Here is a 56,021-nt window from a genome sequence, read left to right on the forward strand (position 1 = left end):
CGCCACGTGCCGCCGACGGCGTCATACACGGATAGGTCATCCTCTCAACTTTAAGGTCCGGCCTAGTAAAACAGGCATAGTCACCTTTCACTTTTACTCGTACTACTCGATCATCAAGCATATGCGCCTCCTTGATCATACCACATACTTGTCCGCCTCCATTGGATCCACTGAAATACCAGTAGCCGGATCATAGTTGCCGTACCAGATTTTAAAGCCGTGCGGTGAGGTTTTCACGTCTTCCCTGTTCTGATAGATAAAGTTCTCGTACGCCTGCACTGTGAATGGCTGCATGGCTCGATAGTCGTCGCGCGAAATATACTCTTTAAATTGCAGTGTGTGCAGTAGATCCCTGCTCTCGTCGTTGTAGTTGTAAACAAACAGTCCTTCGGAATGATCATCCAAATACCTGTAAATATCGTTAACCGTCTCGAAATTGAAATCCTTACGGGCATTGATGATCCCTTGTTGACTTGCTTGGTCGATGTAGAGGGCAAAGACGCTGGCATAGTATTTTTCAAAAACGTTGTGACTGTAGAGTTGTTCGATATCGTCTTGAAGAAGCTCCGCCGCGTATCCGGCACAGGCGTGATATGTCTTGTTGGGATATCTGGCATCCTGCAACAGGAACAGGTAAACATTTCCAAGCTTGCCGGAGTGGTTCAGTAATCCTTCGCGGTTGCAGCGCCCGGCGGATTGGATAATCGCTTCCAAAGGTGCGAGCGCCCGGAACACTAGCGGAAAATCGAAATCTACCCCGGCCTCGATCAACTGCGTTGAGACCACTAGGATTTTCTTTTTTGCTTTGAGGTCGGACTTGATATTTCTGATCGTTTTCTTTCTGTGGTCCGGACACATGGCGGTCGATAGATGATATTGCGCATCCCATGTTTTGTTGGATTTCATAATCATAAAATACTCAAGCGCATCTTTCTTGGTGTTGAAAATGACCAGCGACGCTTCATCATGCTTAGTGACCGTATCCTTCAGTCTAGCAAAAGAGATGGGGGTGAGTTCATCCAGCAGTTGATACGTTACCCGTTTGCTTTTGTCGTACAGGATACCGGGGGATTCAATGAGTGGCGTAATTGCCGTGATGCCATCAAAGCCAGGCCGTTTTTCATAAGCGGGTTGGGTCGCAGTGCAGAAGAGAAACGACGTACGCATGATTTCCTGAATGTCATTCAGCATCCCCAAGGTGGGCAAAACAATCTCCTTGGGGATGGTTTGCACTTCATCAAAAATGACGACCGATTCGGCAATATTGTGGATTTTTCGACACTTGGAAGGTCTGTTGCTGAACAGCGATTCGAAGAACTGAACCGTAGTAGTGATGATGATCGGATAATCCCAGTTCTCGCAGGCAAGCTGCTTTCTTTTCTGCTCGGCGGGATAATCCTCGCTTCTGTCTGTAGTCGAGTTGCTCGCCTCGTTATAGCTGGAGTGGTGTTCAAGGATCCATTCGTCACCAAAGATTCTTTTCAGTTCGCGTGCAGTCTGATCAATGATGCTGATATAAGGAAGGACAATAATGATGCGCTTCAATTTATTGTGCTGTGCGTGTCGTAGTGCCCATGCAAGCGACGTCAGCGTCTTCCCCATGCCGGTCGGCAACGCCAAGGAATAGAAACCGGTGGCGAGTAATGCCTTACCAATAGCCTCATTCCTAGCCAGATTACGCAGTTGATTGATCTCGCCAGACTTGGATTTTGCGGAAAATTCTTCTTCAAGTCTGTTGAGCATGGCAACAATCGGTAGTGTCCGGATGGGACGCATTGATGATTTTATATCATCGAAATGCTTTTCTGTAGAAAGCCAATCACTGTCAGTAAGAACGCTGAAGAGATAGCGGATGAAAATTTCATGCTGTAGTCCGTTCAATGCTGGTGCACAGACATATTCAAGGGTCATTTCGTCAAAACCGGTATCGACAAGAAAGGCGTTTTTCACTTCATCAAAGTCCGGTTCGTCATCATACACAATTTGATTGGTATCGTTTTTCCAATCTGCACGATTCGGCAGACCTTTGTGGTGACCGTCAATTGCGATTGATACATCGTAAATCTTGAATTTTCGCGCATATCCAGCACCCCATTTGGCATGTGGAATGCTACCGCGCCTGCCTCCATGTTCTAGATAATCTTGAAAAGCAGGTTGATACTTTCCAAAGTCATGGAGCAATCCTGCCAAGCGAAAAAATTGAGAGTATTCTTTTCGACAAGCAAGCGCTTCTGCCTTTTGCGCGGTTTCGAATAGATGTTTTGAAAGATCATGCTTGCTGCCATCATTATTTTCAGAATGCGCGTAATATTTCATCCTTCCACCCTCATCCCATACCTCCCCGCCATTCTCTTCACCTTCTCCATCGCCTCCTCCCTCAGCCACTCCGGCTCCAGCACCTCGAAATCCGCACCCCAGCGCATGGCCCACCACAGAACCTCTCTTGGTTCGGTCACCTTCACCTCGAAGATCAGGGAGCCGTCGGCATTGTCCATGAGGCTCTGGTTGGGATGTCTATATTCCTCGCGAATGTATGGGGCCGCGAAGGGCGAGAACCATATTCGTACCGTTTCAGGCTCGTTGTCTGTGGCAAACCGACAGAACGAGCTCATGCGGCGCTCCTCGTAGACGTAGCCTCGCTCGTTCGAGAAAATTATCTCAGTAGACCAAATCTGCTTGATCCGACAGACCTTGAAGCAGCGAACTGCCTTACGCTTCCAGTGGTAGCCGTCCAAGTAAAGAGCACCTTCAAGAACATAGAGTTGATACGGATCGACTTCGTATTCTACCGGATCGGCGTGCGGCTTGTGGTACTCGATCCGGACCCGCCGACGCTCCGTGATGGCCTTGAAGAGGCTGTCGACCACCACCTCTTTTCCACCGACATGCGTGGGCAGCTCCGGCCCCTTCAGTAGGGCGGAGCAGGCCGCCACCATGGAGGCTTTGTTCACCACCAGGAGTTTGGTAGCAGCCTTTCTGGCACACGAGGCCAGGAAGGATTCCTGCAGCCCACCGAGTCGGCCAACTGCCAATACGATGGCTAGACGCTCATCCAGCGTGAGATCCGGTGCGGTCAGGAAGGCGTCTTTTTCAACAACATGTCGGCGAGCCTTTCTGTCAAAATGGAATTCCACACCCAAGCCTTTGAGCAGGGTGCAGTACCTGCCATAAGCCGACTTCTCGACGCCCAACTCCTGCCGGATCTCCTTGGGTGATTTGTCCGGGGACGCCTTGATGGCCATGTAGAGATGGAGAATTCGCTCCAACTTCGTTGAATCATAACTTCTTGTTCCCATCTTATGGCCCTCCAGCAGGTTTCGCAGCAAGCACAAAACAACAGATCTTCCCCGGCAGTGGGGAAGATCCCATAGCGTAGGCGGGAGAAATCTTTTTTTATGAATGTGATTGCCGAAAATTGGAATGAAAGACAAGGAGGATCAGTATGTATGACGGAATAGGTGTAATATTACTGAAATTTAGTATTTTATCAGTGAATGCGTATGATGCGATTTGCTTTGTATGACATAATTGAATTTTTAGTCCGAAATCGCATAAAAAAATCCCTCACGTGCAGAGTGGCGCGAGGAATCTGGATCTGTGAACATCCAGCAAAATGATCACAGTGGTCAGGGATCACACAGGGCGGTGGGGTCAGGTCTGCTTTTGACGAAACTTTGCCCGACTTGCATCGGTCTTCGATCACAAGTGGGCGCAGTTCGTTTTCTAGGATCGTTAGAGCCTGCGTGGAAAGAGGGACAATGTGGAGGACGCGAGCTTCCATCTTTGCCGACGGAACACACCACTCTTTGCGCTCAATGTTGAGTTCTGAACATTTGGCATGCCGCAGTTCGCCAAGGCGAACGAAGAATAGGGGAGCTAGGCGGACACGAAAAAATCGCGCGATGCCCCCCAGAAGCTGGAGGGGGCGAGAGCAAAACTGAAAGGATTTGCGCTTGGCTACTTGCAGGAAGGCTAGGATTGACGGTTGTTTTCTGGAGAGAAGGCACAAAAAAAGCCCACTTTCGTGGGCAAATTTTGTTACGTGGTGGAGGGAACGACGACCTACCACAAAACAGTCTCAAAGCCCGCGTTCCTCGTAACTCCTTGATAATAAACTCCGAAGTCATCTCGCACAACCATTTCCCGACAATCCGACCAGAGAAACGATTTTCTCCCCTGATTTCCCTGCACCGGACGAGGGTGGCGGGTTGCAGTAAAAACGGATACCTGGGGCTTTTCATCAACAACTTCGAATCCGGTTTTCGGACGCCGGTTCAGTTCCCAAAACGGGAATCGAATTGATCCTGACATCATCCCTTCGGCGGATACGGATCGTTCCCGTGGCTGTCCTTGTTCTGGATCTTCCCGTCCTTGCCGTGGATGTAGAATTCGGTGCCTTGGTTCTGGCTGATCTTACGCCCGGCATCGACGGCATCCTGCTTCTTGTCGAAGTGGCCGCTGCTGCGGGTCGCGCCGTCTTTCTTGACGTCCCAGCCGCCGTCGGCGTTGGGTACGACATGATGTGATCCTGGTTTCTTTGGCATGGTCGCCTCATATTTCATGGTTTCTGTTGATATGAGTTGCACCAACCGTTCTCCGCTACGATTGCATCAGCATCCGCTCCTCAGCATGGTCAACGCGCCACTCCTTGCTTCGGTCATCGGTCAGGATCACGGTGAAAACGGACCTACCAATCGAAGCAGAACGGCCGTCTTCAGAATAGTCATCAATCCCGAAGTGGGCAGAGAGAGACGCCGTAACCACAGCGCCAGGTGGTGCCAGTTGCCCGGCGTTTCGGAGGAGTGTTCTCTGACACATACTGGCAAGAGTCCGGTTCCTCTCAATGTCGAATTCCGATGGTTCGATTCGCAGTTCCAGGAGGTCAATTGCCACCGTCAGCAACTGGTGCTGATACGCCAGCCAGGCATAATGCTGGGCCGAACAGGCAAACATATGAGCGATGCCGCTGGCGAAGCTCTTGATATGCTTGCGGCCCAATTTTTTCTGCTCGAATGGTGTATCTGCCGTTACCATTGATCAATCCTCGCGCTTTGACTCAACCAGACAGGTTCACTCCGGCTGCCAGGCGCAATCTGCCCAGTGCGCTTCGTAGCGTTTCACAAAGTCTTTCATCTCCCGGATGTTGGCGGCAGGTTCGCGGCAAGCCCGGGCGCAGGTGGAAACAACATCCCGGTAGAACCGAACGGCCACGCCCGATGACGATGCAATAACAAAAGTCCCGATCAACCCGCTGCCGTCGTCACCGGATCGGGCCATCCCGGCCATCGCCCTTGAAGATTGGAGTCACATCCATCGGCCAGCAGGTCGCTGGATGTTGATTCTTGACTGTCGGCATGTTAGGCGTAATATTATTTTAAGTCTTGTAAGAATTTCCTCGAGCGAGGCCGCGTGACGTCGGAACTTGTGGGGGTGGTATGACAGCGCGCCAGCAGGCGATCTTCACACTCGACGAGTTGGCTGCCTACTTGAAAGTCGGCAAGCGGACGCTTTACCGGCTCGCCTCGCACGGGGAGATTCCGGCCTTCAAGGTCGGCGGGACGTGGCGGTTTCGTCAAAGTGAAATCGATCGATGGATCAATGATCAGATCCAAGCAGGCAGAAAGAAGGAGGTGATACGCACAGATGAGCAGCCAAAGTCAGCGGAACACTCCGTGTCGTCTGGGCGCGCTGTCCGTCGCCGCAGGCAAACGGAGTGAGCGAGAGTCTTCAATTTTTCTTCTGGAGGTGTGACATGGACATTGATTTCAAGAAATTGGCTCCCTGGAACTGGTTCAAGAAGGAGCAGGAAGAACAACAGAGCACTGCCTCGCTGCCGGTGCAGCGCAATGACCTGCCGGTGGCGGGTGGGCCCGTCAGTCCCATCCTGCAATTGCATCGCGAGATCGACCGCCTCTTTGACGATGCATTTCGAGGCTTCGGCTTTCCGGCGCTGGCCATGCCGCGATGGCCGTCGGACTGGCCGGGCCTGCTGAAGCCGGCACTTGACATCCAGGAAACCGACAAGCTGTATAAGATTTCTTTGGAGGTTCCCGGCGTCGAGGAAAAGGACATCCAGATCACGCTCGACAACGACGTGCTGCTGGTGCGCGGTGAAAAGCGTCAGGAGCAGGAAACGAAAGACGGCGGTTTCCACCGGGTGGAGCGCTCCTACGGCAGCTTTCAGCGCGCTCTGAACCTGCCGGCCGATGCCAACCAGGACACGATCAAGGCCGCTTTCAAGAACGGCGTGCTCACAATCACGATGGAAAAGCGCGAGGCCAGCGCGCCCAAGCAGGGCCGCTCGATCCCGATCAACGGCTGACGCTGGTCGGCTCGCTTTTCTCAAAACCACAAAAGGATGAGACGCCGTGATCGGCGGCGTCTCATCAAATCAATCTTTACAGGAGCATCAGCATGGCCAGAAAACAATGCCAGGTCTGCGGCCAGCCCGCCACGGTGCGGGTGGAAGCCAATCTCAATGGTCGCCACAGCACCATGCTGTTGTGTGACGATCACTATCGCCAACTGGTGCGCCAGCAAAAGCGCACCGTCTCACCGCTGGAAGCCTTGTTCGGCTCGCGCAGCGGGCTGTTCGAAGACTTCCTTGGCAGCGACTTCTTCCGCATCGGTGACGACGCACCGTCCATGGCGGCCGATACCGACGAGGTCGTCGATGCCTCGTTCGGCGAACCCGCCCCGGCCGGTACGGGCACCGCGCGCCGTCGCGGCAGTGGGCTCGCCAGCCGTATCAGCGAACAGTCCGAGGCCCTGTTGCAGGAAGCCGCCCGACACGCTGCAGAGTTCGGGCGCGCCGAAGTCGATACCGAACACCTGTTGCTGGCGCTATCCGACAGCGACGTGGTCAAGACCATCCTGGGGCAGTTCAAGATCAAGGTCGATGACCTCAAGCGACAGATCGAATCCGAAGCCAAGCGCGGCGACAAGCCGTTCGAGGGCGAGATCGGCGTGTCGCCCCGGGTCAAGGACGCGCTCAGCCGTGCTTTCGTGGCCTCCAACGAACTCGGCCACTCTTATGTCGGGCCGGAGCATTTCCTGATCGGGCTCGCCGAGGAAGGCGAAGGTTTGGCGGCCAACCTACTGCGCCGTTACGGCCTCACGCCGCAAGCGCTGCGCCAGCAGGTAAGCAAGGTGGTCGGCAAAGGGGCCGAGGATGGCCGCGCCGAGACGCCGACCAACACGCCCGAGCTGGATAAATACTCGCGCGACCTCACCAAGATGGCGCGCGAGGGCAAACTCGATCCAGTCATCGGCCGTGCGCAGGAGATCGAGACCACCATCGAGGTGCTGGCCCGGCGCAAGAAAAACAACCCGGTGTTGATCGGTGAGCCCGGCGTCGGCAAGACCGCCATTGTCGAAGGACTGGCGCAGCGGATGGTCGCCGGCGAAGTGCCCGAGACGCTGCGCGACAAGCGTCTGGTCGAACTCAACATCAACGCCATGGTGGCAGGCGCCAAATACCGCGGCGAGTTCGAGGAGCGCGTGCAGAAGGTGCTCAAGGAAGTGACCGAGCACCAGGGCGAGCTGATTCTCTTCATCGACGAGGTGCACGCCATCGTCGGTGCAGGCCAGGGTGGCGGCGAAGGCGGGCTGGACGTGGCCAACGTGTTTAAGCCGATGATGGCGCGCGGCGAACTGAACCTGATCGGCGCCACCACGCTCAACGAGTATCAGAAGTACATCGAAAAGGATGCCGCGCTGGAGCGCCGCTTCCAGCCGGTGATGGTGCCCGAGCCGACGGTAGCGCAGACCATGATGATCCTGCGCGGCCTGCGCGACACCTTCGAGGCGCACCACAAGGTCAGCATCACCGAGGATGCGATCATCGCCGCCTCCGAGTTGTCGGACCGCTACATCACCGCGCGCTTTTTGCCTGACAAGGCCATCGACCTGCTCGACCAGGCGTCCGCACGCGTGAAGCTGTCGGCCACGGCCCGCCCGGTGGCGGTGCAAGAGCTGGAGTCCGAACTGCACCAGCTGCGGCGTGAGCAGGACTATGTGGCCTCGCGCAAGCAGTACGACAAGGCCGCCGAGCTGGGCAAGCGCATCGAGGCCAAGGAGACTGAACTCAAGAAGCTCGTCGAGGAATGGGAACGCGAGCGCGCCTCGGGCAGCGCCGAAGTCAAGGCCGAGCATGTCGCGCAGATCGTCTCGCGCCTGACCGGCATTCCGGTCAACGAGCTGACGGTGGAAGAACGCGAGAAGCTGCTGCATCTGGAGCAGCGGCTGCACGAGCGCCTGGTGGGCCAGGACGAAGCGGTGCGCGCGGTGGCCGATGCCGTGCGGTTGTCGCGGGCGGGGCTGCGCGAGGGCAGCAAGCCGGTTGCTACTTTCCTGTTCCTCGGACCGACCGGCGTGGGCAAGACCGAACTCGCCAAGGCGCTGGCCGAGTCGATCTATGGCGATGACGGTGCGCTGTTGCGCATCGACATGTCCGAGTACGGTGAACGCCATACCGTGGCACGCCTGGTGGGCGCGCCTCCGGGCTATGTGGGCTATGACGAGGGGGGGCAGCTCACCGAGAAAGTGCGGCGCAAACCCTACAGCGTGTTGCTGCTGGACGAGATCGAGAAGGCTCACCCCGACGTCTACAACATCCTGCTGCAGGTGTTCGACGACGGGCGGCTCACCGACGGCAAGGGCCGGGTGGTGAATTTCACCAATACCATCATCATCGCCACCTCGAACTTGGGCTCGGACATCATCCAGCGTCGGCTGAAGGCCCGTGGCGCCGCCGGCGAGGAATACGAGAAGACCAAGTCCGAGGTGATGGACGTGCTGCGCGGACACTTCCGCCCCGAGTTCCTCAACCGCATCGACGAGATCATCGTCTTCCATGCGCTGGGCGAGGAGGAGATCCGCCATATCGTCGGCCTGCAGCTCGATCGTGTGGCCCGCAACGCCGCCAGCCAGGGCGTGACGCTGACCTTCGATCAGACCTTGATCGATCACTTCGCGGAGGAAGGCTACAAGCCCGAGTTCGGCGCGCGTGAGCTCAAGCGGCTGATCCGCAGCGAGCTGGAGACGGCACTGGCGCGCGAGATGCTGGGTGGCGGTATCGGCAAGGCCGATCACGCCAGCGCCCGCTGGGACGACAAGGCCGAACGGGTGGTCTTCGAGCACCAGGAGCCACCCGCGAAGCCGGCCGAGCCTGAGAAGCCCGATGCCGCGAACGCGGCCGAGACGCCGCCTAGCGACGCGAGCAAGAAGAAGTCAGCGGGCGGCGAATCTTGAGTCATGAGGAGGCTGTCGTGTCCGACCCCAACGGGCTGACATGGGCAGCCACCCTCGTGTCGCTGGCGGTCGCTATCCCCACAGCGGGGCACGCGGTTATCTACAAGCGTGACCCTCAATCGGCCACGCTGTGGGTACTGCTGATCGCCTTGTTGCCGCTGGGCGGTTCGCTGCTGTATGGGCTGTTCGGCATCAACCGTTACCAGCGGCGGGCGCGGCGGCTCTTCCCGGGGGCAGATCCTGCTGTTCGGCAGGACCTCTCGCCCACGATGCCCGAGGCTGTATCGCCGCCGCTTGCCGGTCTGGCCCACCTGGTGGGACGCGCCACCGGCCAGTCGCTGACCGGCGGCAACCGCATCGAGCCGCTTGTCGATGGCGAGACGGGTTTCACCGGCGGCATGAACATCTTCGGTCCGTATTGGCGGCCCGATGCGCCGGGCCAGGCCTGTCACGATTTGCACTTTTGTCTGCGCGGGCCGGTGATTGCGCATCTGATGCGGTGCTTCACCGATGATTGGTGCGATACCACGGGCGAGCGGCTCAGCAAGGGTTACTGGGGCGAACCGCCCGTAACGGCCGATGAGCAAGGAACCTCTTGGGCGCGCGGCATCGAGGCCGGTCCCGATGAGGCCCTGGACCGGATGCGCTGGACCTTCATGGGCGCTTTGAGCGCCGCGAAGCATTCGGTGCGCATCTGGACACCGTATTTCGTCCCCGATCAGCCCATGATCGTGGCGCTGAGTACGGCTGCGTTGCGCGGCGTGCGTGTCGACGTGCTGACGCCTGCGAACGGTGACCATCCCACGGTGCAATGGGCCGCGCGCCCACTACTGGCAGGTGCTGGAGCACGGTGTGCGCATCTTCGAACGGCCTGGCCCGTTCGACCATAGCAAGCTGATGCTGGTAGACGGCAAGTGGTGCTGCCTGGGTTCGGCCAATTGGGATGCACGCAGCCTGCGCCTGAACTTCGAGTTCAATGTGGAGGTGTACGACACCGCGTTGTCTACGCGGCTGTCATCCCTTTTTGATGCCGCCCGTGATGCGGCGGACGAGATATCGGCGATGGCGTTCCGCGCCCGCCTGCTGGCCATCCGCTTGCGCGACGGGGTGGCCCGTCTGTTCACTCCCATTCTCTAGCGACACGACTTGCGAGGAACATTGCCCATGGAAAAGAAAGATCAATGGAACATTGGCTACTGGATCGTCGCCGGCCTGTTGCTGCTGACGCTGCAGAACTACTGGCAGGCGGCCAAGACCGTCGAGCCCGTGCCCTACAGCGAATTCGAGAAGGCGCTGGCCGAGGGGCGCGTCGCCGAAGTGCTGGTGTCGGACCGCACGGTCACCGGGCGCCTGAAATCGCCGGACAGCCGGGGCAAGACCACCATCGTGGCCACCCGTGTCGAACCCGACCTGGCCGAGCGGCTGTCCAAGTACGACGTGCCCTATGCGCGGGTGGTGGAAAGTACCTGGCTGCGTGATGTGCTCTCCTGGATTCTGCCGGCGGTGGCCTTCTTCGGCGTCTGGTTCTTCCTGTTCCGCCGCTTCGCCGAGAAGCAGGGCATGGGTGGCTTCCTGAGCATCGGCAAGAGCCGTGCCAAGGTATTCATGGAGAAGAACACTGGCGTGACCTTTGCCGATGTCGCTGGCGTCGATGAAGCCAAGGCGGAGTTGGTTGAGATCGTCGATTTCCTCAAGAATCCGCAGGAGTATGGACGGCTCGGGGCGCGCATTCCCAAGGGCGTGTTGCTGGTCGGCCCACCGGGCACCGGCAAGACATTGCTGGCCAAGGCTGTTGCCGGCGAGGCGGCGGTGCCCTTCTTCTCCATCTCCGGATCAGAGTTTGTCGAGATGTTTGTCGGCGTGGGTGCGGCCCGTGTGCGCGACCTGTTCGAACAGGCGCGTGCGCAGGCGCCGGCGATCATCTTCATTGATGAGCTGGATGCTTTGGGCCGCGCACGCGGTGTCGGAGGACCGATCGGTGGACACGACGAGCGTGAGCAGACGCTGAACCAGTTGCTCACCGAAATGGATGGCTTCGACAGCTCGGTCGGGCTGATCATCCTTGCAGCTACCAACCGGCCGGAGATCCTCGATCAGGCCTTGCTTCGCGCCGGTCGCTTCGACCGTCAGGTGCTGGTGGACCGTCCCGACAAGAAAGGTCGCCTGGATATCCTGAAGGTCCATGTCAAGAAGATCACCCTGGCCCACGGTGTAGATCTGGAACAGGTGGCGGCGCTGACCACCGGCTTTTCCGGCGCTGATCTGGCCAATCTCGTGAACGAAGCAGCGCTGAGCGCGACGCGGCGCAAGGCGCAGGCTGTGGAACTGCAAGACTTCACCGCCGCCATCGAGCGCATCGTGGCCGGCCTGGAAAGGAAGAACCGTGTGCTCAATCCGAAGGAGCGGGAAACCGTGGCCTATCACGAGATGGGACATGCGCTGGTGGCGCTGGCGCTGCCCGGCACCGATCCGGTACACAAGATTTCAATCGTTCCGCGTGGCATCGGTGCACTCGGCTACACCCTGCAGCGGCCCACCGAAGACCGATTTCTGATGACACGTGCCGACCTGGAGCACAAGATCGCCGTGCTCCTGGGAGGGCGCGCGGCTGAGAAGCTCGTGTTTGGCGAGCTGTCCACAGGAGCTTCAGACGATCTCGCGCGGGCCACCGACATCGCCCGCGACATGATTACGCGCTTCGGCATGGATGAGGGCTTGGGGTACGTTGCTTTTGAGGCACAGAGGCCGCGTTTTCTTGATGCGCCTGAACTGGTACAGGGTGGCTGCCGGGTAGCCGAATCGACTCAGACACGCATCGACCAAGCCATCCGTGACATCGTGATGGGTGTGTTTGATCGTGCATACCGAATTCTCGAAATTAACCGAGAAGTGCTGGAGCGGTGCGCGCGCGAACTGCTCGCACGGGAAACGCTGGATGAATACAGCATCCGGCAACTGACGCAGGGGCTACAGCTCGAATCCCCATGTCACAGCGGCCCAACTGCCGGAGCCATTACTTCCTCTGTGTCCCAAGGAGCCACCTCATGAGTGACAGCATGCATATCATCTGCCCACACTGCCAATCCATCAATCGCGTGCCAGCCAACAAGTTGGCAGAGAAGCCCAATTGCGGGCGGTGCCAGCGCCCGCTGCTCACCGGAGAACCCATTGATCTGACCACAGCGACCTTCGCCCGTCATCTGGAGCGCAGTGACCTGCCGCTGCTGGTTGACTTTTGGGCGCCGTGGTGCGGACCGTGCAAGATGGTGGCGCCGCAGTTCGAGCAGGCAGCCTCCCTGCTTATCAGTTGTTCGATCCTTGAAGAAAGTGCGTAGCCGCGATGCATAGCGACCCCAACCACACAATCTTTGACGAAATGCGTTCCCAGTTGCAGAAACTTTGGAACCTCTGTTTCACCCATAAGGAGCGCCACCTTTGAACGAGACGCCTCAAATCTCAGCCCGACACTGTGGCCAGATTAACCAGAATGCCCATTTTGGCAGTTGGCATCTCGATCTTGGCTCGCAACTCCTCACTTGCTCCGATGAAGCCTGCCGCGTGCTCGGCCTGGATGTTGGTGCGCCAATAGCCTTCGAGCGATTCCTGCAGTGCATTCACCCTGAAGACCGCCCCCTCTTCGATAGGGCATGGGATGCGGCCATGTGCGGAAAGTCCCTTGATCTGCGGTATCGCATCGTCAGCGGAGGGCAGGTTCGCTGGATACACCTGCGGGCAACATTCAAGGGCGACGCCTCTGGTCGGCCCAGAGCGGCAGACGGGATGGTAGAGGACATCACCGATCTCAAGAGGGTCGAGCAGGCGCTGAACGCTATGCGCCGACAGCGAGAAGAGTTGGCCAGCCACGTTCCCGGTATGCTTTACCAATACCGTCTTCGTCCGGACGGCAGCTCGCACTTCCCTTATGCCAGCGCGAGGATACAGGAAATATACGGGGTTACACCGGAGGATGTTGTTGAAGATGCCACTCCTGCGTTCGCTGCGCTCCATCCTGAAGACCGCGACCGTGTGCATGAAACCATACAGGCGTCGGGGCAGTCACTCGCGCTTTGGCATGACGAGTACCGAGTGCAGTTTCCAGACGGTCGGGTGATCTGGGTCGAAGGCGAGGCGTCGCCTGAAGCCATGCCTGATGGCAGCATCCTCTGGCACGGCTATATCCATGATGTCACCTCACGCAGGAGATCCGCGGAAGAGCTTCGCCTTGCGGCTACAGTTTTTGAGCACGCAGGAGAGGGCATCCTCGTTACGGACGCTCAAGGCCACATTGTCAACGTCAATCGGGCGTTTTCCGGGATCACTGGTTATGCGCGGGAGGAAGTAATGGGTCAGACACCTCGTCTGCTCGAGTCCGATCGCTATGACGATGAGTTCTATCAGACCGTTTGGCAGGGTCTGCGTGAGCACGACTATTGGCACGGAGAGCTCTGGTGCCGACGCAAGAACGGCAGTCAGTTTGCCGCGCTGCTGACGATCAGTGCAGTCCCGGATATGCGGGGCAATATCGAGCATTACGCAGCCATGTTTTCCGACATCACAGCGCTGAAGGAGAACCAGCAACAGCTTGAACGCGTTGCTCATTACGACCTGCTCACCGGCTTGCCCAATCGACTATTGCTTGGAGACCGCCTTAAGCAGGCCATTCGTCAGACACGTCGGCGTGGCATGCACCTGGCGGTTGTCTTCATCGATCTGGATGGATTCAAGAAGGTCAACGACCAGCACGGCCACGGAGTCGGCGACAAATTGCTTTCCGTCCTGTCCAGGCGTATGACGCAGGTGTTGCGCGAAGACGATACCTTGGCCCGTCTTGGTGGTGATGAGTTTGTCGCTATTCTGCTCGACCTGCCGGATATTTCCGTCAGCGTACCGATTCTCGATCGCCTGATCGAGGTGGCTGCACAGCCCGTAGCGATTGGTGACGCACTGTGCGAGGTGAGCGCGAGTATCGGTGTGAGCTACTACCCGCAAGGCGAAGATATCGACGCCGACCAACTGCTGCGGCAGGCAGATCAGGCTATGTATCGTGCCAAGCAAGCCGGCAAGAATCGATATCACGTTTTCGATACGGAGAAGGATCGTACGCTGCGCACCCGTCACGAAGAATTTGACAGCATAGAGAATGCATTTGCCAATGGGCAGTTTCTGCTTTATTTCCAGCCTAAGGTCAACATGCGCACCGGTGAGGTGCTGGGTGCCGAAGCCTTGATCCGTTGGCAACATCCGACGCGTGGCTTGTTATCTCCTGCCTCCTTCATACCCATCATTGAGAACCATCCGCTCGGGATTGACGTGGGGGAATGGACCATCGAGGCTGCGCTGACCCAGATCGAAGTTTGGCGCAAGGCCGGTCTTCATGTCCCGATCAGCGTGAATATCGGTGCGCGGCACTTGCTGCAACCGGACTTCATCATGCATCTACGGGGTATATTGTCACGACATCCCGGCGCCCAGCCGCAAGACCTTGAACTGGAAATCCTCGAAACCAGCGCCGTGGAGGACTTCGTTCAAGTGTCTCAGTTGATGGCGCTGTGCGAGAGGATGGGATTGCGTTTTGCCCTCGACGATTTCGGCAGCGGCTATTCATCGCTGACCTATCTGAAGCGCCTGCCCGCGCACCTGCTCAAGATCGACCAAGGTTTCATACGCGACATGCTCGAGGATCCGGACGATATCGCCATCCTGGATGCGCTACTGGCACTGGCAAGGTCGTTTGGCAGGAACTGCATCGCGGAGGGAGTCGAATCCATTCAGCATGGTGAAATGCTGCTGCGTATGGGATGCGAGTGGGGCCAGGGTTATGCCATCGGGCATCCGATGCCGGCGCATGAATTCGAGCAATGGCTACACACCTGGCAGGTACCCTTATCCTGGAAGGGATTCAAACCTGACAGTCGCTCCGCGCTGCCCGTGCCGTTCACATACGTCGACCACCGGGTCTGGATTTCCCAGATGATCGACTATCTGTCAGGTAAGACCCAAGTGCCGCCTCAACCCGAAGCACTCCAATACTGGCGGGATCAAAGTGGCCGCCCTACGTTCTTCGGCAAGGATCCTGATGATCAGGTCGATGTCCTGCATCAGAGCATCCAGCAGTTAGCGCACACCCTGAGTGAAATGAAAAATGCCGGCCGTGTCGAGGCATTGAGGGCTGGCATCGACAAGTTGCAACATTTGCAGGCGGATCTGCTGGGATTGCTGCCGCCAGCCCAGAAGCCGGATTGATGCCATGCATGGGACAAAGGGTTGACGTGCAAGAGGCTGATCCACCCATCGGCGGCGCCACGGGCGCGCAGGACATTATGCGCTGGGTGGCTTCGCAATTGCCTCGGCAATCCAGGTGTAATCGAGTCGTCTTCTCGGACTCCCCGTTCCATTAACGTTTCATTGAAAGAGAGAGCAACGCTTATGCATAAAGAATCTGGCCACACGGCCCTTGACGAGATGCGCTCCCAGTGGCGGTTGATGACGGTTTACGAGCGCTTCGAGCAGGTCGTCGCCCTCGTTCTGTCGGCGGTAATTGCCGTCATCATCGTGGTGTCGCTGTTCCAGCTTATCTCCATCGTCTTCACGCTGCTGGTCCTCGATGCCTTCAATCCCCTGGACCACAAGGTATTCCAGAGCGTGTTCGGCATGATCATGGCGCTCTTGATCGCGATGGAGTTCAAGCATTCCATCGTGCGCGTGGCGGCGCGTCAGGACAGCATCATCCAGGTCAAGACCGTGATCCTCATCGGCCTGATCGCGCTGGCGCGCAAGTTCGTGATCCTCGACCTCGAGGCGAGCCCTGGCAAGATCGCCGCGCTTGCAGGCGCCACGCTGGCGCTTGGTGCCACTTACTGGCTGCTGCGCGAGCGCGACGACCGCGCCGCCGAGACATCTGAGCATGACCCGTCATCATCCCAGTGACCCGCGCGCGGCGTTGTTGCAACACCGCTGGCTCAACCGCCTGCAGACCGGGCTGTTGGTCCTGACCCTGGTCGGGATCGCAGCCGCCGCAGGAAGCCTGCTGTTCGGGGAAAGCGGCCTGTGGCTCGCGCTGTTTGCCGTTGCAGGCACGCTGCTGCTGGAACCGGCAGCCGCATCTGCCTTGACCTTGCGCCTATACCGCGCCCGGGCGCTGCACCCGCACGAAGCCCCGGAAATTTGGGCCCTGTTGCACGAGCTGTCCGTCCGTGCCGGTTTGCCCGCAACGCCGGTGCCGCACTACGTGCCCAGTGCCGTCGTCAACGCCTTCGCCACCGGATCGAAGCAGGAGGCATCGATCGCCCTCACCGATGGCCTGCTGCGCCGCCTGAGCCCACGCGAGCTGGCGGGTGTGCTCGCGCACGAGATCGCGCACATCGCCAATGAGGATCTGCGCGTCATGGGGCTGGCGGATTCCGTCAGTCGCCTCACGCGCCTACTGGCCCTTATGGGACAGATCGCGATCCTGCTGAGCCTGCCCGCGCTGCTGGTTGGCGCGGCGGAGGTCTATTGGCCTGGTTTATTGTTATTGGCCGCATCGCCCCAGCTGGCCCTGCTCGCACAGCTCGGCTTGTCTCGCGTGCGTGAGTTCGACGCTGACCGCCTCGCGGTGGAACTGACCGGCGACCCGCAAGGGCTGGCGTCCGCGCTGGCGAAGATCGAGCGGGTCAGTCGCTCCTGGCGTGCCTGGCTGTGGCCGGGATGGGGCAATCCCGAGCCCTCCTGGTTGCGCACGCATCCGGCCACGCAAGAGCGCATCTCACGCCTGCTGACGTTGGCGCCCAGGCCAGCATCAGCGTTGCCGTTTCACGAGATCCATTCCTTGCCGGAATCCGCTGTGACGCTGCGCCCCCCGCGCTGGCGCCCGAGTGGACTGTGGCGCTGATTGCCCTCAACAGGAGACTTCTCATGGCCTACCCCGACCCGTACGCGCGCCCGCCACAGGACCACTTTATCCGTCGCTGGCTCTTCATCACCGCCTGCATTGCCGCGCTCATGCTGCTGTGGCAGTTTCTGCCCGCCATCGAGGCCTGGTTCAGTCCGCGCGAGGCGGCAGAACGCACCGTGACGGCGCGTGGCGATCTGGCGGCGGACGAGAAGGCCACCATCGAACTGTTCGAAAAATCGCGCGCCTCGGTGGTGTATATCACCACCGCACAGCTGGTACGAGACGTCTGGACGCGCAATGTCTTCTCCGTGCCGCGCGGCACCGGCTCGGGCTTCATCTGGGACGACGCCGGCCACGTTGTCACCAACTTCCACGTCATCCAGGGTGCGTCCGAAGCCACCGTCAAACTCGCCGACGGCCGCGACTACCAAGCCGCGCTGGTGGGGGCAAGCCCCGCGCACGACATCGCTGTGCTCAAGATCGGCGTCGGTTTCAAGCGCCCGCCTGCCGTGCCGATCGGCACCAGCGCCGACCTCAAGGTGGGTCAAAAGGTCTTTGCCATCGGCAACCCCTTCGGCCTGGACTGGACGCTCACCACCGGTATCGTCTCCGCGCTCGACCGCTCGTTACCCGGAGAAGCGGGCGGCCCGGCCATCGATCACCTGATCCAGACCGACGCCGCCATCAACCCTGGCAACTCCGGTGGGCCGCTGCTCGATTCGGCAGGAAGGCTCATCGGCATCAACACGGCGATCTATAGCCCCTCCGGCGCCTCGGCCGGGATTGGTTTCGCCGTGCCGGTGGACACCGTCATGCGCGTAGTCCCGCAACTCATCAAGACCGGTAAGTACATCCGTCCGGCGCTGGGCATTCAGGTGGACGAACAGCTCAATCAGCGCCTGCTGGCGCTGACTGGAAGCAAGGGCGTGTTCGTGCTGCGTGTTACCCCTGGTTCGGCAGCGCACAAGGCCGGCCTCGCGGGTGTCGAAGTCACGCCGCAAGGCATCGTGCCCGGCGACCGCATCATCGGTGTTGATGGCAAGGCGACGGACGATGTGGCTAAGCTGCTCGCGCGGCTAGACGACAGGAAGGTCGGCGATGTGGTGGTCTTGTCAGTGGAACGGGCCGGCAAAACGCGCGAAGTGCGTGTGGAGCTGCAACCGGGGATTTGATTGAATCGACCCGGTCTATCAGGCGGCGCGGAGCAGGCAAGTGGCCTCAGCCTCCCGCCGCGTGACAAGCCCCGGCAGCACCCTGCCGCCGCCATAGACCCAGCGCCGCAGCTCAGTCGCGGCAGCGGCCCAGTCCCGCTGGTTCACCCGCCGCCGCAGCGTCGAGGTCTGCAAGCGACCGCCGCCGAGATTGAATGTGAAGTCCACGATGGCCGCCAGCCGCCCTTCGGGTTCGGAGGCCAACACCGGGCAGTAGCGCAGTGTGGCGGCCAGCGCCGTGCTCAGGTCGCGGGCGAGATAGGCTTCCGCTTCGTCCTCGGTGATCGGCGGGTGCTGGGCATCGCAGAGGTGGCCGAAGCCAATCGTCCAGAAGCCTGCCGGGCAGATGTACGGATACGCGCGGCCCGGATCGGTTTTCGGAACGCGGCGGAAGACCTCGAAGCGCTTGGCCAGATCGATGGCCGATTGCGGCACCTCGATCACGGCCGCACCCGATCGAACACGCGACCCAAAAACCAGAAGTTCAGCACCCCGGCCCACAGCGCCTGGTCGGCCTCTTCGACGCGCTTGAAATGCCTTGTGCAGTTCTTGCCGGTTCCGACCAGATACTCCTGGGCAAAGAGCCTCCAAGTGGGGCTTTCGGCACCGTCAAGGTCATCCGCTGCGATCTTCTGTGTGTGCTTGAGATCGGGCAGGTCATGATCCCGTTGCCGTGCGTGCCCGCGCTGATAGTGGTGCGCTTGCCGCAAGAGCAGTGCAGCAGCTTGCGTTCAATCGGCAATTCGTGGACTGCATGACAGTCCTTGCAGAATACCCACTGCAGTCCCTTCTCTTTGGAGTAGGCCAGTTGAAAATGGGGATGGAGCTCTACATCGCTCTGGCAATTCGAGCACTGCTTCACCTGGACCCAGAAATGATGAAGAACATCCCGTTCGACACCGTCCACCATAGTCCGATGCAACGGCATAATGAGTTGGGCGATCTCATTGCAGATCTGCTCGATTTCCGGATAGTGATCCTCCATTCGGGAGGCGGCCAATTCAAATCGGGTAATAAAGGTCGCGACCGGGTCGATATCAAAACCAATCACCCGGGCGTTGCAGCGCATGGACTCCACCAAACTTGTCCCGCCGCCGATGAAGGGATCGAGAACGACAGCGCCATGCACGGAGGTCTTTCCGAGATAGGTATCCCAAAAGGCGTCGGCCTTGTCAGGGGGAAGGGTCAGCGCGGTGATGATCGAACGGAACTGAGAGCCCACCCGGCGTGCAAACCAGCGGTGGACCCGGTACAAAGGATTCGAGCTCTGACCTTCACGCAGGGCAAGCTCGGCGATTTGGGCAATGGGAATGTCGCCCGCCTCCAGCAGGGTACGGGCAGGCCAACCGCCAAAGGTGTCACCTCTGCGGTTTTCAATGATCTGCTTTGCCTGACCTGTTTTAGCCATAGAGCCCCATTACTATCCCTTCTCAGTAGTACTGCCGGATATATCCGAACGCCTTGTCGAACAGATCCTGGTCCTTGACCTGGTACTTCACGTAAATCACTTTGCGCAGGGCCTTCTGGACCTCGCGCTCTCCGGCCTTGGTGTTTTGCCAGCCGGGAAACCGGACCAGGCGCACGATCTCGTCGATGTCTGTCACGATCCGCTCGATCACCATCGGCGTCTTGCCGTTCTTCACCTCGGCGAACAGTTCGGTCAGGGCCGCTTTGGCCTTGGCCTGTTCATCGACCGGGTCCACCTGCTTCTCGGCCTGGACGACCTCCCTGGCCAGGGTCAGCAGCTCCTTGAGGAAATCGAGGCTGTGGAGCAGGCCCTGTTCGTGCCGCTCCTTGAGCTTTTCGAGGCGTTCGCCCAAGGCGACGAACTTCGGATTGTCCTTGTGCTTGCGCAGGCGGGCGATGAGCTTGATCTCGATTTCCTTGGATTTCTTGTCCGGGTCCTTGGCATCGAGCAACCCTTCGAGGACCTCGGCGTCCATCACCAGGGTGTCCAGGTCGTCGCGTACCGTCTCCAGATGCACGTTCTCATGCACCAGCTCGATGGTCTTGGCCCCCAGGGCGTGCCAGAGCAGCTTGCCGTTGCCGCTCGGCGGCTTCACCGACTCATAGACCTGGGTCAGCCACTTGTAGTCCTTTTCATAAAGGCCGAGACAGGGATCTGGAGACAGCGCCTCCCACAGACGGGAGAGCACCGAGTATTCCGCCGCGAACTTGTCCCGGGTCTCGTTATCCGGCAGACAGTCCTGTGCCGCGATCAACCCCTCGTAGCCGCCAACGGTTCGGTCCACACCGGGGAAGAACGCCAGGCATCTCGCCACCACGCCGGGCAGCTCTTTCTTGAGGTCATCCAGATTGGTGATGACCTTCTGCACTGCCTTTTCATCGAAATCGAGGGCCGTGGCCACGTCATCGAAGATGCCGAGGTAATCCACGATCAGGCCGTGGGTCTTGCCGGGATAAACACGGTTGGTGCGGCAGATGGCCTGCAGCAGGTTGTGATCCTTCATCGGCTTGTCGAGGTACATCACCTGCAGAATCGGCGCATCGAAACCGGTCAGCAGCTTGGAAGTGACGATCAGGAACTTAAGCGGGTCGTTCGGATCGCGGAAGCGGTCGAGGAGCTTTTCCTCCTCGTCCTTGGCCAATTTCCATTCCGCGTACTCGTCGGACTTACCGCCCTGGGTGTGCATGACGATGGCGCTGGCCTCCGGGCCGACCAACTCGTCCATGGCCTTCTTGTAGAGTACGCAGCATTCACGGTCGAAGGTCACCACCTGGGCCTTGAAGCCGTTCGGCTCCACCTTCTCCTGGAAGTGCTTGACGATGTGCTGGCAGATGGCGTTCACCCGTGCCGGGGCCTTGATCAGCACCGCCATCTTGGCGGCCCGCTTGGCCAGGTCGTCACGATCTAGCTCGCTCAGCTCATCGGTCATCTGAGAGTAGGCTTCGTCGATGGCGTCCTTGTTGATGTGCAGCTTCACGTCCACCGCCTCGAAGTGCAGCGGCAGTGTGGCCTTGTCCCGAATCGAGTCCTGGAACGAGTAACGGCTCATATAGCCCTGCTCATCCTCGTCCGCGCCGAAGGCCCAGAAGGTGTTGCGGTCCCGCTTGTTGATCGGCGTGCCGGTCAGGCCAAAGAGAAAGGCATTGGGCAGCGCGTCGCGCATCTTGCGCCCCAGATCGCCTTCCTGGGTGCGGTGCGCCTCGTCCACCATCACGATGATGTTCGAGCGCTCGTTCAGGCGGCCGTCCGCCTCGCCGAACTTATGAATGGTGGTGATGATGATCTTGCGGGTATCGGCCGCCAGCAGGCCTTGCAGTTCCTGCCGGGTGGCGGCTCCGATCATGTTCGGAATATCGGCGGCGTTGAAGGTGGCGGTGATCTGGGTGTCCAGATCGATGCGGTCCACCACGATCATCACCGTGGGGTTGCCGAGCTTGCGGTGCATCCGCAGCTTCTGCGCCGCGAACACCATCAGCAGCGACTTGCCCGAACCCTGGAAATGCCAGATCAGACCCTTCTTGGGATAGCCCTTGGCCACGCGGGCGACCATCAGGTTCGCGCCTTCGTACTGCTGATAGCGGCAGATGATCTTGATGCGCCGGTGCTTCTTATCGGTGGCGAACAGGGTGAAATTCTGCAGGATGTCCAGCACCACATGGGGGCGCAGCATGGAGCGGATGGAGCGCTGCACGTCCGCCAGCGTCCCCTCGGCCTTGTTGTCTCCCTCGTGCCACGGTCCCCAGATATCGATGGGCATGCGCACCGAGCCGTAGCGATAGCACTTGCCCTCGGTGGCAAAGGAAAGGACGTTGGGCACGAACATCTGCGGCACGCTCTGTTCGTAGCCGTTGTGAATGTCGCTGGCCCCGTCCACCCAGGTCACCGCCGGGCGCACCGGCGTCTTGGCCTCGCCGACCACCAGCGGGATGCCGTTGACCAGCATGATGATGTCGAAGCGGCGGCCGCCTTCCTTGACCGGGTAGACCCACTGATTGGTTACCACGTAATCGTTGTTGCTGAGATTCTCGAAGTCGATCAGGCGCACCGGCGTATGTTCGCCACGCTCGCCGAAGGGCATGGACTTCTCGCCCCGCAGCCATTCGGCAAACAACTCGTTGGCCCGCACCAGGCCTTCGCTCTGTACCGACAGCGGAATGGTCCGCAGGCGGTAGAGCACCTCGTCGGCGCGTTCAGGCTGGGCCTTGATTTCCGGGTTCAGGCGGATGAGGGCGTCGCGCACCATCGACTCCACCAGCACGTCGGAGTGCTGACGGGGCAGCTCCTCGGCGGACACGAAGCGCCAGCCTTTGATCTCACCGCCATAGCTGGCGAGTTCTTCGGCAACCATGTTCGAAGTCACGCCGCCACAGAGCGTGTCGAGAACCATCTGTTCGACCGTGTTTTCTTCGTTAAACATGGGCGGCTCCTATCGTTTCATTACTGAACAGCGAGAGCATCCTTTGCGTCTTAGAAACGTGATTTGCTATCGCCTCTCGATGCTTCTTCTGTTCATTGAATTCCGACACAATCCGTTTCTGGGTATCAAGGTCTGGAACAGGGAATCTGAATTCAGCAAGGGTCTTCCTATTGATCTTTTTCATGCTGCTACTGGTTCCTGATGCCGTCTTCATCATGTGGCGTCTACCCCGATTGGAAAGAAGCACCAGTTCAAGATAATCAGGAAGCGCTTTTTGCGTATTTACTGGTAAACGCATCATGGTGTCAGGGAAAGAAACATCTGTGCGATCTTCGTTAAAAATCCCTGCAAACCCAACCAGTTCGACCGTATTCGAGCGTGAAATGAGCAAGTCACCTTTGGACAGGGTGGCTCCAATCATCTTTTTGGTTTTCGCGACCGGCTTTAGATTTCCTCGGACATACCCGTTGGCGGAAAGAGCGGCTAAGGACAATACCCAGTGGCCGGTTTCATCGGATGATGGTGGGGCTGAGCAACCGCTTTCCGGGCTGCCGGAAAGAACATCTGGTAGCGACAATTCAGAACAATTCAGCGTGTTGAGAGTGTGCTCAAGACGAATTTGAGCAGCGATATGAATATGGTTAAGGGCTTCTTGGTAGGCCGATACAGCCTCATCCGTCGCCCACAGGATCTCGGCAATACGCTTCTGTTCATCAAGCGGCGGCAGCGGGAATTCAAAGTCCTTCAATGCCGTCCAACTGGTTCGGGGTGACAGCGATCCGGCCGAGGTATCGAGTGCATGATCAAAGAAGGCATCGCTCTGGCAGATAAATGGCAGAAGCTCCGGCAGTAGAACCTTTCTATTCTTAGGCTCGAACGTCAGGATGTCCCCGGAGCAAATGCCTTCAAACTCGGCATAGGCGACCTTGCGTTGATAGGCCCGGCGCTTGCCGAAGAGAGTCTGGCCCGGTACGAATTTGCGGGTAAACGAGGTGCCATCTGCGACGGAATTCCAGCGACGGATATGCAGGTTCTCGGGGTCGATGTGTTCGAGCCCGACTATTCTTTCAATGTCATTAGCCTCGGGATCACGCTCCACAAGATTGGCGTTCTTCACCACCTCGCCGAACTTGACCATCTTCCAGCCGGGCTTCAGGGATTGCTCACTCATTTGCCACCTCCCGTCACCCCTGCATCCTCAAGTACCTCAAAGAGGCCGTCCATCGACTCCCGCAAAGCCATCGAGCTTTCCTGCCAGTTCGCAATGGCCTGCTTGAGGCTGACTGTTTCGGTCGAGCCGTTGCCATTGCCGTTTCCGTTGTCCGCCCGCACGTAGAGCGGGATACTGAGGTTGCTGGCTTTCTCCCGGATCTCGTCATTGCCGACCACCCGGGCAAAGCCGTCCTCGTCACCGAAAGCCTGGTAAGCATCGACAATGCGCTGGATGTGGTCGTCGGTGAGGAAGCTCTGTGCCCGCTCGCGGGTCACCTCGTTCAGCGCGTTGATGAAGAGCACCTTGTTCCTGCGCTCCTTGGGCTTGTTCATCCGGCAGATAACGACGCAGGCTTCCATGGGCGAGTTGTAAAAGAGATTGGGACCGAGTCCCAGCACACACTCCACCACGTCGTGGGCGACCAGCTTCTCGCGCATGGCCAGTTCTTCATTGCGGAAGAGGACGCCATGCGGAAACAGGATGGCGCAGCGGCCGCTCTTGGCCTTCATGCTCTTGATGATGTGCTGCCAGAAGGCATAGTCAGCGCGGCCCTGGGGCGGAGTACCGTAGATGTTCCGGCCCCACGGATCGGCGGACCAGGCATCGCGGTCCCACTGCTTGATGGAGTACGGCGGATTGGCCAGGACCACATCGAACTGCATGAGCCGGTCGCCTTCGACAAAGGCGGGGTTGGCCAGGGTATCGCCCCGGACGATGCGAAAGTCCTCGATGCCGTGCAGGAACAGGTTCATCCGACCGATGGCCGAGGTGAGCAGGTTGCGCTCCTGGCCGAACAGCCGTAGGTTCCGCCACTCCTTGTTCTGCCGTTTCAGATGGGCGACGGCGGAGAGCAGCATGCCCGCTGACCCGCTGGTGGGGTCATAGATCGACTCGCCCGGTTTGGGTTCGAGCATCTCGGTCATCAGATGTACCACGGTGCGGTTGGTATAGAACTCCGCAGCGGTGTGGCCGGAATCGTCGGCGAATTTCTTGATCAGAAACTCGTAGCCCACGCCCAGCTCATCCTCCGGGCAGTTGGAGAGCGAAAGCGTCTGCGAGCTGAAATGCTCGATCAGCTCGCGCAGCATGCGGTCCGGCAGGCGGTCCTTGTTGGTCCACTGGGCATCGCCGAAGACCCCGTACAGGGTGTCGGGGTTGGCCGTCTCAATGGCCCGCAAGGCATCCTGAATGGCCTTGCCCACGTTCTTGACCTTGGTGCGGGTAGCCTTCCAGTGAGCGTCTTCCGGGATCTGGAATCGGTGCTGCTCGGGAAGCGCGGCGTATTCCTGATCGCCGCCGGATTCCTCCAGCGCATCGGCCAGTTCCTCGTCGTACACGTCGCACAGGCGCTTGTAGAACAGCAGCGGGAAGATGAACTGCTTGTAGTCCCCGGCGTCGATGTAACCGCGCAGCAAGGTGGCCGCGCCCCAGAGGTAGGATTCCAGCTCCGATTGGGAAATGTGTTTGCTTTTCTTCATCGCGCTACCACTTCCCATTCAGAAATGTCCGTTGCAATATCAACGTCATCCAGGGAGTCCCAGTCGTAATCGCCGGTCGCCTGCATGTAAACGTCATCGGCGGCCGCCATGGCCGAGTGATAGGAGCCGAGCAGGTCATCCTTGAACCATAGCCCCCAACGACCGTTGGCTTGCGGTTTGATGAGGAAGAGGCCGATGGGTGATTTGTACTGGTAGACTTTCACAGCAGACCCTCCCGGAGCAGCAGCCCCTTCAGGCGATCCTCGGCCGCATAGGCTGCCTGCAGCGATTCCTTGAGATTGGCGATGGCCTGATCGATGGTCATGGATTCTTCCTCGATCACCGGCTCCACGTAGCGGGGGATGTTCAGGTTGAAATCGTTCTCGCGGATCTCGTCGAGCGTGACCACCCGGCAGATTCCTTCCACATCCTGATAGCCCTCGTACCAGCGATGGATGTTGTCCACGTGTTCCGGCAGCAGCTCGTTCTGGGCGCGGCCGGTCTTGAACTCCTTGGAGGCGTCGATGAACAGCACCTTCTGACGGTGCGCCTTGGGCTTGCTGTCGCGGAAGACCAGGACGCAGGGTGCGAGACCGGTGCCGTAGAAAATGTTCTGGCCGAGGCCGATCACCGCTTCGAGCATGTCCATCTCCAGTAGCTTGCGGCGGATTTCCCCCTCCTTGGACATGCGGAACAGCACGCCATGGGGAAGCACCACGGCCATGCGGCCGGTCTTGCGGGCCATGGACTTGATCATGTGCTGAACCCAGGCGAAGTCGCCGGACTTGGCTGGCGGCAGCCCGGCAAAGTTGCGGCCGTAGGGGTCGTTGATCCAGACATCGTCCCCCCACTTTTCCAGGGAGAAGGGAGGATTGGCGATGACGCAGTCAAAGGTGGCGAGGCTGTCGCCTGAATAAAAGGCGGGCAAGCGCAGGGTGTCGCCGCGTTCGATATGGAAATCTTCCGCGCCGTGGAGAAAGAGGTTCATCCGGGCGATGGAGGATGTGGTCAGGTTCTTTTCCTGGCCATAGAGCTTGCCCAGCATGAGGTTCTCGTCGCCGCCATGCTCTTTGACATGGTGCAGCGCTTCGAGGAGCATGCCGCCGGTCCCGCAGGCCGGGTCATAGATGGTTTCCCCGGCCTTGGGCGCAAGGATGCGAACCATCAGCGCGACCACGGATCGTGGGGTATAGAATTCACCGGCCTTCTTGTTGGTCAGGTCGGCAAATTTTTTGATCAGGTATTCATAGGCCTGGCCGAGAATGTCCGCCTTGCAGTGTTCATTGCCCAGGTTGAGCGACGAGAAGTGTTCGATCAGATCCTTGAGCAGCGCATCCGAAAGGCGGTCTTTATTGGTCCACTGGGCGTCGCCGAAGATGCCGTGCAGGGTGTCCGGGTTGGCCTGCTCGATGCAGCGCATGGCCTTCTGGAGCGCATGGCCGATATTGGCGCTCTTGGCCCGGACATCTTTCCAGTGGCAGCCCTCCGGAACCTGGAACCGGTGGTTCTCGGGGAATTGGGCAAATTCCACGTCGCCGTCGGACTCTTCCAGTGCCACGGCATACTCCTCGTCATAGACGTCGGAGAGCCGCTTGAAGAACAGCAGCGGGAAGATGTAAGTCTTGAAGTCGGCCGCGTCGACAGGACCACGCAGGATATTGGCCGCCTCCCAGAGATGCCCGGAGAGGGTCCCGATATCCAGATCGACTGAATTGTTATTTCCGTTCTTCCTGCTCATTCAGCTTGATCCTGTCTGCTCTTGTCCGCCGCGCCGCCAGCCTTCACCCACTCGTCAACCTCGTCTTTCTTGAACTTCCAAAGACGGCCCATGCGATGGGCGGGCATCGCATGCTTGTCGATCCAGCGGTAAACGGTGTCACTGCTGACACCGAGGTACTTGCCTATCTCGTCTACTGATAACCAGCGGTCTTCCATCTCGGCCATTTCTCTAGCTCCTCATGGGCGATTGGTTTTCTTGCCACGCCAGAGGCGGTAACGGGGATGCTAGGCGCAGCTTCCCCAACTTAAAACATCCTCTAATATATTTAGGCAGGGGCCGATTGTCAAACGCTTTCGTCAGGATAAGGCCGCAAACGTCGGCTCACGGACGTAACCACTGGCCGCTGGCGACTCTCTCCGCGTATGGAGGGCATGGCATCCAATAGGTCCAGGCTGGAATCGAGGTGCGCCCGCACAGCACCGCCACCATCACCCGCTGGTACATGCTGTGCCCGCCGGGCCGGAATCCTTCCAGCCGGTCGATGGGCGGCAGGTCACGCTGCGGGTCGGTGAAGGTCACCAGCTCTCCATGGATCAGATCCCAGTCGCCGGTCGGGCGACCGAAGCGCGGTGTGCCGATCTCCTGCTGCCTGTGGGCATCGGCCAGTGGATCGGCGGTGCCCCTGGCCAGGATCAGTCCCTCCGGCACTTCGAGGGCCGGAAAACCGGCGTGAAGATGATAAAGTCTGCCCCAGACCACGGCTGGTTCGATGCTGCGGGCCTGGGCGCAGAAGCGTTGATGGTTCCAGTAGCCCCGTTTCAGGGTGCCGTAAACGAAGAGCCGGAGGATGGTCTCGGGAGTGTCTTCCGGGTTTGTGTTCAGCTTCGCGGTGTCTCCAATGTTCATGCATTCACTCCTTCGGGCAGTGTCCCTTTGCGTTCCTGGGGGATGAAGCGGAATTCGCTGTTTTCGATTACCCGCACATCCTCGTGGCGAACGGTGAGCATGGTCATGGGCGGCACCTCCAGCTCGCGCCAGCCCTTCTCGTTGTCCACGGCAAAGTCGATAAAGGCGGGCTCCGAGGCGTAAAGCACCACCCGGTGCTGGCGGTGGATGCGCAGGCAAAGCGGCTTGTTACCCTTGAGCACGGTGATGGTGCCGGGGTCGAGCTTTGATGCCAGCACGGCGCTCATCTGGCCGCGACAGTGGGCGAGCGCCTTCTTCAGACCCTCCTGGTCGATGGGGCCTTCGGGCGCGAAGCGGTCGGCCAGGCGGAAGATCAGCTCGCTGTCCACCTCTGCGTAGCGCGGCAGCCCGAGTCGGCGGAACAGATAATCGGCGTTGTAGATGGTGCCGTTGTGGGTGCCGATGACGATCCCGGCCCGGATGGGATGGTTGTTGCGGTTGTTGAATTCGTTGCCCCGGGTGCGCCAGCGGGTGTGGCCCATGAGGATGGTGGTCTCGTTGTCTACCTGCCCGAGCAGCTCCTGGAACGGCTTCTCGTAGACCAGCTCGTGCGCCCGCATCGGCCGCTTGAAGATGCGGTGGCTGCCGTCGGTCTTGAGCCAGGCCAGACCGGAGGCGTGCGGGCCGCGCTCCTCGCTGTGCAGCAGCATGCGGATGAAGGCCTCGCGCAGGTAATCCCGCTCGTCGGACCGTCTGCGCTTGCGGCCGAAGACGATGCCTACTTGTCCGCACATGGAGCCGGGTCCTCCTTGCCGCCGAAGTTCTTGCCGAGCGGTCTCGTCCCCTCAAGGACGAAGGCCGCGTATTCGCGCCGGTGGTCCGCCAGCCACTCGGCCACCTCCGGGTAACCCATCTCGGCGGTCAGCCGGGTCACCTCCGGGTGGTCGAGCATGTTGGTGCGCCCGGAGAGCCGCACCGTCTCCAGGGCTTCGAGGAAGCGTTCCGGCCAGGGGTCGCTGGCCTTGTCGTCGGGCAGAAACTCGATCAGGCCGTGCCGCGCCAGACGGGTGAGAAATTCGGCGGCCGCAGCGGCGGCGTCCTCCGGCAATGGCTGGGTCGGCCCGCCTTCGATGCCGGAGAGCACCTCGGTCATGTAGTCCCGGGGCGCTCGGCTGGCGGTAAACGGTGTCTGGCCGCGCATCAGCTCGACCACCTCAAGGCAGTCGGCGGCCTGGATGGTTTCCCCGCTGCCGGGGATCGGTTCGCCGTCCAACGTGGTGGAGCGGATCAGAATCTTCATGGGGCACCTCCTTAAACAGTGAGGCCGGGAACTTGCCCGGCCTCGTTGGTGAGAGTGGTGGTTTCGGTTTCGTCCGAAAGGACGTCCTCCGGTTTGGGGCGTCCGTTCTTGAAGGCGGCGTCGCCGGGCATGTTGGCCATCAGATGCTTGCGGGCGGTCTTGAACTCATCGCCGATCAGGCCGAGGTGGAGCAGGAAGACCCGGAAGTCGTACTTGGCGCTCTGAGGATCGAAATCTCGCTTGCGGCTGGAAGCGGCCCGGCCATTGAGCGCCTTGGCGGCGACGGCGAGGCAGAACTGCAGGTAGGCCTTGATCCGCCCCGCGTGGAGGGTCGCCTCGAACCAGCGGAACTCCACCGTGCCCCGGTACCAGACGTTGTGCAGGTTGACCCCGTGGTAGCGGCTGTTGTCGTAGTGCTGGGGCTGGCGGTTGTGGTAGCCGTACCAGATGCGGTTGAGCTGGTCCTTGGTGCGGGGGCGATGCTGTTCGATGCGCTGGATCAGCTCGTCGCTGACCGGCCGGGTGTAGCGGTTGAGACGGTCGTGGCTGATGCCGAGGGCGTGGAGGATCAGCGGCTCCTGCTTGTAGATGATCTTGGCCAGGTTACCCAGGTGTCTGCCGTCGAAGGGCGCGGCGTCGATATGGATGTGAATGCCGCACTGGCTGTTGATCTTGCCTCCGGCGCGGCGGATGGCCCGGACCACCTCCTGCAGTTGCGGGATGTCGTCGTAGCCGAGCACCGGGCTGACCACCTCGGCCCGCAGATGGGCCGGGACGCTGGTCAGGGAGGCGTCCCCCACCACCTTCCAGACGCGGCCGCGCAGGTCCTCGACCTCCCAGGGGTCATAGCTGCTGGGGATGCCGACATGGCGGACCGTGCCGCCCACCACCGAGTGGATGGCCCAGGCGATCTGTTCCCGGGTGCGTTTTACGGTCTCGATCTCGATCCCGTAGTGGATCTCTTTCAGGTTCATGCGTGCCTCCGTCGTTCATGGCGCTTCTAAGTCGTTGTCAGGCAAGGCTTTTTAGCCTCTGCTTACACCATGAATGAATGCTTCTTTCCGGACACAAATCAAGTAGAAGAACAGCCGAAGCCGACATTTAACACCTTTATTTTCAATGACTTGAGAACTTGGCTGGATTGGGCGGCGCACAGGCGGCAGAAACCCCGGAACGGGCTGGCCGTATCCGGGGTTTCTGGGTTGGTGGTGGCAGTGAGCCGGTCAGCCGGAAGCGGTATCAGAGGTGATCAGGCTGGCGTGCAGCTCGAGGTTGCGCGACTCGTCGGCCCGCATCCGCGCCAGCAGCGCCGTGAAGGCCTCCGCTTCGGTGGCCGGGAGCTTTGACGCCCGTTCCAGCCGCGCCAGGCGCTGGTGCAGATTCTCCAGCAGGCCCAGGGCGTGGTCGCGGATCAGGCCATCGCGCTTCTCTTGCGGCGTGGGGATGAACTCGGTCAGGCCGCCTTTGCGTCGAACGATCATGGCTGTGCCTCCTTAGCTCAGGGTCGCGCCCAGCGAATGGATGCGCGGGTAGATCAGCGGCGTGCCGGTCATTTCGGCCTTGTAGCGGACCTTGTTGCCGGTGTTGTCGGTGAAGGTGCGCACCAGGGTGTACTCGGTCCAGCTCTCGTCGATGGGCCGGGTGTCCTGGATGGTCATCGCCTCCCAGGTCAGGCCGCCGTCGTTGCTGGCGAACCATTGCAGGGTGGTGCCGCTGGGGATTTGCATCTGCACATAGGCCTTGGTCGACTCCACGCCCTGGGTCAGCTCGTTCTCGCGGGTCAGGTAGGCCCCGGTGGTCTTGTTGAGGTAGCCCACCAGGTTGACATCGCGGAAGTTGATGGCCGGGGTGTCGTTGGAAAGCGAGCTGCTCAGACGCACGCGGATCTGGACCCGGGTGGCGAGGTTGGGCAGCCGCTCCTCCTCTGCGGGAACCATGGCGTCCCAGGTCACGCCGCCGTCGGTGGAGTATTCCCAGTCGAGGCCGGTGCCCTGGGGGATGGCCGAGTATTCGTCGAGGTTGATATCGGAGAACTGCACGCCGGTGATCGGCTGGAAGCGGATCATGCCCTCGGATTGAAAGTTGTAGCCGTAGATCTTCATCGCCAGGTCGGAGCCGTTGAGCGGCGTCCAGGTCTCGGCGTTGGAGCTCTCCAGCAGCACGCCTTCCATGTAGGTCTGCCGGGTGATGATGCCCCAGCGGCCCATCTTGCCAAGAGTGGCGGTGCGGACCTTGTAATTGGTGCTGTTGGTCAGCAGCACGACGGAATAGCTGGTGTTGGCCTCGGCGTAGAACGGGTCGTCGAAGCGAATGCGGGTCTCGCCGCTCAGGCTGATCTCGTTCGGGGCCAGCACCTTCTCGGCGAACACCACGCCGTTGGGCAGACCGGTGGTGACGCCGCGAATCTGCACCGTGACCGGGATGCTCGGGTCCCTGGCGGTGAACTGCAGTCCGATGCTGGAGATCACCTGGTTTTGGGTGAAGCTGAAAGTCTGGGCCAGCGGATCGCGGGGCACGAAGATGGTCTGGGTGCGCCAGACCACCTGCACCACGGGCACGCGGATGATGCGGTTTTCGATGATGCGCTCGATGCGGGTGATGACCAGCGGATCGTTGATCTGCAAGCTGGCCCGTGCCGAGTAGACGCCGTCGGCCATCTCCACGATGCGGTTGCCGTTGCGGGCGTTGGTCGGAATGGTGAAGGAGGCGCTGACCCGACCGGCCTCGTCGCTGATCAGGTTGCTGGCCATTACCTGGCCGTCGCAGCGCAGCACGATGCCGGACTTGCTCGGGGTGAAGTTGATGCCGGTGACGGCGATGCCGGTCTGGCCGCGCCGCCCGAGGTTGGGCGTGATCTGCAGCATGGCCGGGGGCTTGTCGAACACGGCATAGGGGTTGATGTTGCGCTCCTCGGACCAGTCGTTCTGTTCCACCAGCACGGTCTCGTTGCCCGGCAGCAGCGCCAGGCTGCCGAAGAAGCTCGCGTTGCTGCCCGCCTGATCGACCGAGAGCACGGTGGAGTGCGGAATGCGGTCCGGTGCGACGAAACGGGCGATCTCGTTGACCCGGGCGTCCCATTCGGCATGGTAGATGTCCGACTGGGCGGTGTTCGAGAAGTCGTCCGAGTAGATGCCTTTTTTTGTCTGGGCGTCCCGGTTCTGCAGTTCGTTGTTCATCTGGTACTGGGCATCGTTGTACTTCAAGTCCTCCACGTCCTGAATGATGTCGTGGATCTGGTCCATGGTGATGCGGGTCAGGCCGAAGTTGCGGATCTCCATGTCGGTGGAGTTGGGCGGGCAGTCGATGCTGCACAGCCCCAGGGCGTTTTCCGGCACGATGGGCAGCTTCGGGAAATCGGCCGGAGCCCCTTCCAGCCGTTTGATTTCGGTTGTGGTGGCGTAAACGATGTCGCGACGGCCGAGGTAATAGTCGTAGTCCAGGCTGCAGTTGGAGCCGTTCACCGGCTGGTCGCCGAGGCTGCCGCGCCCGAAGTTGATCACGTTGAGGTTGCCCAGTTCGAGCTGCACCGGCGACATGGTGAGTCCGGCCGTGTTGGTGGCCGGAGGCGAAGCGGTGCCGATCTCCTCGACACCGTCGTCGATGTAGGAGAGCTCCTCGCTGCCCAGTTCCATCAGTCGCTTGTAGTCGGTGCGTGCGCCGTTGGTGGCGGCCCGGTAGACGCGATAGCCGGTCGCGCCGCTGACCGGCAGCCAGGAGAGCTTGTTCATCTCCCCGGCTGCGGTGGCCCGGGCAATGACCGCAGCGGCGTTGAAGGCCGTCTCGCCGGTGGCGTTGTAGGCGGTCACCAGATAGAAGTAGTTTCCGGCCGCCGGATGGTTGGCCTGTCCGAACCAGCCGCTGTCCACGTAGTCGGTGCCCTTGACCATCTGCTTGGTGTAGGTCCAGCGCACCGTGTAGGTGGTGCCGATGGCCGGTTCGTTACCGGAGCCGAGCCAGTCGACATGGTTGCCCGACTGCTGCCAGTCCACGCCCTCTTGGAAGATGGTCGCCCCCTGGCTGACCTCGAGGATGTCCACCACGGGATTGGGGTCGAGCAGGTCTTCGCCGCCGCCCACCGAGCCGCGAGTGACGTTGCGGGTGATCTCGACGATGGCCTCCACCTGGGTCGTCTCCTTGAGCGGCGTGGAGTTGACCGGATAGCGGCGCTTGTTGATGTCGAAGGTCTTCTGCTCGCCGCGCACCGACTTGGTGGCGATGGATTTGGGCACCAGGGTCGAGGTGGGCAGATCGCGCTGATGGCGGAAGCCCTGGATGTAGGCGCGTCCGGCGTTGGTGATCGCCTCCACGCTGTCGTCGTCGACACCGCCGATGAAGGTGTCGAAGCCACGCACCAGATAGCTTCCGGCCTGGTCGAAGGTGCGCTCGGCCAGATTCTGAATCAGGGAATTGAGCCCCTCGGCGGCGGCGAAGGAGAGCTGGTCCTCGGTGATCGAGGAGACGGTGATCCGGCTGCCCGGCAGAGTGCCCAGCAGATCCCGCAGGTAGAGGTTGGACTTCTCCTGCACCGTGGGCGTGACATCGCCGCTCTCGCGGTCGAACTTGTAGATCGGGATCACCCGGCGTTCGGCCACGTTGTTGGGCAGCGTCTGGCCGCTGGTATCCGTCGCCTTGAGGGAGAGTACCCATTTCTCCCGCTCGGCGGTGGGCTCGCCGGTGGCGGGATTGATCAGGGCCGGGTCCTGGGTGTAGCCGTAGTTGTACTTCAGCAGCTCCACGTAAACGTAATCGGCTCCGCTGGTGGTGGCCGGATCATAGGTCAGGGTCGCGCCGCTCACCTGTTCCAGATGGCCGTCGATGTAGACCACGCCCGGGGCCAGGGTCAGGACGTTGGCGGCCGCGCTGACCTCCAGACCCATGATGATGGAGCCTTCCTTGAACAGGAGGTCGGCGATCTTGCGCCGCTCCAGGTTGATGATGTCCTGCTGCTCGTTGAGTTCGGAATCCAGCAGGTCGCGATCCTGATGGTAGCGGATGCGCTTGTAGTTCTTGGTCGGGTCGAATGTCTCGCGTGAGATGCTCATGTTTGAATCCTCCAGTTAGATCTTGATGATCCCGACCAGCTCCACGCGGGTGTCGGAAATCTTGTTGAAGTCGGGAATGTTTTTCACCTCGTACAGGTAGCCCGGGCGCAGCACCTCGCCGGTCGGGTTGGTGTCCTGATGGAACACGCCGCCCATGGAGAGATCCCCGGTGACGCTTTGCACGTACTGCACGTCGCCGCCGAAGAAGCCGTATTCGCGGATGGTGATGCCGTTGGCCTCTGCCTCGTCGAAGCGGAAGAAGATTCCGATGGTGTTGGTCTCCTCGCCGGTTTCGAGGTAGCGCACGCCGTTGACCAGCAGCGCCCCTTCGGCGTCCTCCTTGAGGAAAGTCCGCTTGTAGTAGCGCTTGCGGGCGCGTTCGTTTCTGAGCCCGGTCTGACCGATGTCCGGCGCGGGCGGATTCTGCGGGTCGGTAAAGCTGGCATCCCCGTCGCCGATGGCGCAGTGGGTGATGCCGTCCACGGCCTGGCCGAGGAGGAGTTTGGCCGTCAGTATCCGGCCGGTTTTGACGATGAGTCCCAGTGCCATTGCTGTTCTCCTTTAGGTCTGAATTTCGTGGTCTTGATCAATGAGCACCGCGAACAGGATCTGGCGCGTGTCGGCCAGCAGCCCGGCCGGGATCGCGATGCGCTGAACGGTGTCGGATCGGCTGATGTGTGAGCCGGAAGTCCGGACGCTGGTGTCGATGCTCTGCAGCCAGGGGCGCGTCACCCGCACCGCCGCGTCGGCATCGACGCCCAGACGGCCGTGGACGACGAGCCAAAGGTCGGCGTTCCGGTTCAGGTGGTTGTGGACTGCCTGGCCGGTTGCGAGCAGCCTGGTAATTTCTGCGAGCACGACCGCCTGCGTCCGTGCCATCACTTCGACGGGCTGATGGATTCGGCATGCCGCATCCATGTCGGCTTCAAAAGTGCAAACGACCCGGTTGGCGGTATCCGTATCCACCAGGAGTGAGCCCAGAAGCACCTGACGGGTGTCCAGGTCCCTTGCCCAAGGCCGGTTCACCCTTGCGGAAATATCGATATCAACCGTGATGCCAGTCATCTATGCGCCTCAGAGAATCGGGTTTTCCGTGCCGGTCAGGCGCAGCTTGATGTCGAGTTTGTTTTGCACTGGGGTGCCCGGGAGCACGGTGCAGCGCCGCCAGAAAGACAGCGTCTGCTGGAAGGCCTTGTCGCCGAGGTTGAGCGGTGCGCCCTGGGGGGCGGTGTCGAGTCCGGCCTGGGTCAGGGATAGTCGGTACCAGACCGATTCGTCGGTGCCGGTTTCGTCGATGGGATCGAGCACCAGCCCGGTGTAGTCGTAGCCGGAATAGACGGTCGTTCCGGCGTCGTGCGCGGCCGGAGCGGTGTTGGCCACGCCCCGCTGCACGGTGAGATTGGCGGTGCCGCCGCCGCTTTCGACGAGCATTTGCTCGCCGTCGATGATGATCAGTTCGCCGTCGGCAAAGCGCGGTTCGGCCAGGGCGATGGATGTCTGCGCCGCATCGATGGCCGAAGCGAGGCCCGTCTGCTCGTTGGCGACGTAGAGTTGCCGATCCTTGATGTCGCCGTCGGTGCCGTTGTAGCTCTCGGCCTCGGGGCTGCTGAAATCCCCCTCGGAAATCTGCTGGGTCAGCGCTTCGTCAAGATAGAGGTGAATCGCCATGGGTTCTCCTTCAGGTGGGCCACTGGGTGGCGCGATAGTTGTTGGTGGCTGCCTCGAACCCGGCCTGTGTCGGCGCGTGCAGATCCTGCTGACGGAACAGCCAGCGGTAGGAAGGCCGCGACCAGCGGAATCCGGCCTGGTTGAGGCGCATGCGGCTGACGCGCATGGGGCGGGTCCGGTCCACGGAGAGACGCAGGCCGGTGGTGTTGAGCGGGCTCGCGCCCAGCTTCATGGTCTCGACCCGATGGCGCTGGAGAGAGCCCGTGTCCACGTAGACTTCAAGCGAAGCCCGTTCGCCGGTCAGATTCGCATTGCTCAGATACCGGGTGTTCAGGGTATTCGCGTTGAGTTGGAACACAGGCCCTCTCCGCCGCCATCGGTCGATCCGGTCGACGGCCAAAGTGACGTCAGCGTCGCAGCCAGCGGTGGAGGCGAGCAGTAGATTGCTGATGCCGCCCTGGTTGGCGGTGAGGTCGAGACCTTCGTTGAGCCTGGCGCGGCCGAGCTGGAAGCAGAGGCGGTGTCGGGATTCCAAGGGCAGGCGCAGGTCGTACTTGGCCTCCGCCCGCTCGACCGGTTCCGCCTGCGTGTCGAAAAAGAAATCCTTCTGCCGGAAGCAGTAGCGCAGCGCGGTCTCGCCATGGGTCAGCGGCTTGCGGTTGAGATGGCTCTCGCCCAGCCCGAAACCGCTCTCCAGCACATCCCCTTCGAAGTCGCGGCCGGTATAGATGGGCGTGCAGAAGGAAACCCGGTCCTCGCCGACGCGGGTGTACGGAAGCCGCCAGTCGTTGAGGGCCTTGTGGTTCAGGCGCATCCGGTTCTGGCGGCCGTGAAAACGGGAGACCTTCACGGCGGCCCGGTCGATTTCCGGGAGCATCTCCGTGGTACTGGTGAGCTGCAGCAGCTCCCAGGCCCTCTGCTTGTTGGTCAGGTGACGGCAGGAACCGAGCGAGGAACGTCCGAGGACGAAGGTTTCATCGAGAAACGCCAGCACGATCCGGCGCACGGCGTTGGCATGCCCGAAGTCGAGCATCGCGCCGCCTTCGATCCATTCCAGGAGGAACTGGAGCCAGAAACAGCGCGTACCCGCCGGGTGGTGAAACACCAGGGCGTCGCGCAGCCCCTCGGTCTGGTTGAGACACAGCACGCGAAATACGCCGAGGCTGAACACCAGCCCGGGCAGCTTGGCGTTGCCGAGTCTGGAACGGGCATTGAGACGAAGAGCCGAGCGGAAGGTCTCCTGCAGTTCCCCCTGCCAACCGAGCGCGTCAAAGTCGCGTTCGATGGCCGGGATGGTGCCCTTGCGGCGATAGATTTCGACCGCCTCCCGCACACGGCGGCGCTGGCAGTCCGGCGAACAGGTGCCGTCCACTTCGAGGCCGACCAGTCTCGCCAGCAGCGGCAGAAAGCGTTCGTCGCAGTGATCCACATCGAAGATGGTCGGGAAGTCGTCGATAGCCTGCTTGAGCTCGTCGAGCGTTCCGGCGGGAAGGCTCAGAAAGGTACGCAGGTCACCGGCCTCGTCGTTGTGCTCGTAAAGCGGCGGCAGCAGGCCGAGCAGATTGTCCTTGAACCAATCCGACATCAACCGGCCCTCCGCAGATCGAGGTTGACGGTGCCGAGAACCGGGATTTCGCCGTGGCGCAGCTCGATATCCTGCTGCGGCGCGTAGATGTGCATGTGGCTGACTCCGCGCACGCCGTCGATCAGGGCCACCAGGTCGGAGAAGTGAATGGTCTGGCCGAAGGAGACCCGGTCGAAGGAAAAGAAATCGGTGAGCGCAGCTTCAATGCGGCTGCGCACGTTTTCCAGCGGTTCACCGGGCCAGACGTAAACCTCGGCGTCGATGGAAACGGGCCGGTAGATCGGATCGAACAGATTGATCTCGACCGTGATGACCTTGCGGCGTTCGAGAAACTCGGCGAGGTCCCGCTTGAGCAGCGCCGAGGGCATTCCGCCGCCGTTGGGGGCGATGGCCAGTTGGACGTTGTAATAGCGGATGTTCTGGCAGGCATTGGTGTCGAGCACCTTGGCCTTGGCGACGCCGGGGTAACCTTCGGCGAGCGCCTGGTAATCCTCTAGGGTGACGGCCTTCCAGAGACTGCGCAGCTCCGCCGGTGCCTGTCGGCGGGCGTGTTCGAGGGCTTCCCGCGAAGCGCCGCCAGTGGCGGGAACAGGATTGGTGACGGTCAGGGAGACCTCGCCGCCGTCGAGGTAGACCGGGCTCAGCAGTTGGGTGATCCGATTCGGACCGAGATTGCCCTGGTCTCCGATGGTCTGCAGATAGCTGACGGTGATGGCGCTTCCCTGAGCGGGTACAGCGCCACTTTGCCCGTCGCCGAAAATCAGGGTAGAGATGTCGAGCGCATCCAGGTCGGCCATGAAATGGCGGCTGTCGGCCAGGCTGTCCTGGAAATGATCGACCTCGCTCCAGGCGTCGTCCCCCACCGTAACGGTGATGGTGCCCTGGGCGATGGCGTCGCCGGTCAGGCGGATGCGCTGGAATGGCAGCCCCGTCGATGTGAAGGTCTCGGTGCGGCGCACGCCTTGACGGGCCGGGATGTCTACCGAGAGCACGCCTCGCGGGATCAGGCCGTCCTCGACTGTCTCGAAATCCGCCTCGCCGTCATTCAGCAAGGCGCGGCAGGCCGTCCCCGCCGGAATGGTCAGGTCCTTGCCGAGCGGAGCGGAGAGCCGAAAACGCAGCGTGGTGGTGGAGGCCACCGGCGAATCCAGCCGGTAACCGATGAGCTTGCAGAGGTTGATGACGTTCTGCCGCTGGCGGGCCGTGGGCAGGAAAGCCTCCGCCGCCTGGACGTCCAGGTAGTAGGCCAGCATGTCGCCCACGCCGCAGAACAAATCGAGCAGGACGACGCCGAGATCGGAGTGGTTGAAATCGGTCCAACGGTCGGTGAGCTGCGGGATCTTCGCCAGCAGTTCCTGGCGGATCGATTCGTAATCCTTGTTGATATATCCGATGCTTGCGCGGCCCATGGTCTCTCCGGTTTTCGGCGGTTATGCGAGAGCGCCTGATGCTCTCGCCACGCCGGTTACTTACCGGAAGGGACATGGATGTGTCGGAGACGGGATGGTTCAGCGAGCGGGGCTGGCTGGCGCTTCCCTGTAGAAGGGATAAACCAGATTCCCTTCCACCTGGCTCTGGATCACGCGATAGGCGATATGCACCGGCAGGAGGTTCCTGTCCGTATTCGCCGGAAGGTCATCGAAGCGCACATCCGTGATGATCACCCGCTTTTCCCAGCGCTTGATGGCGTCGATCACGTAATGGCGCAGCAGGCCCTTGAGCACCTCGTCGTTCTGTTCGAATACCAGATCCTTCAGCCGGGAGCCGAACTCCGGATTCATGAACCGTTCGCCGATCCGGGTGCCGAGGATCTGCAGGATGCTTTCGCGGATATGCTCGTGCTCCCGCGAGGTCGAGGCGGAAATCTGGGTGCCGCCGGATACCGACTGAAACCGGAACGGGTAACGCAGCCCCTTGCCGAGAAAGTCGTAGCTCATCAGGTACGCTCCTCGCAGTCGATGCCGCACTGTCCCGAGCAGCCAATTTCCGAAGTGTCGTCGTCGACAGCTTCTCCCTGGAAACGGATCACCAGATCCAAGCCGCTCTTGAGCCCCAGGTGAATGGTTCCGTCCGCCTCGATCAGCCCGCCGTGGCCGGACTGGCCGCACTGGAATCCCTTGGCTCCCCCGGAAAGCAGACGAACGGCGATGGTTTCGCCGATGCCCTCGATGCGGCCGATGCCGATGATGTCGATTGGTCCGGCCGGGTTGATCAGGGTGATAAACCGCTCCCGGTGATCGACGTCGAGACGGATGCCCTCGGGCAGATCCACCGCGAAGCGTTCCGCGCCCATGGCGGTCGGCGCTGTCCCGGCGGGCAGTCCGCTAATACCGGCCGCCTCCTGGGTCGCGCTCAGATAGGGCTTGACCAGGGTGTAAAGGCGTCCCGGGGCGACCTCGATGGCCGTGTCTGGTCCGGGAGTGACGACCTGCTGTTCCCCTGCGTCGATGACGCAGATTCGCTGGTCGTCAGTGGTCCGCAGGATCATGCCGTCGGGCAAGGTGAAGAGCCGGTTGCCGTCCGGCAGATCCCGGGGCTCGGTGCCCGCTGGTAGTTCGACGAAGGGATAGAAATCGGGCTCCGGCTCGATCTGTACCTGCTCCAGGTACTCCTGGGTCCTGGCCTGCTGGGCCTCCAGATAGGCCTGGGCCTGGCCTCGCATCGCCTCCGAGGCGGCGTGACCGGCCTCCAGCAGCGTGCGGATGCCGGAAAGCTCTTCACGGATGCCGGACAGGTGATCGCAGAGCACCCGCAGCACATACTGTTGTTCGCCGGAATCGGTCTGTTCGATGGTGGCCTGCAAATCGGCGGGTTCTTCCGAAATCATGGACAACCTCCATTACATGCCGACATTGGCGGGTTGGGATTGATAGCTCATGGCGTTGACCGTCGTCACTGTCCCGGTCGCGCCGTCGATTTCGAACACGGTCCAGACCGTGCCCGGGGCGTTGGGAACGGTGAAGGTCTGCTCACGGCCATCGCTCAGGAACACTTTCACCGATGCTCCGGACTGCGCCAGGCCGGTGCTCGGATTGGCGTTGCGGTTGGTGTAGTCGTGGACCGCGTAACGGTAGACGCCGGGGATGAGCCGATGGATGGTGATGGTCTCCGGCCCGTAGGAACTGGTGTCGTCCACGTCCAATTCCGCCGCCTCGTTTTCGATGGTGTGGGAATAGAACACATGGAAGCGACTGCCCGATGGCGTCGGTCCGGTGAGATGGGAATCGAGATCCCGGGGGTTCAGGCCCCACTGCAACACGATGCGAGCGACCTGGCCGTCGAGCTCGGGCGAGAGAACGATCTGGATGTCGCCGGAGGTGTTGGGGTCGGCGTTCACCCAGCCATGCCAGGCGATGTATCCCGGCGCGGTGACCTCCACGTAATAGAACCCCTCGGGTACGGACAGCTCGAACCCGCCATAGGCGTTGGCGAAGGTCTGGTACGCAGCCGGGCCGGTTTCCGAGCGGCGGAATTCGATCAGCGCGTTGCCGACACCGCTGGTGTTGAGGGCGTTGACCACCATGCCGCTGAGGAAGACCGTGGCTCCACTGGCAAAGTCCGGGTGGTCGGCGAACCAGGACGGATCGCGGACCTCCAGCAGAACATGGCGAAGGCTGTCCCGGGCCGAGGATCGCCAGACCATGAGCACGGCGTTGCCGATGGTCCAGCCGCAGCGAATGACACCGTCCGGCCCGATCTCCGCAACCTCCGGATTGCTGGTGGCAAAGACCGGAGCGTCCACGTCGCCGCGCAGGGAGAGCGGAATCCGTTGCTCGAACTCGCCAGCGGAGAGGCGGATGGAGCGAGGCTGTAGATCCCAGTGGCTGAAGGCTGCCAGGGTATCGGTCATGAAGGGACCTCCACCGGTGCAGAGACGCCGCCGCCATAGACCTCGACCTGGACGTGACGCAGGCTGAGCCGCTCGGGCGAATCCCAGACCAGAATCATGGCCGCTCCGGGAACGAAGCCGCATTCGACATTGCCGTCTTCATCGACACTGGCCACGTCGGGATTGGACGATTCGAACACCGGCGCTTCGGGCAGACCACGGATCGAAAGCGGAATGCGCTGAACGAATGGGGATCGCGAGACCCGGATCAGTTTCGGGAAAACATCCCAGTAGTGCGGTTCCTGCGGCTGTTCGAGATTGTTCATCGCGTCCCCCTCAGTTGTCGATGGTGTCGGGACTGCCAGTGACGATGATGGCTCCGCAGGCGGTGATGTCGCCGATGCGGGCGTTGGGCAATCCTTCGGTGATGGTGTCGAAGCTGCCGGTCACGATGGGCGTCACGCCATGCCCCGGGATGGGACAGACGTGCAGGTCCCCCATGCGGGCCACCGGCATGCCGTTGTCCAGCGTTCGGCTTGCCCCGGTGATGATGACGCCGCCGTGACTGCTGATGTCGCCAAGTCGAGCCTGGGAGCTCATGGGTTCACCTTCAGCAGCAGATGGATCAGAAAGCCGATGAGTCCGCCGATGGTGCTGCCGATGGTCAACACCAGGCCGACGATCTTCCACATGGTCTCGGTCCCCATCTTGGAGCCGACCCGGGCGTGCAGCCGGTCGATCTCCTCGGCGTGCCGGTGCAGATCGGAATAGATCGAGCGGACCAGCACCTCGACGTTTTCCTTGTCCGATTTCTTCTCGATTTCACGCTCTATCTTCTCGAGTCGGTCCTGGATTTCCCGGCGGTGGCTTTCGAGGATGCTGCGGAATTCCTCCCGCCAATGATCGAAGGTCCGGGCCAGCAATTCCTCGCTGGCCGAGAGCCCGGAGGGCGTTGTTGTTCTTTCTCCCATGCAATGCTTCCTTCAGGTGTTGATCAAGACAGTGTTCGTCGAGCGAATGATGATGTTTCCGGCCACCCCATCCATGAACACGAGGCTGCCGGACTTGTCGGTGGCGCTGATGCTTTCCTGGCCTGGCGCGGCGTTCATGCGCACCACCTGACCGGCCTTGTCTGTGAGCCGGATCTGTTCGGCGGCGGCGGTGGAATCGACGAGGATTTCCTGAGTGCCGTTGAGTCCCCAGATGTGAACCTTCTCCCGGCCCTTGGTGGTGTCGATGAGGATCTTCTGCCAGCGGGAGCGGCCCTTGTCGCACGAGAGGATGTGGACCTTCTCCTTGTCCTGCCAGGCTTCGAGGATCACCTGCTGGCGGCAGAGGTCGGTGAGCTGGATGCGGGCGCGGGAGCCGACAATCTGCGAGGCGATGTCGAACTGGTCACCTTTCTCGGCGTCCTTCGTGCCTCGCCGCAGGGCGTTGCCGCTCTGCATCTCCGGCTTCACCTTCCCTTCCATGGTTAGGATCTGCCCGGCGCGGTCGATGATCCGCAGCAGCTCGTCGCCGTCGCGGTCATCGGCCAGGATGGTGTGGCCGGTCTCGGTCTTGAGCAGGACCTTCAGGCGCGGGCAGTAATACGGCGGATGGCCGTGGTACTTCTTGTGTTCGAGATCGTCGTGCCGGTTGGCCTGATGCTCGACCTTGTCCTCGCAGTCATGACAGAAGGCATTCGCGCAGGTGCGCTTGGATTCCTCGGGCTGCTCGCCGGGATTGCTCTTGGCCAGCCAGACCCCGGTCCAGATCGGATACTGGACGACGCCGCCCTCGAACTCGGCCCAGACCGAGGCCCCTTCTTCTGGGACCAGGAACATGCCGGTGTCGTCGTTGCCGCCGTAGGGGAAACAGGGAGCGGCCCATTCGGACCAGTTCTCCCGCCCGCTGCCGAGCACGGCGGGGATCTCCAGCCGGACCCGGCCAAGGCGTTCGGGGTCGTTGTTGTCGCGCACGAAGGCCCGGTACTTGCCGTACCAGCGGTTGCGGTAGCGCTCCTCGGATTGACGGTCGCGGGTTTCAAGCATGCTCCGTCTCCCGTTTTCGACTGGTGTCCCAGGCCAGCCAGCCGCCCAGGCGAACCGCCCAATACATGACCTGGCGTTTCCACAGAGGCACGCCCAGAGCCGCCATCAGTTCGAGAAAGACGCGGTCGGCAGCAAGCCGCGAAACCTTTCCGGTGTGGTAGAGGTAGTCGTGAACGACGGCCGCCGGGGAATATCGTCCCCAGGGCGGCACCACGCGCCAGAATAGGCGCGGCACCGAGGCGAAGTCGGTCTCGAACCCGGCGGGCACTTCGATGATGCGGCCAGCGCCGGTGCGGACACGGAACGGCTGGGTCAGCCTCGCGGTCATTCCATTGGGCAGGATCTCCACCCGAAGCGGCCCGGAGAGACCCCGCGCGGTGCCGGAAAACAGGGTCTTGGTTTCGGCGCTCATGACCGCCACCTCGCCTTGCCCGACTGGCGCACGTCGAGATGGACCCAGGAGGCGTAGACGCCGATGCCGCCCTCGCGGAAGAGAGGGATCTCCTCGGCGATGACCGCCAGTGCGTCAGGCGAAACGCCAGCGGGACAGCTCACGTCCGCCGCCATGCCCAGCGTGTGAAAACTCTGCTCCGCGCCGCCCACCGCCTTGTTGTGCCGGTTGCAGCGAAAGCCGCTGGTGATGGACAGCGGTTTGCCGATGCGGTCGCGCAGCGTCTGCAGGGCGTCGACCAGGTCGGGATGGACCGCAGCCGAATGGCCGCAGCAGTTTGTGCCTTTGCAGGCGAATTCCGAGCGGTTGAAATTCTTGCTGAGATCACCCATTGCCGCCTCCTTGTGTGACCGCGCCGGAATCCGCGTCGATGGTCACCATGGCTGGCGGCTCGTTTTGCGGCGTGGGCGGGGCCTCCTTGTCGTTGGATTTGCCCTGGGACTTGGCGGACTTGTCGCCCGCGCCCTTGCCGAGGGCGTTCTTCTTGAGTTTGAGTTCGCAGAGATAGCCTGCGCCGCTGATGCTGTGGCGCACCGAGTGGCAGTAGTAGATGCCGGAAAACTTCCGTCCCACGCCCTTGATCTCGACGTTTTTCTTGGCGCGTAGCTGGGGAATGCCGATGGTGGCGGCGTCCGCCTCGACCTGACGCAGCTCGGCCTCGCGGAACTTGCCCTCGGCGCTGTCCTGGGCGGGCTCCTGGCGCGGCTCTTCGTGAAAGCCTTCGGCACGGTCGAAGCTGGGCACGATCTGCCCCGTCTCCTGTTCCTTGAAGCTGCCTTCGCCGGTGTTGCCGTCGACCAGATAGGTCTGCTTGCCCAGGGCCGTCCGCTCGGGGGTGCTAGCGTTGTTGGCCTTGTGCTCGACCACGTCCTTCTTGCGCGGGTCGACGCCGACCGTCTTGGTCTCGACACCCGCGCCCTTGGCTCCCTGGGATTGGGTGCTGGGGCGGAACGAGCGCAGCAGGCCCTTGGTGTCGGTGAAATATTCGAGGGTCAGAAGCGGCGTCTGGTCGAGCTCGCGGGGATGGAAATGGAGTTCGTCGTCCTGGATATAGAAGACATAGCCGCTCACGCCGTCGCCATCGCGGTCGCGGGCCTTTTCCGCCAGCTCCTTGAGGAACTGGGCGTCCGAGATGTTGCTCTGGGTGACGCGGAGATGGGTCCCCTTGGTGGCCGTGACCACCGGGGAGAGGCCGTTGGCGGCGGCGACTTGTTCGGCGATTTCCGAATAGAGGATGCCGGGAGCAGGTTTTTGCCAGACCTTCTGGTTTTCCTTGCCCGCCAGTTTGAAGCCCTTGTCGTAGGCCTTGATGCGGATGGTCGGATCGCCGTTTTCCGGGAAGTCGTAATCGATGTCCTTGATGACCGCCTTCTTGCGCGGAGAGAGGTTCCCCACGTAGCCGAAGCGGGCCACGATCTCGTTGCCTTCCTGGAACAGCGGATCGTCGACGAACTGCAGGTTGCGGTCGGTCACCGACAGCTCGAGAACATCCAGCTCTTCCTCGTTGTCGGTGAAGACGAACGAGGTGATCTCCTGGGTGATGTCCTTCGAGAGGTCTTGCCCCTCGATCTGAATCAGAAATGTCGGTTTGAAGGTATCCAGATCCATGCGTTTCTCCGGCGGTTCGCAGTTCCCTGCTTACTTACCGGAAGGCATGGCGAGGTGTCGGACGCTTCAGTCGAGAAGGCGCATCTGGACGTGTTCGCGGGAGGGAATGCGCAGCGCCAGACCCGGCTCGAGCGCCAACGGGAAAAAGAGGTCGTTGTAGTCGCAGATGATCCACCAGAGCCGGGCGTCGCCCAGATAGCGGTGCGCCAGCAGATCCAGACGGTCGCCCTCGACCACGGTGTGCAGGCGGTCGTCGTGTCTGGGGGTGGTGTCGATGCGCTGGCGCATGCCGAGGGAGGTGCCGTCGCTGTCCCGGTAAAGAACGCAGCGGGCGTAGCGGGAATTGCGGCCGATCATGAGCGCACCTCCGACCAGTTAATGGAACGGTCCACATATTCCTCGAGGACGATGTCCACCTCGGCCCGTTGCGGCAGCAGGTTGTCCCGGTCGAACAGGCCGAAGAAACGCGCCTTCACCTGCCGGACGATGCAGGTCACGCCCGGGTAGAGATCGCCGAAAATCAGCAGCACACGGTGCGGCGCGTTCTTGAGCATGGTTCCGGCGTGTTCCGGATATTGCAGCGAGCGGAGCCAGTCGACCTTCTGCTTCACCGGCCCCTTGAACAGCTCGACCTTGAAGGCGATCCGGCGCGGTTCCCCGGCGACGTACTGGTAGCGCGGATGGCTCATGCCGGGGATTTTGATCGTCGCGTAGTCGGTCGACTTTTCGTCGCTGATGGAGTTGGGGTTGTACTGGAATTCGAGCCGCTCCCCCGTGTCGGCGTCCACCAGATATCCCTTGATGGGCTGTTGATCCCAGGCCATTGCTTACACCTCGGCGATCTCGAGGATCGGCTTGCCCAGTTGTCCGGCCCGGTCGAGTTCCTGCCGCATGCCGCTGGAAATGCCGTTGCCGGTGAACGCCCACACCTCGTCGCAACATTCCATGTAGGCCAGGCCGCAGGCGATGCCAGTCTCCCGCTGCTCGGGGACGCTGTCATCGGTAAAGGTTGGATACAACAGGTGCGGCGCGAACGGCGCGTGACCGTTTCTCATGACCCGTCGGCAAAGCGCCTCTGCGACCTTCACGTTTCGGGCTATGTCACCCGCGAACGGGCTGCAGACAAAGATGCGTTTCATCGGTCCTCTCAAAGTGTTTCGTAGTTTCTGATCTTCCGCTCCCGAAGATCCTTGTAGACGGCCTCGGCCACCTTCCGGCCATCGATGTTGGTGGTCACGCTCAGTTCCACCGGGCGGTCGGCCAGGCCATCGAGGCGCGAGAGCAGCGATTCCAGAAGCTCGCGCAGACCCGGACCGGCGTCCTCTCCCCGCAGGGGTGTCGCGGGAGCGGTGCGGGCCGGAATAATCAACCGTTCGGAAGGCACCGTCTCGGTCAGTCCGGATTGCAGGGGCTTCGCAATCGGAGTCGGCGAGACCGTCTTGGGCCGCTCGATCCCGGCCGGAGCTGGCGAGGCATCTCCCTTTTCCGGTGCCGGTTCCACCGCGAACGGCTGGATATAGCTCTTACTTACCGGCTCGACGGCTGTCGCGACGGTCTGCACGGTGCCGTTCATCTGTTGCGGATGCGGCGCGGCCGTGGCCATGACCGGCTGGAGCATCAGCATGGCGCTCAGAGCCTTGGGCACCAGGCGCTCGTCCAGACGCGGCATGAGACTGAGCACGCTTTCGATGATGCGTTGCCCAATCGATTCGGCGGGCGGCGTAGCTCCGAGCGGTTGTTTCTGCTCGGCCACCTGCGGAATCGGGGTCTGGACTCCCAGCATGGCGCGAGCGGAGGAGAGCAAACCGTTGGCGATCCCGGTGCTGCGATCCTTGATCGCCTGAATGCCCGCGCTCGCGCCGCTGGAAAGTCTCTGCCAGAGGGTTTGCCCCTCGGCACCGGCGTTGGTAAAGATTCGACCGACAGCGCCGGGCACGGCCGATAGCGTGGCAACGATCCGGTCGCGGACAGTGACGGCTCCCGTGGCCAGCGCGTCCCAGGCATTGACCTTGGGCGGCGTGATTGCCAGCTCAGGCGTGTCGCCAAACAGGGATTGTTTGAGACCGCCGAAGATGGCACCGGCCTTGGCCGCGACGGTTTGAGCCCCGGTGGTCAGCCCATCCCAGAGTTTTCCGGCCATCCGGAAGGGAGCCGAGGCGGCGTCCATGAGGTTTCCGCCTGCCGTTTTGATCTGCTGCCAGGCTCCCGCAGCAGCCGAGAGAATCCCGCGAGCGGCGAAACCGAACACTTTCGCGGGCAGCGTCTGGGTAAGGCTCATGCCGTCGGCGAGGGTCTTGAGCAGCGCGGAGCCGGAGGCGGTCAGGCTGGCGAGCGGTCCCTCGCGGGCGTCGGAAAACGGCAGCAGATTGCGCAGCTTGCCCAAGGCGTTCTTGAGCATGGTGAAGGGATAGGTCACCGCCGACCAGATCCCTTCGCCCAGGGTGATCAGCAGCTTCTTGCCCGCCTCGAAGAAGGTGGTATCCCCGGCGAAGAAGGAGCGCACGGTGGCAAACAGATCTCGCAGGGTGCTGATGATCGGCAGATTCAGAATCGCCTGGCCGATCTGTCCGGCGGCGTCAGCCACCAGGCGGCCGATGGAGGTGAAGATCCCGGAAATGAAATTCCAGACACCGACCACCACATCCCGCGCCCAGCGGAACGGGGTGGCGAGAAAATCGTAGACCGCGCCGCCGATGGCCTTGAGACCGTCCAGCAGGGAAATGTCGCCGGTCAGCACTTGCCAGACCGCATAGACGATCTTCCCGGCGGCCACGAAGGCCTCGCCGATCATGCGCACGGGCAACAGGAACTTGTAGATGAACTTGGCCGCTCCGACCAGGGACCCGACGATGACCTTGCCGACCCAAACCACGCTGCGCACCACCACCGCCAGGGCTCGGACGATGAGCGACAGGTTCCAGGCCACGATCTTCAGCGCGAATGCCAGCCCCTGAAGAAGCACACCGGCGACGGTGCCGATAACCGTGCCGAAGGTGCGCCAGGACGACCCGTCAGTAGCGCTGGCGGCCACACCGAAGATCTCCACCACCGAAAAGACCGCGCTGGCCAGCGCCGCATAGGCGCTCATCAGGGTACGGACGGTCGGTTCGAGGATGGCGCGGATGCGGTCAAAGGCATGGGAGAACGCGCCCCACAATCCGGACATGGCCTCCCGAACCCGGTAATAGGCCTTGAAAACAGTGACCACGAAGCCCAACAGCCCGGCGGATTCGAGCTTCTGTGCCAGTTCGGCCGACATCTGCCCGACGCCGCCGCTGAGAGAGCCAACCAGCTCTCTGATCCCCTGGAAGACCAGCGAGACCTTGTTCCAGGCCCCGGTGATGATCTCCTGAATGCCGCCGAAGTTGGTTTCCCAGGCGCGTTTGAGCAGATACACCGACAGGATCACGCCCGCGATGATCGCGGTAACAGGCAGAAAATAGGTCGCGACCGCCGAACCCACCCCGGCGAGCGCGGCGCTGATGGCCACGAACCCGGCCTTGATGGCTGGAAGCATGAGTCCCACCATGCCCACGGCGGCGGTGACGGCTCCGGCCACGACCAGAATGGTGCCGAGGGCCATGGATAATCCAAGGACTACCCGGGTCACGCCCGGCATCGATTTGGCCATGCGTTGTAGGAACAGAATGAAGCCGGAGACGCCGTTGATCACCGGCGTGACCACCGGTAGCAGAGTGCGTCCCAGGATTTCGCTGAGGTTGGCCACCTGCTGGCGCAGGAGCAGGAACCGGGCTCCGATGTCCTGGTTCATGGCGTCGGCCATCTGTTCGGTGACCGCCGTGCCGGTCTTCATGGCTCGGCCCACCGACTGGATATTGCCTTCGAGGCTCTCCATGCCCGCCGACATCTGCAGCAGGAACTTGACCGCCTCGTCCGAGCCGAAGGCCTTCTTCAGTTTCACCTGGGCGGCGGCGTTGGAGAGATCGGGGAACTGGCGCTTGATCTCCTGCAGGATGGGAACCACGCCCTTGAGACGGCCGCTGGTGTCGGTGAAGGACAGGCCAAGCTCGTCACCGGCCTCGGCCGCCTTCATGATGAACGCCTTGTACAGCGTGCCCGCCTCGGAGCCCGGCATGGTGGTCTGGAGCTGGCCGAGCACGGCGAGCTGCTCGTTCAGGGGAATGTTGCTCGCGGCCGCCACCGCGCCGATGTTCTTGATGGCGTCGGCCATCTGGGTGCCGTTGGTCTTGAACGAGGCCACGGTCTGCGCCATGGCTCCGGAAAAGGCGGTCGCCCATTCCATGTCGTTCATGTCGGCCATGATGGGCTTGAAGATCCCGTAGGCCGTGGTGAAGGTGCCGACCATCTCCTGGGTGGTGGCCTTGGTCGCCTTGGCGGTCATGGCGGCCATGGAGGTGAAGACGCCCACCGCCTCGTCGCTGAGGTTGGACAGGGCCGATTTCACGTCGTAGGTGGCGGTGATGAACGCCGCCTTGTCGGCACCGGACCACTGGTTGGTGAAAGATTCTGCGGCGTCCTCGATGGCCCGGAGGTCTTGCACGCCAAGGGACGCCAGCTCGCCCAAGGCCTTCTGGGTCGCGGCGGTGGAGGCGACCAGGGCGGCGGGCACTGCCATCAGGGCCAGTCCCGCCCCCAGCATCATGGTGCCTTGCTGGATACGGTCCAGGTTGCGGGTCATCCGCTCGCTGGCATCCGCCACGGTGGAATCGAGGTCCATCATGGAACCACGGATGCGCTGCGCGTTCTGCGAGAACGCATCCTTCATCGATACCACTATGCCCAGTCCGAGATCGCCGTTCATCTATCGCCGTTCCGTTTGCTCACGTTCAAAATCAAGCTGCCGCTCGAGGGCCTCGACGAACTGACGCCGGACCCTGAGCGGCAGCGAGCGGGTTTCCGACCAGCCCCAGTGCAGTCCGCCGTAAGCGAGAAAGAATGCGTCGCTTACAAGCGAACTCCTGGGAACAAAAAAGCCGGTTCGGCCTCCAGACGGGTGCGGATCTTGGTGCCGCAGCCATCGCATTCGGTTTCGACCGAGGTGTCGATTCCCGCGTCGACCCGCGACATCTCCTGCCGCAGGGCGTTGCGGTCGCGCATCGACATTTCCGCCAGGCTCTTCTTGGAAGGGGCCTTGCCGTCGATGTCGAGGATGCGGATCAGCATGGCCGAGCTGATGTTGGGCTCGCGCAGGCTGGCCAGACGCTTTTCCTTGTGGCCGTCGAGATATCCGAAGCGCACGGTTTTCTTGGAGCCGGGCAGCTTGAAGGCGAACTCCCGCTCCTCGCCGTAGGGAGTAACCTTGAGATCCTCGAGATTGACGGTCACGAAGTTGGTCATGCGGCAGGCGCTGTTCGGGCAGCTCAGCTCCAGCTCCACCTCGTCGCCGAGGGAAATCTGGCGCAGGCGGACCAAGGCGAACAGCCGGTCACCCGAGAGCAGGTTCATCACCTCGGAAAGATCGGGGTCGGTCTTCTCGCCCAGCCGGACGAAACAGTTGCGGAGCACCTGGTTGATCGCCTCTCCGGAGCGGATCAGGCGCTGGTTGGTGAGCAGTTCTTCCTCGGCCCCGGTCATTTCCCGGAGCTCGAGTTCAGTGCCGCTTGGCAGTTCAAAGCTGTACATGGTCGATCCTCCGGTTTAGGTCCAGTACTGGAAGCAGATGGTGAGCTTCTCGATGGTGTTTTCGGTGTTGCCGCCTTCGAGCTCGTCGTATTCGAGCGCCTTCACCCAGGCCCCGTGCAGGGTCCAGCGGCGGGTCTCGTTGCCGGTGCGGTCGTAGCGGACAACGTCGATGTCGCGCATGTAGTCGGCCGGAAGGCCGCCGGTGACGGCGTTCACGTCCACCTGTTTCTTGATCCATTCGCGGGCCGCCTCGTCGGAGCCGTCCTGCAGGTTGCCTTTCTCGAGGGTGATGTCCTCGAACTTGACCCGGCCCGCCACCTTCTGGTCGAACATCGAACCAGCCGGGGCAAAGGCCACTTCCTCGAATTCGGTTTTGGGCTCCTGTCCCTTGTGGAACAGGGCCACGTCGAAGCCGTTTACCTCGATGGCGAACTGCCAGTTCTGGTAAAGGCTCTTGGGCATGTTTCCGCTTCTCATAGCCGTGTTCTCCCGTTAGATGATTTCTTTGAAGTCCGCGCCGGTGCTGGTCAGGATGAAGTTCAGCTCGATGAACTCCGCCGTCTTGGTCGGCTTGACGAACACGCGGGCCACCATTTCGTTGCGGTCGATGACCGCCGGGGTGTTGGTCTCCTCGTCGCACTGGAAAGCGAAGTCGTAGAGGCCGCCCTTGTCCTTGATGTCCTGCAGGAAGGGGTTGATCAGGCGGCCGAGGGCACGCCAGGTCTGGGGATGGTTCGGCTCGAACACCACGAAGCGGGAGGATTCCGAGATGGCTTCCTCCATGTACATCATCAGGCGGCGGACGTTGATGCGGTCCACGGCCGAGGGCTGGCTCTGCAGTGTCTTTTGGCCCCAGATGTTGATGCCGGTGTCGGGGAACACGGCGATGACGTTGATCCCCTCCGGATAGAGCACATCTCGCTCGCCACGGCTGGTCTTGTAGGCCAGGGAGAGCGTGTTGAAGATGCGGCCACGGTCGATACCGGCGGGCGCGTTCCAGACGTTGGTCTTCTGGTCGCTGCGGGCGATGCAGCCCGCCACCGCGCCGCAGGGCGGCATCAGCTTCTTGCGCGAGTTGACCGGATCACTGATCTCCAGCCAGGGGTAGTAGAGCGCCGCGTAGGAGGAGTTGAAGGCCGCGTGGCTGTACATCCCTTGCCCCTTGCGGAAGTCGACCGCTTCGAGCGGCTCCAGATGCATGGGCGTGTCGGCGATGAACAGCAGATCCTTGCGCCCTTCGGCATAGGTGATTCCGGCGTTGATGACCGGCACCGTGGTGACGCCGGGAACCATCAGCAGGTTCAGGGCGTCGATCTCGTCAAAGCCATAGAGGCCGGTATGCTGCGAGGGATCGCCGATGAAGTCCGCATCGGCCAGATCGGTCAGTCCGTTGTCGCCGCCGCTGAGCGCGAACACGCCCAATGCCGGACGGTTGCCGGGCGTTCCCGACGCGGCTGCCAGATCCTGGACCAGGATGAAATCCGAACGGTCGTTGATCGCCAGCTCCACATGGTTCGGCAGCGTCTCGTCCATGCTCAGATCCTTGAACACCTCGACCACATCGCCTTTGTGCCGGACCACCAGGTTGAAATGGTTGGCCGGATCTAGAGAGCCATCCTCGATGGAGACGGAGATTCGGTCGCCCCAGACGCCTTCGTTCACGGCCTCGATCCGCAGGGCGTCGGCGGGCGTCGCCTCCCGGTTCTGCAGCACGATGGAAGACTTCAGCGCCGTCAGGGTGTCCCGGTCGGTGGGGTCGGTGAGATGGGCGATGCGGGTGACATAGAGGACCGAGCCGCCGTTGTCGAAAAACGCCCGGGCGGCGTAGGCCAGATAGCTCTCGTTGATATAGGAGCCGAAACGGTTGATGAACTGCTCCCAGCTCGTCACCAGCACGGGCTTGTTGATCGGGCCTTTCTCGGCCACTCCGACCATGGCGGCCGACGAGGTCGAGATCTGCTTCACATAGAAACTGAAGTCCGTTTCCCGGGTGTAAATCCCGGGGGATAGATAGGTCGGCATGGTTATTTCCTCCGCTTGCTGGTGGTCTTGGCCTCATCGGCTGCGGCGTCATCGGTTGCCGTGGGCTTTTCCGGTTCCGGTTCCACGCCGCCGGTCAGGTCGGTGATGCGCACCAGGCCGCGTTTTCCGGCGGTCTTGATCTCGGCGGAGAGGTCCTTGCGGGCGATGCTCTTGCGTTCTCGCGGCCCGAGGTGAAGGGTTCCCTGGCCGGAGAGGTTTAACGTCAGGGGTTGGAACTGCAGGTTTCTGATCTCGATCACGGTTGTTCTCCTTTACGGTTGAATGGTTCGTTGCTCTGTCACGTCGCCGTGAAACTGGAAGGTCCGGTCCCGGATCAGCCGACCGTCGCGCAGGTCGCCGTCGTACACCGGGCAGGATTCGATGCGGATGCGTCCGGAGCTCTGCCGAAGATTGGAGAGGTTCACCCGGGCCAGGCCGCCCAGAGGAACCAGTTCGGTAAGGTTCAGGTTGCCCTGGTCGGCGATGGCGATCTCCGGGTGAAGCTGGAGGAACCGCGACACCGACTCGTGAAAACCGAGCAGTTCGGCCTCCCGATCCACGGTTACCACCAGGTCGAAATCGAGGTGATAGAGCCGGGGAAACCGGCACTCCTCGAAACTCAGCTCCGCGACATTCTTCTCGAACAGGCGGCTCTGGCTGCGGCGGAAACGGTCTTCCGCCAGCTTCGGCCCCTGGAGGATGACGCTGGGGGTACGCTGGACCTCGAACAGGTCATCCGGGAACACCAGCACGGTGTCCGGGTGGATGGCCTGTTTGGCCAGGCGGATCAGGGTTTCTGTGACGGTCTGTATCGTGCTCAAGGGACGCCTCCGGTTTCTGCCTGGTTACTTACCGGAAGCGCTGGCGATGTGTCGGAGGCTCAAAGCGCGGAGCGGATCGCCTCGCGATAGTTCTGGAGGATCTGCTCGCGGTACTTATCCATCACCGGATGCAGAAAGGGTCTGGCGGGGATGATGATGGTCGCGCCGTTCGGATGTTTGATGGTGGCCCCGTACTCCATGACGGCACCGATGTTCACCATGTCTTCCCCGTCCTTGTTGACGGTGCCGCGCAGCAGGCCGACGAACGCCTTGTCGGCCATGATCTTCTGGGTGATGGCGTTGACGAGAAAGCCGGTGTCGATGAGCGCCTTGCTTGAGCCTTTGCGCTCGATGGTGCTCTCGGCGAGTTTCACGAAGGCCTGTCCGCCCGGGGCCTGGGAGCGAATCCCCCGCTGGATCTCGCGCACCAGAAAAAGGGCGTTGCGGATCGTGGCCTGTCGCAGGGCCGTGGCCAGACGTGGCCCCATGCCGGTGGTCAGCTTGGCGCGGGCCTTGTCCCAGTCACCGGTCCGCCTAACGCCCATTGAGCTTCACCAGTTGCAGGTTCTTATGAGTGACGGTGCCGAAGAAGTGTTCTTCTTCCACACTCTGTATGCGATAGGTTTCCCTGTCTGAGGCCAGGCGGTCTTCACCCCGGACATCGGCATCCGGAAGGACGCAGGCGAGCGCGTCGATCTTGCCGCTCAGCTCCTCCGGCGGGGTTTCGTTCAGTTCGAGGGGGATGACGGAGATTTCCGTGTATTCGGCATCGTCGGTGCCGTAGAGCCGCTCGCCGGGAACCACCCGCAGGACGCGTGCGGTCTGGCCCGAGGAGAGGATCAGCCGGGCGACGTCGGCCACGGCTTCAGCGCGTTCCCGGTCATTCAACAACATCGAGATCGATCCCTTGTTCGTAGATGACTGGAGTGAGTCCGCTCGGGGTCAGGATGTAGGATTCAGGATCGACCTGCGCGTTGGGTAACAGTTCGGCGATGCGTTGCCGGTAGTCCGCGAGCAGATCGGCCTCGAGCTTGGCCCAGTGGCCGGGCTGGCCGGTTTTGTCCACCCGCTTGTCGCCGCTGGAAAAGGAAAAGGCGTTGGCGGTGGCCGAGCGCATAACCTGGCACGCGTGGATCTGCGCCATGATCACCAGGAGCTCGCGAACCTCTCCGGACGGCTCTGGGATAATCTCTCCGGCCGTGACGGTCAGCGATTGGTCGAGGTCTCGGCCGACCCGGAAAACGGCCTTCCGGACGCATCTCTCCAGAGTCTGGTCCTCGAAGAGAGATGCGCCCGGGTCGGACAGGTCGAGCCGCAGGTCGGCGATCAGGTCACTCAGCAGCACCTTGCAGGCCCTCCAGGCGGCTCTTGAGCGCGTCGATCACCGTGCGACGTTTCTCGGTGTCCATGTAACCTTTGAGGGTCTCCGGATTGGCTTCCTGGTTGACCTTGGAAATCGCCTCGGTGGCGGAGAGTTTGCTCAGGTCCACCGGTTCCGCGTCCTCATCTGGCTCGACCAAGGAAGTAGGTACAGATTCCTGTTCCCGTCTGTCGACCGTGGTCAGACGTCCACTCTTCAAAGCCGCCTGGATCTGTTTGGTAAGAAGCTCCACTTCAACCACCTGACCGGGCATGAGCTTCAACCCGGCATCAGGGATAACCAGAATGCCGGGACGGATGTTCTTGATTCGATTCATGTGACGCCACCTCCCGGATTACGGAATCAGTTTGACCTTGGCCATGATGTCGGGGCGGGTAATGCCCTGACCGATCTCTGACCACACCAGCCAGCCGGTCTTGAACCGGGTCTTCTGGTCGATGGACTCCGTCTTCAGGTTTTCGCGCACCGGCATCTTGCCGACCTCTTCATCCGGGACGATGATGATCTCGTCCAGCGGCATGGAGGCGGTCAGCAGAATGCCGCCGGTGCCGTAGTTCTTGATGACACCCTTCTGGCGCAGCTCGAGCTTGGTCTGGGGATCGAGGTTCCAGCCGCGCATGTCGTTAAACCGACGGCCAC

General features: G+C 61.3%; 56 protein-coding genes and 2 pseudogenes (2 of these 58 cut by a window edge). 10 read left to right on the forward strand and 48 right to left on the reverse strand.

The features are described from left to right. The 5 genes from cas5c to BMZ24_RS13065 all read right to left on the reverse strand — a co-directional run. Window positions 1–121: the beginning of a type I-C CRISPR-associated protein Cas5c gene (cas5c, locus tag BMZ24_RS13045; RefSeq protein ID WP_092193156.1), read on the reverse strand. 605 nt of this gene lie to the left of the window's left edge; 121 of the gene's 726 nt are visible here — the first part of the coding sequence; it begins with the start codon at window positions 119–121; its stop codon lies off the left edge, out of view. 14 nt (window positions 122–135) lie between these two features. Continuing rightward, window positions 136–2,385, reverse strand: a complete 2,250-nt coding sequence (cas3, locus tag BMZ24_RS13050; RefSeq protein WP_143077918.1) for a CRISPR-associated helicase Cas3' — start codon at window positions 2,383–2,385, stop codon at window positions 136–138. After that, a complete protein-coding gene (locus BMZ24_RS13055; RefSeq protein ID WP_092193023.1) occupies window positions 2,313–3,296 on the reverse strand; it encodes a helix-turn-helix transcriptional regulator in 984 nt (327 codons plus the stop codon). Before BMZ24_RS13055 ends, cas3 begins: the two co-directional genes overlap by 73 nt. Before the next feature lie 1,014 nt (window positions 3,297–4,310). Further along, window positions 4,311–4,544 carry a DUF2188 domain-containing protein gene (locus BMZ24_RS13060; RefSeq protein WP_011369119.1) on the reverse strand — a complete coding sequence of 78 codons (234 nt, stop codon included), beginning with the start codon at window positions 4,542–4,544 and terminating at the stop codon, window positions 4,311–4,313. Between the two features lie 55 nt (window positions 4,545–4,599). Beyond that, window positions 4,600–5,034: a hypothetical protein gene (locus BMZ24_RS13065; RefSeq protein ID WP_011369120.1), complete on the reverse strand. Its 435-nt coding sequence runs from the start codon at window positions 5,032–5,034 to the stop codon at window positions 4,600–4,602. Between the two features lie 401 nt (window positions 5,035–5,435). Between BMZ24_RS13065 and BMZ24_RS13075 the strand changes: the two genes are divergently transcribed. The 10 genes and pseudogenes from BMZ24_RS13075 to BMZ24_RS13120 all read left to right on the forward strand — a co-directional run bounded on the left by BMZ24_RS13075 (window position 5,436) and on the right by BMZ24_RS13120 (window position 18,297). Further along, the gene (locus BMZ24_RS13075) at window positions 5,436–5,717 is read left to right on the forward strand and encodes a helix-turn-helix domain-containing protein (RefSeq protein ID WP_012761384.1); all 282 of its coding nucleotides are present in this window, start codon (window positions 5,436–5,438) and stop codon (window positions 5,715–5,717) included. A gap of 35 nt (window positions 5,718–5,752) precedes the next feature. Further along, the gene (locus BMZ24_RS13080; protein WP_092193030.1) at window positions 5,753–6,322 is read left to right on the forward strand and encodes an Hsp20/alpha crystallin family protein; all 570 of its coding nucleotides are present in this window, start codon (window positions 5,753–5,755) and stop codon (window positions 6,320–6,322) included. Window positions 6,323–6,414: 92 nt separating this feature from the next. After that, a complete protein-coding gene (gene clpK / locus BMZ24_RS13085; protein WP_092193032.1) occupies window positions 6,415–9,252 on the forward strand; it encodes a heat shock survival AAA family ATPase ClpK in 2,838 nt (945 codons plus the stop codon). A gap of 56 nt (window positions 9,253–9,308) precedes the next feature. After that, a pseudogene (locus tag BMZ24_RS13090) lies at window positions 9,309–10,389 on the forward strand (phospholipase D-like domain-containing protein). Window positions 10,390–10,416: 27 nt separating this feature from the next. Then, window positions 10,417–12,300 carry an ATP-dependent zinc metalloprotease FtsH gene (gene ftsH, locus BMZ24_RS13095; RefSeq protein WP_092193034.1) on the forward strand — a complete coding sequence of 628 codons (1,884 nt, stop codon included), beginning with the start codon at window positions 10,417–10,419 and terminating at the stop codon, window positions 12,298–12,300. Then, window positions 12,297–12,587, forward strand: a complete 291-nt coding sequence (locus BMZ24_RS13100) for a thioredoxin domain-containing protein (RefSeq protein WP_425266275.1) — start codon at window positions 12,297–12,299, stop codon at window positions 12,585–12,587. The genes ftsH and BMZ24_RS13100 overlap by 4 nt, the downstream gene beginning before the upstream one ends. Before the next feature lie 100 nt (window positions 12,588–12,687). Next, window positions 12,688–15,495, forward strand: a complete 2,808-nt coding sequence (locus BMZ24_RS13105; protein WP_092193036.1) for a sensor domain-containing protein — start codon at window positions 12,688–12,690, stop codon at window positions 15,493–15,495. Window positions 15,496–15,678: 183 nt separating this feature from the next. Next, window positions 15,679–16,179, forward strand: a complete 501-nt coding sequence (locus tag BMZ24_RS13110) for a phosphate-starvation-inducible PsiE family protein (RefSeq protein ID WP_092193038.1) — start codon at window positions 15,679–15,681, stop codon at window positions 16,177–16,179. Then, window positions 16,157–17,122 carry a zinc metalloprotease HtpX gene (locus BMZ24_RS13115; RefSeq protein ID WP_092193040.1) on the forward strand — a complete coding sequence of 322 codons (966 nt, stop codon included), beginning with the start codon at window positions 16,157–16,159 and terminating at the stop codon, window positions 17,120–17,122. Before BMZ24_RS13110 ends, BMZ24_RS13115 begins: the two co-directional genes overlap by 23 nt. Before the next feature lie 23 nt (window positions 17,123–17,145). Continuing rightward, a complete protein-coding gene (locus BMZ24_RS13120; RefSeq protein WP_092193042.1) occupies window positions 17,146–18,297 on the forward strand; it encodes a S1C family serine protease in 1,152 nt (383 codons plus the stop codon). A gap of 18 nt (window positions 18,298–18,315) precedes the next feature. Here the strand turns inward: BMZ24_RS13120 and BMZ24_RS13125 are convergent, their stop codons facing one another. The 43 genes and pseudogenes from BMZ24_RS13125 to BMZ24_RS13335 form a co-directional block, all read right to left on the reverse strand. Beyond that, window positions 18,316–18,780 carry a lysozyme gene (locus BMZ24_RS13125; protein ID WP_092193044.1) on the reverse strand — a complete coding sequence of 155 codons (465 nt, stop codon included), beginning with the start codon at window positions 18,778–18,780 and terminating at the stop codon, window positions 18,316–18,318. Between the two features lie 40 nt (window positions 18,781–18,820). After that, window positions 18,821–19,744: a hypothetical protein gene (locus tag BMZ24_RS13130; protein WP_208599856.1), complete on the reverse strand. Its 924-nt coding sequence runs from the start codon at window positions 19,742–19,744 to the stop codon at window positions 18,821–18,823. A 22-nt stretch (window positions 19,745–19,766) separates the two neighbouring features. After that, window positions 19,767–22,721: a type I restriction endonuclease subunit R gene (locus BMZ24_RS13135; RefSeq protein WP_092193046.1), complete on the reverse strand. Its 2,955-nt coding sequence runs from the start codon at window positions 22,719–22,721 to the stop codon at window positions 19,767–19,769. Continuing rightward, a complete protein-coding gene (locus tag BMZ24_RS13140; RefSeq protein ID WP_092193048.1) occupies window positions 22,714–23,892 on the reverse strand; it encodes a restriction endonuclease subunit S in 1,179 nt (392 codons plus the stop codon). Before BMZ24_RS13140 ends, BMZ24_RS13135 begins: the two co-directional genes overlap by 8 nt. Next, window positions 23,889–25,412, reverse strand: a complete 1,524-nt coding sequence (locus BMZ24_RS13145; RefSeq protein ID WP_092193050.1) for a type I restriction-modification system subunit M — start codon at window positions 25,410–25,412, stop codon at window positions 23,889–23,891. The genes BMZ24_RS13140 and BMZ24_RS13145 overlap by 4 nt, the downstream gene beginning before the upstream one ends. Continuing rightward, a complete protein-coding gene (locus BMZ24_RS13150; protein ID WP_092193052.1) occupies window positions 25,409–25,636 on the reverse strand; it encodes a hypothetical protein in 228 nt (75 codons plus the stop codon). The genes BMZ24_RS13145 and BMZ24_RS13150 overlap by 4 nt, the downstream gene beginning before the upstream one ends. Further along, on the reverse strand, window positions 25,633–27,150 hold the full coding sequence (locus BMZ24_RS13155) for a type I restriction-modification system subunit M (RefSeq protein WP_092193054.1): 1,518 nt from the start codon (window positions 27,148–27,150) through the stop codon (window positions 25,633–25,635). Before BMZ24_RS13155 ends, BMZ24_RS13150 begins: the two co-directional genes overlap by 4 nt. Then, a complete protein-coding gene (locus BMZ24_RS13160) occupies window positions 27,147–27,356 on the reverse strand; it encodes a helix-turn-helix domain-containing protein (RefSeq protein WP_063142412.1) in 210 nt (69 codons plus the stop codon). Before BMZ24_RS13160 ends, BMZ24_RS13155 begins: the two co-directional genes overlap by 4 nt. 157 nt (window positions 27,357–27,513) lie before the next feature. After that, window positions 27,514–28,038 carry a gamma-glutamylcyclotransferase family protein gene (locus tag BMZ24_RS13165; protein WP_092193056.1) on the reverse strand — a complete coding sequence of 175 codons (525 nt, stop codon included), beginning with the start codon at window positions 28,036–28,038 and terminating at the stop codon, window positions 27,514–27,516. Continuing rightward, window positions 28,035–28,832: a class II glutamine amidotransferase gene (locus BMZ24_RS13170; RefSeq protein WP_092193058.1), complete on the reverse strand. Its 798-nt coding sequence runs from the start codon at window positions 28,830–28,832 to the stop codon at window positions 28,035–28,037. Before BMZ24_RS13170 ends, BMZ24_RS13165 begins: the two co-directional genes overlap by 4 nt. After that, complete coding sequence (locus BMZ24_RS13175; RefSeq protein ID WP_092193060.1) at window positions 28,817–29,338, reverse strand: DUF5049 domain-containing protein; 522 nt, start codon at window positions 29,336–29,338, stop codon at window positions 28,817–28,819. The genes BMZ24_RS13170 and BMZ24_RS13175 overlap by 16 nt, the downstream gene beginning before the upstream one ends. Window positions 29,339–29,349: 11 nt before the next feature. Continuing rightward, a complete protein-coding gene (locus BMZ24_RS13180) occupies window positions 29,350–30,312 on the reverse strand; it encodes an amidoligase family protein (protein ID WP_092193062.1) in 963 nt (320 codons plus the stop codon). 249 nt (window positions 30,313–30,561) lie between these two features. Then, on the reverse strand, window positions 30,562–30,819 hold the full coding sequence (locus tag BMZ24_RS13185; RefSeq protein ID WP_092193064.1) for a VrlD: 258 nt from the start codon (window positions 30,817–30,819) through the stop codon (window positions 30,562–30,564). Between the two features lie 12 nt (window positions 30,820–30,831). After that, a complete protein-coding gene (locus tag BMZ24_RS13190) occupies window positions 30,832–34,380 on the reverse strand; it encodes a DUF4815 domain-containing protein (RefSeq protein ID WP_092193066.1) in 3,549 nt (1,182 codons plus the stop codon). Window positions 34,381–34,395: 15 nt separating this feature from the next. Next, complete coding sequence (locus BMZ24_RS13195) at window positions 34,396–34,929, reverse strand: hypothetical protein (protein WP_092193068.1); 534 nt, start codon at window positions 34,927–34,929, stop codon at window positions 34,396–34,398. Window positions 34,930–34,941: 12 nt separating this feature from the next. Further along, entirely contained in the window at window positions 34,942–35,445 is a 504-nt protein-coding gene (locus tag BMZ24_RS20195) for a hypothetical protein (protein WP_244150357.1), read from the reverse strand. 9 nt (window positions 35,446–35,454) lie between these two features. Next, entirely contained in the window at window positions 35,455–36,048 is a 594-nt protein-coding gene (locus tag BMZ24_RS13205; protein ID WP_092193070.1) for a hypothetical protein, read from the reverse strand. Between the two features lie 10 nt (window positions 36,049–36,058). Further along, window positions 36,059–37,633 carry a phage tail protein gene (locus BMZ24_RS13210; protein ID WP_092193072.1) on the reverse strand — a complete coding sequence of 525 codons (1,575 nt, stop codon included), beginning with the start codon at window positions 37,631–37,633 and terminating at the stop codon, window positions 36,059–36,061. Next, window positions 37,633–39,042, reverse strand: coding sequence for a baseplate J/gp47 family protein (locus BMZ24_RS13215; protein WP_092193074.1), 1,410 nt, complete (start codon window positions 39,040–39,042; stop codon window positions 37,633–37,635). The genes BMZ24_RS13210 and BMZ24_RS13215 overlap by 1 nt, the downstream gene beginning before the upstream one ends. Window positions 39,043–39,141: 99 nt before the next feature. Continuing rightward, entirely contained in the window at window positions 39,142–39,570 is a 429-nt protein-coding gene (locus tag BMZ24_RS13220) for a GPW/gp25 family protein (protein WP_244150358.1), read from the reverse strand. Then, entirely contained in the window at window positions 39,570–40,460 is an 891-nt protein-coding gene (locus BMZ24_RS13225) for a hypothetical protein (protein WP_092193076.1), read from the reverse strand. Before BMZ24_RS13225 ends, BMZ24_RS13220 begins: the two co-directional genes overlap by 1 nt. A gap of 12 nt (window positions 40,461–40,472) precedes the next feature. Continuing rightward, complete coding sequence (locus tag BMZ24_RS13230) at window positions 40,473–41,483, reverse strand: hypothetical protein (protein WP_092193078.1); 1,011 nt, start codon at window positions 41,481–41,483, stop codon at window positions 40,473–40,475. Continuing rightward, window positions 41,480–41,788: a hypothetical protein gene (locus BMZ24_RS13235; RefSeq protein ID WP_020886740.1), complete on the reverse strand. Its 309-nt coding sequence runs from the start codon at window positions 41,786–41,788 to the stop codon at window positions 41,480–41,482. The genes BMZ24_RS13230 and BMZ24_RS13235 overlap by 4 nt, the downstream gene beginning before the upstream one ends. A 10-nt stretch (window positions 41,789–41,798) precedes the next feature. After that, window positions 41,799–42,062: a PAAR domain-containing protein gene (locus tag BMZ24_RS13240; protein ID WP_011366988.1), complete on the reverse strand. Its 264-nt coding sequence runs from the start codon at window positions 42,060–42,062 to the stop codon at window positions 41,799–41,801. Next, on the reverse strand, window positions 42,059–42,433 hold the full coding sequence (locus BMZ24_RS13245; protein WP_013514566.1) for a hypothetical protein: 375 nt from the start codon (window positions 42,431–42,433) through the stop codon (window positions 42,059–42,061). Before BMZ24_RS13245 ends, BMZ24_RS13240 begins: the two co-directional genes overlap by 4 nt. Window positions 42,434–42,445: 12 nt before the next feature. Continuing rightward, window positions 42,446–43,495 (reverse strand): phage baseplate assembly protein V, encoded by a 1,050-nt coding sequence (locus BMZ24_RS13250; protein ID WP_092193080.1) that lies wholly within the window; start codon window positions 43,493–43,495, stop codon window positions 42,446–42,448. Next, the gene (locus tag BMZ24_RS13255; protein ID WP_092193082.1) at window positions 43,488–43,907 is read right to left on the reverse strand and encodes a DUF1353 domain-containing protein; all 420 of its coding nucleotides are present in this window, start codon (window positions 43,905–43,907) and stop codon (window positions 43,488–43,490) included. Before BMZ24_RS13255 ends, BMZ24_RS13250 begins: the two co-directional genes overlap by 8 nt. Then, entirely contained in the window at window positions 43,904–44,278 is a 375-nt protein-coding gene (locus BMZ24_RS13260; protein WP_092193084.1) for a YcbK family protein, read from the reverse strand. The genes BMZ24_RS13255 and BMZ24_RS13260 overlap by 4 nt, the downstream gene beginning before the upstream one ends. Then, window positions 44,271–45,554 (reverse strand): phage late control D family protein, encoded by a 1,284-nt coding sequence (locus BMZ24_RS13265; protein ID WP_092193086.1) that lies wholly within the window; start codon window positions 45,552–45,554, stop codon window positions 44,271–44,273. The genes BMZ24_RS13260 and BMZ24_RS13265 overlap by 8 nt, the downstream gene beginning before the upstream one ends. Window positions 45,555–45,620: 66 nt before the next feature. Further along, on the reverse strand, window positions 45,621–45,911 hold the full coding sequence (locus BMZ24_RS13270; RefSeq protein WP_027182236.1) for a LysM peptidoglycan-binding domain-containing protein: 291 nt from the start codon (window positions 45,909–45,911) through the stop codon (window positions 45,621–45,623). After that, the gene (locus BMZ24_RS13275) at window positions 45,908–46,378 is read right to left on the reverse strand and encodes a CIS tube protein (protein ID WP_011366981.1); all 471 of its coding nucleotides are present in this window, start codon (window positions 46,376–46,378) and stop codon (window positions 45,908–45,910) included. Before BMZ24_RS13275 ends, BMZ24_RS13270 begins: the two co-directional genes overlap by 4 nt. 3 nt (window positions 46,379–46,381) lie before the next feature. Beyond that, window positions 46,382–46,693: a DUF7768 domain-containing protein gene (locus BMZ24_RS13280; RefSeq protein WP_092193088.1), complete on the reverse strand. Its 312-nt coding sequence runs from the start codon at window positions 46,691–46,693 to the stop codon at window positions 46,382–46,384. Between the two features lie 2,771 nt (window positions 46,694–49,464). After that, a pseudogene (locus BMZ24_RS20515) lies at window positions 49,465–50,337 on the reverse strand (phage tail tape measure protein); the annotation flags it as partial. Between the two features lie 143 nt (window positions 50,338–50,480). Continuing rightward, window positions 50,481–51,158 (reverse strand): T4 family baseplate hub assembly chaperone, encoded by a 678-nt coding sequence (locus BMZ24_RS13290; protein WP_029895034.1) that lies wholly within the window; start codon window positions 51,156–51,158, stop codon window positions 50,481–50,483. Window positions 51,159–51,173: 15 nt separating this feature from the next. Beyond that, window positions 51,174–51,635 (reverse strand): phage tail protein, encoded by a 462-nt coding sequence (locus tag BMZ24_RS13295; protein ID WP_011366977.1) that lies wholly within the window; start codon window positions 51,633–51,635, stop codon window positions 51,174–51,176. Window positions 51,636–51,650: 15 nt separating this feature from the next. Further along, window positions 51,651–53,180 carry a phage tail sheath C-terminal domain-containing protein gene (locus BMZ24_RS13300; protein WP_092193092.1) on the reverse strand — a complete coding sequence of 510 codons (1,530 nt, stop codon included), beginning with the start codon at window positions 53,178–53,180 and terminating at the stop codon, window positions 51,651–51,653. A gap of 2 nt (window positions 53,181–53,182) precedes the next feature. After that, window positions 53,183–53,440 carry a hypothetical protein gene (locus BMZ24_RS13305; RefSeq protein ID WP_092193094.1) on the reverse strand — a complete coding sequence of 86 codons (258 nt, stop codon included), beginning with the start codon at window positions 53,438–53,440 and terminating at the stop codon, window positions 53,183–53,185. Window positions 53,441–53,452: 12 nt separating this feature from the next. Continuing rightward, the gene (locus BMZ24_RS13310; RefSeq protein ID WP_092193096.1) at window positions 53,453–54,001 is read right to left on the reverse strand and encodes a hypothetical protein; all 549 of its coding nucleotides are present in this window, start codon (window positions 53,999–54,001) and stop codon (window positions 53,453–53,455) included. Between the two features lie 59 nt (window positions 54,002–54,060). Beyond that, complete coding sequence (locus tag BMZ24_RS13315) at window positions 54,061–54,546, reverse strand: phage virion morphogenesis protein (RefSeq protein ID WP_092193098.1); 486 nt, start codon at window positions 54,544–54,546, stop codon at window positions 54,061–54,063. Beyond that, complete coding sequence (locus tag BMZ24_RS13320; RefSeq protein ID WP_011366972.1) at window positions 54,536–54,895, reverse strand: hypothetical protein; 360 nt, start codon at window positions 54,893–54,895, stop codon at window positions 54,536–54,538. The genes BMZ24_RS13315 and BMZ24_RS13320 overlap by 11 nt, the downstream gene beginning before the upstream one ends. After that, window positions 54,882–55,346 (reverse strand): hypothetical protein, encoded by a 465-nt coding sequence (locus BMZ24_RS13325; protein ID WP_092193102.1) that lies wholly within the window; start codon window positions 55,344–55,346, stop codon window positions 54,882–54,884. Before BMZ24_RS13325 ends, BMZ24_RS13320 begins: the two co-directional genes overlap by 14 nt. Next, window positions 55,333–55,698, reverse strand: a complete 366-nt coding sequence (locus tag BMZ24_RS13330) for a hypothetical protein (protein ID WP_092193104.1) — start codon at window positions 55,696–55,698, stop codon at window positions 55,333–55,335. The genes BMZ24_RS13325 and BMZ24_RS13330 overlap by 14 nt, the downstream gene beginning before the upstream one ends. Window positions 55,699–55,716: 18 nt before the next feature. Then, on the reverse strand, window positions 55,717–56,021 hold the final stretch of the coding sequence (locus tag BMZ24_RS13335; protein ID WP_092193106.1) for an HK97-fold major capsid protein. Its footprint extends 559 nt past the window's final position; the window shows 305 of its 864 coding nt (coding positions 560–864); the start codon falls outside the window, past its right edge; it ends in the stop codon at window positions 55,717–55,719.

The sequence above is a fragment of the Desulfomicrobium norvegicum genome (assembly GCF_900114595.1).
Taxonomy (GTDB): domain Bacteria; phylum Desulfobacterota; class Desulfovibrionia; order Desulfovibrionales; family Desulfomicrobiaceae; genus Desulfomicrobium; species Desulfomicrobium macestii.

Excerpts from the sequence above, each read along its gene's own strand:
- BMZ24_RS13055 (WP_092193023.1), bottom strand. The coding sequence starts at position 3,296 with ATGGGAACAAGAAGTTATGATTCAACGAAGTTGGAGCGAATTCTCCAT.
- BMZ24_RS13060 (WP_011369119.1), bottom strand. The coding sequence starts at position 4,544 with ATGCCAAAGAAACCAGGATCACATCATGTCGTACCCAACGCCGACGGC.
- BMZ24_RS13065 (WP_011369120.1), bottom strand. The coding sequence starts at position 5,034 with ATGGTAACGGCAGATACACCATTCGAGCAGAAAAAATTGGGCCGCAAG.
- BMZ24_RS13075 (WP_012761384.1), top strand. The coding sequence starts at position 5,436 with ATGACAGCGCGCCAGCAGGCGATCTTCACACTCGACGAGTTGGCTGCC.
- BMZ24_RS13080 (WP_092193030.1), top strand. The coding sequence starts at position 5,753 with ATGGACATTGATTTCAAGAAATTGGCTCCCTGGAACTGGTTCAAGAAG.
- clpK (WP_092193032.1), top strand. The coding sequence starts at position 6,415 with ATGGCCAGAAAACAATGCCAGGTCTGCGGCCAGCCCGCCACGGTGCGG.
- ftsH (WP_092193034.1), top strand. The coding sequence starts at position 10,417 with ATGGAAAAGAAAGATCAATGGAACATTGGCTACTGGATCGTCGCCGGC.
- BMZ24_RS13100 (WP_425266275.1), top strand. The coding sequence starts at position 12,297 with ATGAGTGACAGCATGCATATCATCTGCCCACACTGCCAATCCATCAAT.
- BMZ24_RS13110 (WP_092193038.1), top strand. The coding sequence starts at position 15,679 with ATGCATAAAGAATCTGGCCACACGGCCCTTGACGAGATGCGCTCCCAG.
- BMZ24_RS13115 (WP_092193040.1), top strand. The coding sequence starts at position 16,157 with ATGACCCGTCATCATCCCAGTGACCCGCGCGCGGCGTTGTTGCAACAC.
- BMZ24_RS13120 (WP_092193042.1), top strand. The coding sequence starts at position 17,146 with ATGGCCTACCCCGACCCGTACGCGCGCCCGCCACAGGACCACTTTATC.
- BMZ24_RS13130 (WP_208599856.1), bottom strand. The coding sequence starts at position 19,744 with ATGGCTAAAACAGGTCAGGCAAAGCAGATCATTGAAAACCGCAGAGGT.
- BMZ24_RS13135 (WP_092193046.1), bottom strand. The coding sequence starts at position 22,721 with ATGTTTAACGAAGAAAACACGGTCGAACAGATGGTTCTCGACACGCTC.
- BMZ24_RS13140 (WP_092193048.1), bottom strand. The coding sequence starts at position 23,892 with ATGAGTGAGCAATCCCTGAAGCCCGGCTGGAAGATGGTCAAGTTCGGC.
- BMZ24_RS13145 (WP_092193050.1), bottom strand. The coding sequence starts at position 25,412 with ATGAAGAAAAGCAAACACATTTCCCAATCGGAGCTGGAATCCTACCTC.
- BMZ24_RS13155 (WP_092193054.1), bottom strand. The coding sequence starts at position 27,150 with ATGAGCAGGAAGAACGGAAATAACAATTCAGTCGATCTGGATATCGGG.
- BMZ24_RS13160 (WP_063142412.1), bottom strand. The coding sequence starts at position 27,356 with ATGGCCGAGATGGAAGACCGCTGGTTATCAGTAGACGAGATAGGCAAG.
- BMZ24_RS13165 (WP_092193056.1), bottom strand. The coding sequence starts at position 28,038 with ATGAACATTGGAGACACCGCGAAGCTGAACACAAACCCGGAAGACACT.
- BMZ24_RS13170 (WP_092193058.1), bottom strand. The coding sequence starts at position 28,832 with ATGTGCGGACAAGTAGGCATCGTCTTCGGCCGCAAGCGCAGACGGTCC.
- BMZ24_RS13175 (WP_092193060.1), bottom strand. The coding sequence starts at position 29,338 with ATGAAGATTCTGATCCGCTCCACCACGTTGGACGGCGAACCGATCCCC.
- BMZ24_RS13180 (WP_092193062.1), bottom strand. The coding sequence starts at position 30,312 with ATGAACCTGAAAGAGATCCACTACGGGATCGAGATCGAGACCGTAAAA.
- BMZ24_RS13185 (WP_092193064.1), bottom strand. The coding sequence starts at position 30,819 with ATGATCGTTCGACGCAAAGGCGGCCTGACCGAGTTCATCCCCACGCCG.
- BMZ24_RS13190 (WP_092193066.1), bottom strand. The coding sequence starts at position 34,380 with ATGAGCATCTCACGCGAGACATTCGACCCGACCAAGAACTACAAGCGC.
- BMZ24_RS13195 (WP_092193068.1), bottom strand. The coding sequence starts at position 34,929 with ATGGCACTGGGACTCATCGTCAAAACCGGCCGGATACTGACGGCCAAA.
- BMZ24_RS20195 (WP_244150357.1), bottom strand. The coding sequence starts at position 35,445 with ATGACTGGCATCACGGTTGATATCGATATTTCCGCAAGGGTGAACCGG.
- BMZ24_RS13205 (WP_092193070.1), bottom strand. The coding sequence starts at position 36,048 with ATGGCGATTCACCTCTATCTTGACGAAGCGCTGACCCAGCAGATTTCC.
- BMZ24_RS13210 (WP_092193072.1), bottom strand. The coding sequence starts at position 37,633 with ATGTCGGATTGGTTCAAGGACAATCTGCTCGGCCTGCTGCCGCCGCTT.
- BMZ24_RS13215 (WP_092193074.1), bottom strand. The coding sequence starts at position 39,042 with ATGGGCCGCGCAAGCATCGGATATATCAACAAGGATTACGAATCGATC.
- BMZ24_RS13220 (WP_244150358.1), bottom strand. The coding sequence starts at position 39,570 with ATGAGCTACGACTTTCTCGGCAAGGGGCTGCGTTACCCGTTCCGGTTT.
- BMZ24_RS13225 (WP_092193076.1), bottom strand. The coding sequence starts at position 40,460 with ATGATTTCGGAAGAACCCGCCGATTTGCAGGCCACCATCGAACAGACC.
- BMZ24_RS13230 (WP_092193078.1), bottom strand. The coding sequence starts at position 41,483 with ATGACCGATACCCTGGCAGCCTTCAGCCACTGGGATCTACAGCCTCGC.
- BMZ24_RS13235 (WP_020886740.1), bottom strand. The coding sequence starts at position 41,788 with ATGAACAATCTCGAACAGCCGCAGGAACCGCACTACTGGGATGTTTTC.
- BMZ24_RS13240 (WP_011366988.1), bottom strand. The coding sequence starts at position 42,062 with ATGAGCTCCCAGGCTCGACTTGGCGACATCAGCAGTCACGGCGGCGTC.
- BMZ24_RS13245 (WP_013514566.1), bottom strand. The coding sequence starts at position 42,433 with ATGGGAGAAAGAACAACAACGCCCTCCGGGCTCTCGGCCAGCGAGGAA.
- BMZ24_RS13250 (WP_092193080.1), bottom strand. The coding sequence starts at position 43,495 with ATGCTTGAAACCCGCGACCGTCAATCCGAGGAGCGCTACCGCAACCGC.
- BMZ24_RS13255 (WP_092193082.1), bottom strand. The coding sequence starts at position 43,907 with ATGAGCGCCGAAACCAAGACCCTGTTTTCCGGCACCGCGCGGGGTCTC.
- BMZ24_RS13260 (WP_092193084.1), bottom strand. The coding sequence starts at position 44,278 with ATGGGTGATCTCAGCAAGAATTTCAACCGCTCGGAATTCGCCTGCAAA.
- BMZ24_RS13265 (WP_092193086.1), bottom strand. The coding sequence starts at position 45,554 with ATGGATCTGGATACCTTCAAACCGACATTTCTGATTCAGATCGAGGGG.
- BMZ24_RS13270 (WP_027182236.1), bottom strand. The coding sequence starts at position 45,911 with ATGATCGGCCGCAATTCCCGCTACGCCCGCTGCGTTCTTTACCGGGAC.
- BMZ24_RS13275 (WP_011366981.1), bottom strand. The coding sequence starts at position 46,378 with ATGGCCTGGGATCAACAGCCCATCAAGGGATATCTGGTGGACGCCGAC.
- BMZ24_RS13280 (WP_092193088.1), bottom strand. The coding sequence starts at position 46,693 with ATGAAACGCATCTTTGTCTGCAGCCCGTTCGCGGGTGACATAGCCCGA.
- BMZ24_RS13290 (WP_029895034.1), bottom strand. The coding sequence starts at position 51,158 with ATGTACAGCTTTGAACTGCCAAGCGGCACTGAACTCGAGCTCCGGGAA.
- BMZ24_RS13295 (WP_011366977.1), bottom strand. The coding sequence starts at position 51,635 with ATGAGAAGCGGAAACATGCCCAAGAGCCTTTACCAGAACTGGCAGTTC.
- BMZ24_RS13300 (WP_092193092.1), bottom strand. The coding sequence starts at position 53,180 with ATGCCGACCTATCTATCCCCCGGGATTTACACCCGGGAAACGGACTTC.
- BMZ24_RS13315 (WP_092193098.1), bottom strand. The coding sequence starts at position 54,546 with ATGGGCGTTAGGCGGACCGGTGACTGGGACAAGGCCCGCGCCAAGCTG.
- BMZ24_RS13320 (WP_011366972.1), bottom strand. The coding sequence starts at position 54,895 with ATGTTGTTGAATGACCGGGAACGCGCTGAAGCCGTGGCCGACGTCGCC.
- BMZ24_RS13330 (WP_092193104.1), bottom strand. The coding sequence starts at position 55,698 with ATGAATCGAATCAAGAACATCCGTCCCGGCATTCTGGTTATCCCTGAT.